Annotated in this window: 53 protein-coding genes (2 of these 53 only partly in view); 21 read left to right on the plus strand and 32 right to left on the minus strand. The window is 71.5% G+C overall.

All coding sequences use genetic code 11. The features are described from left to right. Nucleotides 1–1,511 carry the 3' portion of an ATP-dependent DNA helicase gene (locus ABEA10_RS29090; protein WP_345469512.1) on the plus strand. 490 nt of this gene lie to the left of the window's left edge, so the window shows 1,511 of its 2,001 coding nt (coding positions 491–2,001); its start codon lies beyond the left edge, outside the window; the stop codon is at nt 1,509–1,511. A 35-nt stretch (nt 1,512–1,546) separates the two neighbouring features. Here ABEA10_RS29090 and ABEA10_RS29095 read toward each other — a convergent pair whose 3' ends face one another. Together ABEA10_RS29095 and ABEA10_RS29100 are read right to left on the minus strand one after the other, a co-directional pair. Beyond that, nucleotides 1,547–2,629: a pentapeptide repeat-containing protein gene (locus tag ABEA10_RS29095; protein WP_345469283.1), complete on the minus strand. Its 1,083-nt coding sequence runs from the start codon at nt 2,627–2,629 to the stop codon at nt 1,547–1,549. Between the two features lie 85 nt (nt 2,630–2,714). Continuing rightward, complete coding sequence (locus ABEA10_RS29100) at nt 2,715–4,412, minus strand: AMP-binding protein (RefSeq protein ID WP_345469285.1); 1,698 nt, start codon at nt 4,410–4,412, stop codon at nt 2,715–2,717. Nucleotides 4,413–4,634: 222 nt separating this feature from the next. On the opposite strand from ABEA10_RS29100, the gene ABEA10_RS29105 reads away from it, so the two are divergent. Further along, on the plus strand, nt 4,635–5,627 hold the full coding sequence (locus ABEA10_RS29105; protein ID WP_345469286.1) for a DUF4192 domain-containing protein: 993 nt from the start codon (nt 4,635–4,637) through the stop codon (nt 5,625–5,627). 180 nt (nt 5,628–5,807) lie between these two features. Here ABEA10_RS29105 and ABEA10_RS29110 read toward each other — a convergent pair whose 3' ends face one another. Then, the gene (locus ABEA10_RS29110; RefSeq protein ID WP_345469288.1) at nt 5,808–6,311 is read right to left on the minus strand and encodes a hypothetical protein; all 504 of its coding nucleotides are present in this window, start codon (nt 6,309–6,311) and stop codon (nt 5,808–5,810) included. Further along, nucleotides 6,250–6,780: a helix-turn-helix domain-containing protein gene (locus tag ABEA10_RS51300; protein ID WP_425550973.1), complete on the minus strand. Its 531-nt coding sequence runs from the start codon at nt 6,778–6,780 to the stop codon at nt 6,250–6,252. Before ABEA10_RS51300 ends, ABEA10_RS29110 begins: the two co-directional genes overlap by 62 nt. On the opposite strand from ABEA10_RS51300, the gene ABEA10_RS29115 reads away from it, so the two are divergent. The 3 genes from ABEA10_RS29115 to ABEA10_RS29125 all read left to right on the plus strand — a co-directional run bounded on the left by ABEA10_RS29115 (nt 6,742) and on the right by ABEA10_RS29125 (nt 12,342). Beyond that, nucleotides 6,742–6,900: a hypothetical protein gene (locus tag ABEA10_RS29115; RefSeq protein ID WP_345469290.1), complete on the plus strand. Its 159-nt coding sequence runs from the start codon at nt 6,742–6,744 to the stop codon at nt 6,898–6,900. The two genes, ABEA10_RS51300 and ABEA10_RS29115, sit on opposite strands and share 39 nt — an antisense overlap. A 158-nt stretch (nt 6,901–7,058) precedes the next feature. Further along, nucleotides 7,059–8,102, plus strand: coding sequence for a S66 family peptidase (locus ABEA10_RS29120; protein ID WP_345469292.1), 1,044 nt, complete (start codon nt 7,059–7,061; stop codon nt 8,100–8,102). Nucleotides 8,103–8,883: 781 nt separating this feature from the next. Continuing rightward, complete coding sequence (locus ABEA10_RS29125) at nt 8,884–12,342, plus strand: RHS repeat-associated core domain-containing protein (protein ID WP_345469294.1); 3,459 nt, start codon at nt 8,884–8,886, stop codon at nt 12,340–12,342. A gap of 171 nt (nt 12,343–12,513) precedes the next feature. Here ABEA10_RS29125 and ABEA10_RS29130 read toward each other — a convergent pair whose 3' ends face one another. The 5 genes from ABEA10_RS29130 to ABEA10_RS29150 form a co-directional block, all read right to left on the minus strand. Then, the gene (locus ABEA10_RS29130) at nt 12,514–13,725 is read right to left on the minus strand and encodes a pyridoxal phosphate-dependent aminotransferase (RefSeq protein WP_329240961.1); all 1,212 of its coding nucleotides are present in this window, start codon (nt 13,723–13,725) and stop codon (nt 12,514–12,516) included. Nucleotides 13,726–14,025: 300 nt separating this feature from the next. Next, nucleotides 14,026–15,243, minus strand: a complete 1,218-nt coding sequence (locus ABEA10_RS29135) for an ABC transporter permease (protein WP_345469296.1) — start codon at nt 15,241–15,243, stop codon at nt 14,026–14,028. Then, a complete protein-coding gene (locus ABEA10_RS29140) occupies nt 15,240–15,905 on the minus strand; it encodes an ABC transporter ATP-binding protein (protein WP_345469298.1) in 666 nt (221 codons plus the stop codon). Before ABEA10_RS29140 ends, ABEA10_RS29135 begins: the two co-directional genes overlap by 4 nt. Beyond that, nucleotides 15,892–17,022, minus strand: a complete 1,131-nt coding sequence (locus tag ABEA10_RS29145; protein ID WP_345469300.1) for a peptidoglycan-binding protein — start codon at nt 17,020–17,022, stop codon at nt 15,892–15,894. The genes ABEA10_RS29140 and ABEA10_RS29145 overlap by 14 nt, the downstream gene beginning before the upstream one ends. 1 nt (nt 17,023) lies before the next feature. Further along, a complete protein-coding gene (locus ABEA10_RS29150) occupies nt 17,024–17,542 on the minus strand; it encodes a hypothetical protein (RefSeq protein WP_345469302.1) in 519 nt (172 codons plus the stop codon). Nucleotides 17,543–17,718: 176 nt separating this feature from the next. On the opposite strand from ABEA10_RS29150, the gene ABEA10_RS29155 reads away from it, so the two are divergent. Next, nucleotides 17,719–19,188, plus strand: a complete 1,470-nt coding sequence (locus ABEA10_RS29155) for a HAMP domain-containing sensor histidine kinase (protein ID WP_345469304.1) — start codon at nt 17,719–17,721, stop codon at nt 19,186–19,188. Next, the gene (locus ABEA10_RS29160) at nt 19,185–19,847 is read left to right on the plus strand and encodes a response regulator (protein ID WP_345469307.1); all 663 of its coding nucleotides are present in this window, start codon (nt 19,185–19,187) and stop codon (nt 19,845–19,847) included. The genes ABEA10_RS29155 and ABEA10_RS29160 overlap by 4 nt, the downstream gene beginning before the upstream one ends. A gap of 28 nt (nt 19,848–19,875) precedes the next feature. Here ABEA10_RS29160 and ABEA10_RS29165 read toward each other — a convergent pair whose 3' ends face one another. From ABEA10_RS29165 to ABEA10_RS29170, 3 genes are read right to left on the minus strand one after another with little or no spacing between them, the layout of a single operon-like run. After that, on the minus strand, nt 19,876–20,529 hold the full coding sequence (locus ABEA10_RS29165) for a 4a-hydroxytetrahydrobiopterin dehydratase (protein WP_345469309.1): 654 nt from the start codon (nt 20,527–20,529) through the stop codon (nt 19,876–19,878). Next, nucleotides 20,526–20,696: a DUF397 domain-containing protein gene (locus tag ABEA10_RS51305; RefSeq protein WP_425550974.1), complete on the minus strand. Its 171-nt coding sequence runs from the start codon at nt 20,694–20,696 to the stop codon at nt 20,526–20,528. The genes ABEA10_RS29165 and ABEA10_RS51305 overlap by 4 nt, the downstream gene beginning before the upstream one ends. After that, nucleotides 20,693–21,508 (minus strand): helix-turn-helix domain-containing protein, encoded by an 816-nt coding sequence (locus ABEA10_RS29170; RefSeq protein WP_345469311.1) that lies wholly within the window; start codon nt 21,506–21,508, stop codon nt 20,693–20,695. The genes ABEA10_RS51305 and ABEA10_RS29170 overlap by 4 nt, the downstream gene beginning before the upstream one ends. A 435-nt stretch (nt 21,509–21,943) precedes the next feature. Here ABEA10_RS29170 and ABEA10_RS29175 point away from each other — a divergent pair, with 435 nt between their 5' ends. The 4 genes from ABEA10_RS29175 (at nt 21,944) to ABEA10_RS29190 (ending at nt 26,762) form a co-directional block, all read left to right on the plus strand. Next, complete coding sequence (locus ABEA10_RS29175; protein WP_345469313.1) at nt 21,944–22,594, plus strand: TetR/AcrR family transcriptional regulator; 651 nt, start codon at nt 21,944–21,946, stop codon at nt 22,592–22,594. A gap of 2 nt (nt 22,595–22,596) precedes the next feature. Beyond that, the gene (locus ABEA10_RS29180; protein WP_345469315.1) at nt 22,597–23,604 is read left to right on the plus strand and encodes an AurF N-oxygenase family protein; all 1,008 of its coding nucleotides are present in this window, start codon (nt 22,597–22,599) and stop codon (nt 23,602–23,604) included. Next, a complete protein-coding gene (locus tag ABEA10_RS29185) occupies nt 23,601–24,434 on the plus strand; it encodes an SDR family NAD(P)-dependent oxidoreductase (RefSeq protein WP_345469317.1) in 834 nt (277 codons plus the stop codon). The genes ABEA10_RS29180 and ABEA10_RS29185 overlap by 4 nt, the downstream gene beginning before the upstream one ends. 372 nt (nt 24,435–24,806) lie before the next feature. After that, a complete protein-coding gene (locus ABEA10_RS29190; protein WP_345469319.1) occupies nt 24,807–26,762 on the plus strand; it encodes a S53 family peptidase in 1,956 nt (651 codons plus the stop codon). A 94-nt stretch (nt 26,763–26,856) separates the two neighbouring features. Here the strand turns inward: ABEA10_RS29190 and ABEA10_RS29195 are convergent, their stop codons facing one another. After that, nucleotides 26,857–27,558, minus strand: coding sequence for a TetR/AcrR family transcriptional regulator (locus tag ABEA10_RS29195; RefSeq protein ID WP_345469321.1), 702 nt, complete (start codon nt 27,556–27,558; stop codon nt 26,857–26,859). 166 nt (nt 27,559–27,724) lie between these two features. Between ABEA10_RS29195 and ABEA10_RS29200 the strand changes: the two genes are divergently transcribed. Beyond that, nucleotides 27,725–27,901, plus strand: coding sequence for a hypothetical protein (locus ABEA10_RS29200; protein ID WP_345469323.1), 177 nt, complete (start codon nt 27,725–27,727; stop codon nt 27,899–27,901). 229 nt (nt 27,902–28,130) lie between these two features. Further along, nucleotides 28,131–28,670: a hypothetical protein gene (locus tag ABEA10_RS29205; RefSeq protein ID WP_345469324.1), complete on the plus strand. Its 540-nt coding sequence runs from the start codon at nt 28,131–28,133 to the stop codon at nt 28,668–28,670. Between the two features lie 13 nt (nt 28,671–28,683). On the opposite strand, the gene ABEA10_RS29210 is transcribed toward ABEA10_RS29205, so the two are convergent. From ABEA10_RS29210 to ABEA10_RS29220, 3 genes are all read right to left on the minus strand, one after another. Beyond that, nucleotides 28,684–30,150, minus strand: a complete 1,467-nt coding sequence (locus tag ABEA10_RS29210) for an FAD-dependent monooxygenase (RefSeq protein ID WP_345469325.1) — start codon at nt 30,148–30,150, stop codon at nt 28,684–28,686. Between the two features lie 133 nt (nt 30,151–30,283). Continuing rightward, entirely contained in the window at nt 30,284–30,448 is a 165-nt protein-coding gene (locus ABEA10_RS29215; protein WP_345469326.1) for a hypothetical protein, read from the minus strand. Nucleotides 30,449–30,507: 59 nt separating this feature from the next. After that, nucleotides 30,508–31,302, minus strand: a complete 795-nt coding sequence (locus ABEA10_RS29220) for a GAF domain-containing protein (protein WP_345469327.1) — start codon at nt 31,300–31,302, stop codon at nt 30,508–30,510. A 329-nt stretch (nt 31,303–31,631) separates the two neighbouring features. Here ABEA10_RS29220 and ABEA10_RS29225 point away from each other — a divergent pair, with 329 nt between their 5' ends. Continuing rightward, nucleotides 31,632–31,847 (plus strand): V-type ATP synthase subunit F, encoded by a 216-nt coding sequence (locus ABEA10_RS29225; protein ID WP_329241012.1) that lies wholly within the window; start codon nt 31,632–31,634, stop codon nt 31,845–31,847. 93 nt (nt 31,848–31,940) lie between these two features. Beyond that, the gene (locus ABEA10_RS29230; RefSeq protein WP_345469329.1) at nt 31,941–32,693 is read left to right on the plus strand and encodes an HAD family hydrolase; all 753 of its coding nucleotides are present in this window, start codon (nt 31,941–31,943) and stop codon (nt 32,691–32,693) included. A gap of 238 nt (nt 32,694–32,931) precedes the next feature. On the opposite strand, the gene ABEA10_RS29235 is transcribed toward ABEA10_RS29230, so the two are convergent. Together ABEA10_RS29235 and ABEA10_RS29240 are read right to left on the minus strand one after the other, a co-directional pair. Next, complete coding sequence (locus ABEA10_RS29235) at nt 32,932–33,648, minus strand: PIG-L family deacetylase (RefSeq protein ID WP_345469331.1); 717 nt, start codon at nt 33,646–33,648, stop codon at nt 32,932–32,934. Between the two features lie 117 nt (nt 33,649–33,765). After that, nucleotides 33,766–34,632: a universal stress protein gene (locus ABEA10_RS29240; protein ID WP_345469332.1), complete on the minus strand. Its 867-nt coding sequence runs from the start codon at nt 34,630–34,632 to the stop codon at nt 33,766–33,768. Nucleotides 34,633–34,884: 252 nt separating this feature from the next. Between ABEA10_RS29240 and ABEA10_RS29245 the strand changes: the two genes are divergently transcribed. Continuing rightward, nucleotides 34,885–35,472, plus strand: a complete 588-nt coding sequence (locus tag ABEA10_RS29245; protein WP_345469334.1) for an Rv1733c family protein — start codon at nt 34,885–34,887, stop codon at nt 35,470–35,472. Nucleotides 35,473–35,629: 157 nt separating this feature from the next. Beyond that, the gene (locus tag ABEA10_RS29250) at nt 35,630–36,286 is read left to right on the plus strand and encodes a response regulator (RefSeq protein ID WP_285580394.1); all 657 of its coding nucleotides are present in this window, start codon (nt 35,630–35,632) and stop codon (nt 36,284–36,286) included. 18 nt (nt 36,287–36,304) lie between these two features. Here the strand turns inward: ABEA10_RS29250 and ABEA10_RS29255 are convergent, their stop codons facing one another. Both ABEA10_RS29255 and ABEA10_RS29260 read right to left on the minus strand, forming a co-directional pair. Continuing rightward, nucleotides 36,305–37,276, minus strand: coding sequence for an Acg family FMN-binding oxidoreductase (locus ABEA10_RS29255; RefSeq protein WP_345469338.1), 972 nt, complete (start codon nt 37,274–37,276; stop codon nt 36,305–36,307). Between the two features lie 115 nt (nt 37,277–37,391). Next, nucleotides 37,392–38,270 (minus strand): universal stress protein, encoded by an 879-nt coding sequence (locus ABEA10_RS29260; RefSeq protein WP_345469340.1) that lies wholly within the window; start codon nt 38,268–38,270, stop codon nt 37,392–37,394. A 456-nt stretch (nt 38,271–38,726) separates the two neighbouring features. On the opposite strand from ABEA10_RS29260, the gene ABEA10_RS29265 reads away from it, so the two are divergent. Further along, on the plus strand, nt 38,727–38,939 hold the full coding sequence (locus ABEA10_RS29265; RefSeq protein WP_329241034.1) for a hypothetical protein: 213 nt from the start codon (nt 38,727–38,729) through the stop codon (nt 38,937–38,939). A gap of 266 nt (nt 38,940–39,205) precedes the next feature. Here the strand turns inward: ABEA10_RS29265 and ABEA10_RS29270 are convergent, their stop codons facing one another. From ABEA10_RS29270 to ABEA10_RS29280, 3 genes are all read right to left on the minus strand, one after another. After that, on the minus strand, nt 39,206–40,912 hold the full coding sequence (locus ABEA10_RS29270) for a glycerol-3-phosphate dehydrogenase/oxidase (RefSeq protein WP_345469343.1): 1,707 nt from the start codon (nt 40,910–40,912) through the stop codon (nt 39,206–39,208). Between the two features lie 63 nt (nt 40,913–40,975). Further along, entirely contained in the window at nt 40,976–42,493 is a 1,518-nt protein-coding gene (gene glpK, locus ABEA10_RS29275; RefSeq protein ID WP_345469345.1) for a glycerol kinase GlpK, read from the minus strand. Between the two features lie 30 nt (nt 42,494–42,523). Beyond that, entirely contained in the window at nt 42,524–43,354 is an 831-nt protein-coding gene (locus ABEA10_RS29280; RefSeq protein ID WP_345469347.1) for an MIP/aquaporin family protein, read from the minus strand. Nucleotides 43,355–43,651: 297 nt separating this feature from the next. Between ABEA10_RS29280 and ABEA10_RS29285 the strand changes: the two genes are divergently transcribed. After that, nucleotides 43,652–44,410: an IclR family transcriptional regulator gene (locus tag ABEA10_RS29285; RefSeq protein WP_345469349.1), complete on the plus strand. Its 759-nt coding sequence runs from the start codon at nt 43,652–43,654 to the stop codon at nt 44,408–44,410. Nucleotides 44,411–44,432: 22 nt separating this feature from the next. Next, nucleotides 44,433–45,941 (plus strand): glycerol kinase GlpK, encoded by a 1,509-nt coding sequence (gene glpK / locus ABEA10_RS29290; protein WP_345469351.1) that lies wholly within the window; start codon nt 44,433–44,435, stop codon nt 45,939–45,941. A 27-nt stretch (nt 45,942–45,968) separates the two neighbouring features. Here glpK (ABEA10_RS29290) and ABEA10_RS29295 read toward each other — a convergent pair whose 3' ends face one another. After that, nucleotides 45,969–47,138: a PP2C family protein-serine/threonine phosphatase gene (locus ABEA10_RS29295; RefSeq protein WP_345469352.1), complete on the minus strand. Its 1,170-nt coding sequence runs from the start codon at nt 47,136–47,138 to the stop codon at nt 45,969–45,971. Between the two features lie 111 nt (nt 47,139–47,249). On the opposite strand from ABEA10_RS29295, the gene ABEA10_RS29300 reads away from it, so the two are divergent. Further along, a complete protein-coding gene (locus ABEA10_RS29300) occupies nt 47,250–47,738 on the plus strand; it encodes a MarR family winged helix-turn-helix transcriptional regulator (RefSeq protein ID WP_345469354.1) in 489 nt (162 codons plus the stop codon). A gap of 51 nt (nt 47,739–47,789) precedes the next feature. On the opposite strand, the gene ABEA10_RS29305 is transcribed toward ABEA10_RS29300, so the two are convergent. From ABEA10_RS29305 to ABEA10_RS29340, 8 genes are all read right to left on the minus strand, one after another. Then, nucleotides 47,790–49,520: a PP2C family protein-serine/threonine phosphatase gene (locus ABEA10_RS29305; protein ID WP_345469356.1), complete on the minus strand. Its 1,731-nt coding sequence runs from the start codon at nt 49,518–49,520 to the stop codon at nt 47,790–47,792. Continuing rightward, nucleotides 49,517–50,563: a SpoIIE family protein phosphatase gene (locus ABEA10_RS29310; protein ID WP_345469358.1), complete on the minus strand. Its 1,047-nt coding sequence runs from the start codon at nt 50,561–50,563 to the stop codon at nt 49,517–49,519. Before ABEA10_RS29310 ends, ABEA10_RS29305 begins: the two co-directional genes overlap by 4 nt. A gap of 67 nt (nt 50,564–50,630) precedes the next feature. Further along, on the minus strand, nt 50,631–51,059 hold the full coding sequence (locus tag ABEA10_RS29315) for an anti-sigma regulatory factor (RefSeq protein WP_345469360.1): 429 nt from the start codon (nt 51,057–51,059) through the stop codon (nt 50,631–50,633). Next, nucleotides 51,056–51,430, minus strand: a complete 375-nt coding sequence (locus ABEA10_RS29320; protein ID WP_345469362.1) for an STAS domain-containing protein — start codon at nt 51,428–51,430, stop codon at nt 51,056–51,058. The genes ABEA10_RS29315 and ABEA10_RS29320 overlap by 4 nt, the downstream gene beginning before the upstream one ends. Continuing rightward, nucleotides 51,427–52,287, minus strand: coding sequence for an STAS domain-containing protein (locus tag ABEA10_RS29325; protein ID WP_329241067.1), 861 nt, complete (start codon nt 52,285–52,287; stop codon nt 51,427–51,429). The genes ABEA10_RS29320 and ABEA10_RS29325 overlap by 4 nt, the downstream gene beginning before the upstream one ends. Before the next feature lie 182 nt (nt 52,288–52,469). Beyond that, complete coding sequence (locus ABEA10_RS29330) at nt 52,470–53,015, minus strand: VanZ family protein (protein ID WP_345469364.1); 546 nt, start codon at nt 53,013–53,015, stop codon at nt 52,470–52,472. 192 nt (nt 53,016–53,207) lie between these two features. Then, the gene (locus ABEA10_RS29335) at nt 53,208–53,471 is read right to left on the minus strand and encodes a UBP-type zinc finger domain-containing protein (protein ID WP_345469366.1); all 264 of its coding nucleotides are present in this window, start codon (nt 53,469–53,471) and stop codon (nt 53,208–53,210) included. A gap of 100 nt (nt 53,472–53,571) precedes the next feature. Continuing rightward, nucleotides 53,572–55,885, minus strand: partial view of an ABC transporter permease gene (locus tag ABEA10_RS29340; protein WP_345469368.1) — the 3' portion only. It continues 122 nt past the right edge of the window; 2,314 of the gene's 2,436 nt are visible here — the last part of the coding sequence; the start codon falls outside the window, past its right edge — the gene reads right to left on this strand; it ends in the stop codon at nt 53,572–53,574.

The raw sequence follows: 55,885 nt of genomic DNA on the forward strand, positions 1-55,885 counted from the left end.
AGCTGGTGCCGGGCGTGAACGAGCACGCGTGGCGGCAGGTCTCGGTGAGCGCCCGCGAGTGCCTCGGCGCGCAGCGGTGCCCGTTCGGCACCGAGTGCTACGCCGAGCAGGCCCGCGACCGGGCCGGCGACGCCGACATCGTGGTCACCAACCACGCGCTGCTCGCCATCGACGCCCTGGAGGACTTCCAGGTGCTGCCCGAGCACGACGTCGTCATCGTCGACGAGGCGCACGAGCTGGTCGACCGGGTCACGTCGGTGGCCACCGCGGAGCTGTCCGCGCAGGCCGTGGAGATCACCGCGCGCCGCTGCGGGCGGCTCATCGAGGAGGATCTCGCCGACCGGCTCAAGGAGACCGGCGAGGCGCTGGCGCCGGTGCTGGCCGACCTGCACCCCGGCCGCATGGACGTGCTGCCGCAGGCGGCCGGCCTGTCGCTCGCGGCGGTCCGCGACGCGGCCCACGCCTGCGCCACGGCGCTCCGTACGACGCTGCAGGGCGCCGGCGACGACGCCGAGCGGATCGGTGCGGGCCGCGCCGCGCTGAGCTCGCTGGAGGAGATCCACGACACGGCCGTGCGCCTCCTGGAGTCGTTCGCGGGCGACATCGCCTCGCGGCACGACGTTGTCTGGCTCGACAAGCCGTTCACCGACGACTCCCGGCGGCCGGTCGCCCTGCGCGTCGCGCCGCTCGGCGTCGGCGCGCTGCTGCGCGAGCGGCTCTTCCGCCGGCGTACGACGGTGCTGACCTCGGCGACGCTGTCGCTCGGCGGGTCGTTCGAGCCGCTCGCCCGCCAGTGGGGGCTGCCGGCCACGCCGGAGGAGACCACCGGTGAGGAGAAGCCGATCGTCTGGTCCGGCCTCGACGTCGGCTCGCCGTTCGACCACGCCCGCAGCGGCATCCTCTACATCGCCCGCGGGCTGCCCTCGCCGGGCCGCGACGGCCTGCCGGAGGCGTACCTCACGGAGCTGAGCGAGCTGATCGAGGCGGCCGGCGGCCGCACGCTCGGCCTGTTCTCCTCGATGCGCGCGGCCAAGCAGGCCGCCGAGGAGTTGAAGGGCCGCATCGCGCAGCCGCTGCTGTGCCAGGGCGAGGACGCGACGTCGCAGCTGGTCAAGCGCTTCGCGGACGACGACGCCACGTGCCTGTTCGGCACGCTGTCGCTGTGGCAGGGCGTGGACGTTCCGGGCCCGTCGCTGCGTCTCGTGGTGATCGACCGGATCCCGTTCCCACGCCCGGACGACCCGCTGTCCTCGGCGCGGCAGCGGGCCATCGCGGCGCGCGGCGGAAACGGCTTCATGGCGGTCGCCGCGACGAACGCCGCGCTGCTGCTCGCCCAGGGCGCCGGGCGCCTGCTGCGCAGCATGGACGACCGCGGCGTGGTCGCGATCCTCGACCCACGCCTGGCGACCGCGCGGTACGGCGGCTTTCTGCGCGCGTCCCTCCCGCCGTTCTGGACGACGTACGACTCGGCGACGGTGAAGGCCGCCCTGCGGCGCCTCGACGCCTCGTAGGGCGGGCTCCCCCGGCGCCGGCGCGAGGCTTTCGGTCAGAACCGTGTGTGCTTGTCGGTCTTGGCCGTTCGCCTGATCAGCTCGGGGGTGTTCGTTCCCAGGTCCGCGCCGGTCAGATCGGCGCCGCGCAGGTCCGCACCGGTCAGGTCGGCACCGCGCAGGTCGGCGCCGTTCAGGTGCGCTCCTTTGAGGTTCGCGCCCGACGGCTGGAGGGCGCCCGACGTGAACTTGGCGCCCGTCAGATCCGCGTCGTTCAGGAGAGCGTCCGTGAGATCGGCGTCCGTCAGGCTCGCGCCCGTCAGGTCCGCGCCGATCAGGTGGGCACGGGTCAGGTTCGCGTCATGCAGGTTCACCCGGGGCAGGCTCATCCGGTCGAGGTTCTTGGCGTGCAGGTCGACGGAGGTCAGGTCCACCGTCTCGGTCAGCCCGGGGAAGCGGTTACGGCCGATCACGGTGAGGGCGGCCTGGACGTCGACGGCCAGGCGCAGCGAGGGCGACCCCGCGGGCGGGTGGTCCTGGGCGTGGGTGCGCACGTACGCGGCCAGCACGTCGATGATGGTGCGACGGTCGCGCGACGAGTCGGTCATCAGCCGCTCCAGCGCATAGATGCCACCCAGCCTGACCTCGGGCTTGTCGGATCCCAGCTGCTCGATGGTCTTGGTGTAGCGGTCGGTGATCTGGCCTTGCTCGGTGACCCGGAGAGTGCGCGACGTGTACACCAGGCCGGCCGCGGTGAAGACCACGCCGGCGATCACGACGACGCCGGCCGCGGACCGCATCAGCGTCTCACGCGCCGAGCTCACCGCTCTCACACGGTCCCTGGCGGACAGCACCTCTTCTTCCCCGTCGGGCAGGAGGAAGCGCTCGTTCGCGAGCCAGCGCGACACGGGTCCGAGCAGCAGCACCGCGGACACCAGCACGACGGTCATACCGACACCGACGATGAGTTCCGAACGCGCCACCCAGTGGTCCGTGACGTCCAGCCGCAGCGCCACCCACCGGGTCGCCACGACCGCCACGACCACCACCGCCGCGATGACCAGCCCTGGCCGTACGACGCGCCACAGGCGGGACCGCCGGGGTACAAGACGGGCTATAACCTCCCAGACCTTCCGCATGCCACCATTGCACCGGTCCGCTACGTATCGCATGCACCTTTACACGGAGCATGACCGGTTGTGGTCGTTCGGCACCGGCCGCCCGTCAGGGCACCGCGTGCTCCTCGCGGAGGACGCGGCGCAGGACCTTGCCGAGCATGTTGCGCGGCAGGGTGGGGCGCAGCTCGATGAACGCGGGCACCTTGTAGCCGGCGAGGTGCCGGGCGGCGTACGCCCGGATCTCCTCCGGGCTCGGCGCGGGCTCGCGCGGGATGATGTACGCCGTGACCACCTCGCCGTGCGCGGAGTCGGGCACGCCGACGACGGCGGCCTCGGCGACGCCCGGGTGGGCGGTCAGGACCTTCTCGATCTCGGACGGGTAGACGTTGAAGCCGTCGACGATGACGACGTCGCGCTTGCGGTCGATGAGGGTGAAGTAGCCGTCCGGGCTCATCACGGCGATGTCGCCCGTACGGAACCAGCCGTCGCGGGAGAGGGTCTCGGCGGTCTCGGCGGGCTGGTTCCAGTAACCGGCGAAGATCTGCGGGCCACGTACGATCAGCTCGCCCGGGTAGCCGACGGGCAGCACGCGCTGCGGGTCGCGCTCGTCCACGATGCGCGCCTCGGTGCCGGGGAGCGGCGCCCCGACGGATATGTGGCGGGCGTTCCCGTCGAGCGGGTTGGCCATGACGACCGGGGACGTCTCGGTCATTCCGTAGCCCTGGACGACCTGGCCGCCCGTCCCGGTGCGGAACGCGTCGACGGTCGTACGGGCGAGCGCCATGGCGCCGGACACACACGTGCGGATGTTGCCGACGCCCGCCTTCTTCGACTCGGGCGCGGCGGCGAGCTGCTGGTAGATCGGCGGAACGCCCGGGAAGAGCGTGGGCTTGTGCTTGCGTACGGCGTCCAGCACCAGGTCCAGGTCGAACCTGGGGATCAGCACGACCATGCCGCCGATGAGCATCGTGCAGGTCAGGCAGAACGTCAGGCCGAAGACGTGGAACAGCGGAATGACCGCGAGGTTCACGTCGTGGCCGGGACGGATCGCCGGATCCCACGAGACGGTCTGGTGGGCGTTGGCGACGAGGTTGCGGTGGGTGAGCATCGCGCCCTTGGGGCGGCCGGTGGTGCCGCCGGTGTACTGCAGGACCGCCAGGTCGCGGATCGGGTCGACCGGTGTCTGCTGGGGGTTGTCCGGCCCCTCGCTCAGCAGGTCGTCGAACCTGAGGACCTCGGCGTTCTCCGGCACCTCGGTGCTCAGCTCGGCGAGGAGCCTGCGCGCCTTGGCGATGGGCAGCTTCAGCAGCTCACGCTTGACGAACGGCAGGTAGTCGGTGAGCGAGGTGACGACGACCTGCTGGACGCTGGTGCCGGGCATGGCCTCGACCAGCGTCTCGTACGCCTTGTCGAAGACGATCACGACGCGTGCCCCGGAGTCGGCGAGCTGGTGGCGCAGCTCGGACGCCGTGTAGAGGGGGTTGGTGGGGACGACGATGGCACCGATTCTCAGGATCGCGTAGAACGCGATGACCTCCTGAGGGCAGTTCGGGAGGATCACCGCGACGCGCTCACCCTTGCGGAGCCCGATCCGCCGCAGCGCTCCGGCGAGCCGGTTGACCGCGTCCAGCAGCTTGGCGTACGTCATGCCGCGCCCGAAGAACATGAGTGCCTTGCGGTTCGGGAACCGCTCGGCCGACGCGTCGAGCAGGTACGTCAGCGGGACGTCCGGCACCTGGACGTTCGCCGGCACGCCCTCGGCGTAGAACCGAAGCCACGGCCGTTCATCGTAGGGAGTGCTCATTCGTCGACCATTACTCCCGGGGACAGGCGAAACATTCCCGTTACCTTGGCACTAAGCACACTCTCATGCACAGTCATTGCCCGACCACGCATACGGGTCATTTCGCACGCCGGGTCCGTCGCCGAGGCGCGGCCCATGGCTCTGACCTGGGCTTTCTCGAAGTTATCCACAGGGGTACCTCGGGGCTGTCCGTTCGCTTCCCGCCACGGCACGCTCGTTCCCATGAACCCGAACACCCTCCGTCTCCGCTCCCCCGCCGACGTCGTCTGCGCGATCCCCTATCTCGTGGGCTTCCACCCGTCCGACAGCGTGGTGGTGCTGGCGTGCGACGGCACCGCCGGCGCGTGCGCCGTGCGGCTCGACCTGACCGCGGCCGATGAGTTACTCGAGCACGTCGCCGGCCTCATCGCCCGCCGGGGGCCCGACGGCGCGATCCTGGCCGGCTACGGCCCGCCCGGCCGGGTGACGCCGATGGTCGAGCGCGTCCGCGACCGCCTGCACGACCAGGGCGTCCGGGTGCGCGACGCGCTGCGCGTGGAGGACGGCAGGTTCTGGTCCTACCTGTGCACCGACACCCGGTGCTGCCCGCCGGAGGGCACGTTCGTGGACGTGACGGCGAGCCCGGTCGCCGCGGCCGCCATCGCGGGCGGCCTGGTCGCCCTGCCCGACCGGGGCGAGCTGGAGCGCATGCTGGCCCCGGTGGGCCGTCCCGCCACGCGCGCGGCCACGGTGCGCGCCGAGCAGCGGCTGAAGGGCTGGGCCGAGTTCGAGCGCGACGCCGAGCGGGTCGCGGCCCGCATGGCCCGCGAGGGCGTGCCCCTGGTCCGCGACGTCATCGACCGAGCCTGCGCGGACGGGAGGATGCCGGGCGACGAAGAGACGGCCTGGCTGGGTCTGCTCCTGGCCGGCACGCGCGTCCGCGACGAGGCGTGGGTCCGGATGACCGAGCCGCACCTGCAGACCCACATGATGCTCTGGCGGCATGTCCTGACGAGGGTCGCCGAGCCCTACGCCGCCGCCCCGGCGAGCCTGCTGTCCTTCGCCGCCTGGCGCGCCGGCGAGGGAGCCCTGGCCAACATCGCCCTCGACCGCGCCCTGTCGGCCGACCCGGCGTACTCCATGGCCCTGCTCCTGCGGGAGCTGTTCCTCAGCGGCCTGCCCCCGTCGTCCGTCCCCCTGAACCTCACCCCGGACGACCTCGACGACCCCACCTGACGATGCCCCGGGTCGGCGTGTCTCCGGCACGCCGACCCGGAAGCGGGCTCCACCGCCGAGCCGTACCCGCCGAAACCGGCCCGGCCGTGCCCGCTGACGGGCTCCGAGCCGGCCGACACGGAATCATGAAAGGAGTCTTGCTATGCCGGCCTCTGGTGATCGCACCTCACCGGGCGGCGGTCAGTGGGTCTCGTCTTGCACGAGACCTGTGGCCACCAAGCCGGCCATGCCCAGCAGGCCGAGTTCGGTTGCAAGCCAGCCCGGAGTGATGTATCCGCGGTTGAACGGAAACTTCATTCCCTGCCACAAGCTGCGGGCACCATAGGCCTGTGCGCTCGCTTCACGCACATAGATGTACAGACCAGACCTACTGAGAACGTTGGAGTGCACGTAATTCAGCGCTCTGGAACGAGGAGTCATCACCGAATGGAAGACCTCATGTCGCACAACCTCATGGAGCAACTTCGGATCTCCGTTGATTTCCCCGGAAATGAAAACGTTTCCAGAGGACATGGAGGTAGAACCAGCCGAATCTCGGCGGTACTCAGGTTTCAAGAAGACGATCTTTCGTCCGCGAGGACCGGTGAACACATGCGCCGCATTACGCATCAATTCTTCTTCGTCAAGCTTGGGGGCACGCAAGAGTTGCTTGACAACATCGAAGATTCCCGCCTCCCCGGCCATGGCGGGTGATCTTACACTCGCTAACGTCGGGCCTTGGGCCGGCGCGGCGCTCACCGACGTCGCGCGCCACCTCGACCCGGAAGAACGCGACTCCCCAAGGGCGGGAGTTGGTCCACCAGCGTCCACGCCGCAGGGTTCGCCAGGTCCTCGCGCAGGTCACCGGCGGGTTCAGGGACGGCGCCGTCCGCTGTGCGGCCATGTCGGCCGGCAGCGCGGGGAGTGTGCCCCAGCACCGGTAGATCGTGCTCGGATTGACGCCGGCGCGCTCGGCCACCGCGGGGATGGCCACCTGGTCGGCACCGCGCTGAGCGACCAGCTCGGCCGCGGGTCGGTGCACGGCCGTGCGCACGTCCTGGTCAGCCGCGAGAACGTGGCGCTGTCTCTGCACAACACCGCCCGGCGGCGGCCGATGCTCGCCTGATGCCCGACGGTGCGCTCGACCGCATCTCAGGCCGGCGAAGCGGCTCATCAGCTTCAGATGGTCGGCCGCGACGACGCGGTGCTGGATGAGTACCTGTCCACAGTCTGCCGCCTGCGCGACGGCAAGATCGTCGACATAGGGACCTATTGTCAGACATTCCCGGCATGAACGCCTTCTTCGTCTGGACCGCACACGCCCACAGCCGCCCGGTCGGCGGAGCGGCGTTTCATCGGCCGCGTCCGGTATGTCCCGGACGTGATTGAAGACTCGGGCTGGAGCCGGAAAAGCCTTTGATTCGAGACTCGGTCGGCGCCGACACTGGCCCCATGACCGTACCGATCTACCCGCCCAAGCCGCGGCCCGGCGACAGGGTGGCGATCGTGTCGCCGTCGGCGGGTCTGCCGGAGATCCTTCCGATGCCGTACGAGCTGGGGCTTCGGCGGCTGCGGGAGGACTTCCGGCTCGAGCCGGTCGAGTACCCGACCACCCGGCGGATGGGCGCCTCGCCGGTGGAGCGGGCCGCCGACCTGCACGCGGCCTTCGTCGATCCGGACATCAAGGCCGTCATCGCCAGCATCGGCGGCGACGACCAGATCACCGTCCTGCCGCACCTCGACGCCGACCTGATCAGGGCGAACCCGAAGCCGTTCTTCGGCTACAGCGACAACACGAACCTCCTCACCTACATCGCCGATCTCGGCATCGTCGCCTACCACGGCGGTTCCGTCATGTGCGAGTTCGGGCGGCCCGGAGCGATGCACTCGCTGACGACGGTCTCGCTGCAGGCGGCGCTGTTCACCTCCGGCGAGTACGAACTGCGCGAGAGTACGGTGTACGGCGACGTCCAGCGCGACTGGGCGGACCCGGCGACGTTCGAGTCGCCCCCGGTGATGCAGGCCTGCGACGGCTGGCGGTGGCACAACGCCGACCAGGTCGTCGAGGGGCTGACCTGGGGCGGCAACCTGGAGATCCTGTCCTGGCTGATGATGGCCGACCGCGGGATCAGACCGCCCGAGGCGTACGACGGCATGATCCTGCTGATCGAGACGAGCGAGGAGCTCCCGTCCGCCGCCGAGGTGTACCGGATTTTGCGCAACATGGGTGAGCGCGGCATCCTCGGCCGGTTCGCCGGTGTCCTCGTCGGACGCGCGAAGGCATGGTCCTTCGAACGCCCGAACACGCCCGACGAGAAGGCCGTGTACGCCAAGGAGCAGCGCGAGGCGATCCTGCGCGCGGCGGCCGAGTACAACCCCGAGGCGCTGATCGTCTTCGACGTCGACTTCGGCCACACCGACCCACAGGTCATCATCCCGGTCGGCGGCTGGGCCCGCGTCGATGGCCACGCCCACCGGATCACCGTGCGCTACTGAACGGGCTGTAGGTGGCCTTTGCTCAGGTACTCGCCGAGCGCCCGTCCGCGTCGTTCAAGTCTCGCGTTCGTCCGGGCGACCGGCTGCTCCGGCGCTTCGGACGGGCTCGCGTGCCTGCGCGGTAAGCCGGCGGCGGTCCCGGCCCCGGCGAGCGCCGGCCGGCGGCAGCGCCGCGCCATCGGCGCACCGATGCGGCGCGGGCGCGGCGACGCGCCGCATCGGAGGCGCCCCGGCTCCGCAAACCCAGCGCCGTGCGGCAGCCACCGACATGCGCCGGACACACCCGGTCCCGCGCACCCGCGCTTTGTGCGGCGGCCCCCGGCGGCGTCGCGACCGACGGGTCAGCCCCCACGGCACGAGACGCCCGCAGCGACGACGCGTAAGCCATTCCGTCGCGGGAACGCCGCGTTGTCCGCCGAGTGATGCTCTTGGTAATATGACGTGATTCTCCCACCTCGGCCCGGCATTCAACACGGCACGGATGGGCGGGCCAAAGGAGGCGTTTCATCCGCGATCGTTTCCGGCGATGAAGCCTGCCAGCCATCATTTTCCAGTCGAGGTCGGTGATCGAAGGTTGAGTGCCGGATCCGGAGTCGTCGGGGCCGGTGAGCGGATGGGGCTGTTCGCGGGCCTGGCGCGTCTCTTCAAAAGTCCGGTCTCGCGGCTGATAACCCACGCGGCACAAGGCGGGCCGGCATGGCGGTCGCTTCGTGCCGGCCTCGGCAGGGTGGGAAAGGCACGGACCTACGCCTCTCGCGTTCTGACGAAGGAACCCATCGACGTGGCCGGCGGAGAGGTCGTGCTGCGCCAGGTCGATGTCGAACTGGCGGGCGCGCTGCCGCTCGTACTCGAACGGACATATCTGTCCTCATCGCTCGTTAACGGCTTTTTCGGAATGTCGTGGGCATCGACGCTCGACCAGCGGCTGGAGATCGATGCCGAGGGCGTGTGTTTCGCATCGGCCGACGGGATGGTGCTGGCCTACGCCACGCCGGTGACGGGGGCGCGGGTCCTGCCGGAGTCGGGACCCCGCTGGCCACTGCGGAAGACCATTGACGGCACGTACACGATCACCGATCCGCGGGCCGGCCGGGAGTGGCGCTTCGAAGGACGATCGGGCACGGCCCTTCCCCTCGAAGGCCCATCTAGCGCGGTTCTTCCCCTCACCTCGATCGTGGATCGGAACGGGCATCGCATCGACCTCGTCTACGACGACGATGCGCTGTCGGAGATACGGCATTCGGGCGGGTATCGGATCGCGGTCGCCATGGACGGTGACCGGGTCGCCGCGTTGCGGCTGGTCACGGGTGAGGCGGGCGGGCAGGTGCTCGTCCGGTATCGCTATGACGACACCGGCCGGCTCAGCGAGGTGATCAATTCCTCCGGCGTGCCCCTGCGTTTCACCTATGACGGCGTGGGCCGTCTCACCGGCTGGGTGGACCGCAACGGCTTCTGGTACCGCTACGTCTACGACGACAAGGGACGAGCCGTCCGGGCCGAGGGCTCGGACGGCATGCTGAACGTCAGTCTCAGCTACGCCGAGGACGGCTCGGCCACGACCGTGACCGACTCGCTCGGGCACCGGACGACGTTCCATTTCAACGCGTCGCGTCAGGTCGTCGCCCAGGTCGATCCGCTCGGCCGCCGGACGGTGTCCAAATGGGACGCCCAGGACCGGCTGCTGGCCCGTACGGACCCGCTGGGCCGCACCACCAGGTACGCCTACGACGGCCGGGGCAACCTGACCTCGATCACCGGACCGGGCGAGCGGCGGCTCTCCGCGCGGTACAACGAGCTTGGTCTGCCCGTGGAGTTCGTCGAGGCGGACGGGGCGGTCTGGCGGCAGGAGTTCGACTCCCGGGGCAACGTGATCGCCATCACCGATCCCCGCGATGCCGTCACCCGCTGTTCCTACGACGAGCGTGGTCACCTGACGGCGATCAGGGACGCTCTCGGCCTCACCACGCGAGTGGCTCTCGATGACGCCGGCCTCCCGGTAGCGACCACCAAGCCCGGCGGCGCGACGACACGGATGGACCGGGACGCCTTCGGGCGCGTGACGGCGATCAGAGACGCGGCCGGTGGAGTGACGCGGTTCGGCTGGACTATCGAGGGCAGACCCGCATGGCGCACGCTGCCCGGCGGTGCGACGGAACGCTGGCGCTACGACGCCGAAGGCAACTGCGTCGAGTACCAGGACCCCGCAGGCCACATCACCCGCACCGTCTACGGCCCGTTCGACAAGCCGGTGGCCCGCATCGGCCCCGACGGCGCCCGCACAGAGTTCTCCTACGACACCGAACTCCGGCTGATCGCGGTCACGAACCCCGTCGGCCTGGTCTGGCGCTATCAGTACAACGCCTCCGGTGACCTGGTACGCGAGACCGACTTCGACGGACGCACCGTCTCCTACGCCCATGACGCCGGCGGCCGGCACACCACACGCGTCAACGGTGCCGGGCAGGTCACCCACTACACATACGACCTGTTCGACAACGTCGTCGAGCAGCGCAGCGGGGACACCGTCGCCACCTTCACCTACGACCCCGCCGGACGGCTCATCCGGGCCGTCAACCCCGACGCGGACGTACGGTTCGACCGGGACCCCCTGGGCCGGATCATTCGGGAGACCTGCAACGGCCGTACGCTGACCAGCGTCTATGACCCCATGGGACGCCGGATCCGGCGCCGCACCCCGTCCGGCACCGAGACGACCTGGCGATACGACGGCGACGGCCCGCCCGCCGCCCTGGAGACCGCGGGCCAGACGATCCGTTTCATCTACGACCCGGCGGGCCGCGAGGTCGAACGCCGGATCGGCGGCGGTGCCGTACTCACCCGGAAATGGAACGCCGACCGCCGGCTGAGTTCCCAGACGCTCTGGAACGCCGGCGCGGACCGGCCGTCGCAGCACCGCGCCTACCGCTACCGTACGGACGGGGCACTCGTCGGCATGACCGACCAGTTCGGTGGACCCACGAGCTTCGATCTCGACCTCGCCGGCCGGGTGACGGACGTTCACGCCGGCGACCGACGCGAGCGCTACGCGTACGATCCGGCCGGGAACATCACCGAGGCCGGCACCGGCGCCGACCATGGCACGGCGGGTCCACGAGAGCACGCCGGCGTCCGCGTCCGACGCGCCGGACGGACTCATTACTCCCACGACGAGCAGGGGCGTGTCGTCGCACGACGGCAGGTGACACCTTCGGGCAAGTCACTCACCTGGGAGTACACCTGGGACGCCGACGACCGCCTGCGCGCCCTCACCACCCCGGACGGGCGGCGATGGCGGTACCGCTACGACGCCCTCGGCCGGCGAGTCGCCAAACAACTCCTCACCCGCGACGGACAGGCCGTCGAAGATCAGGCCGACTTCGTCTGGGACGGCCCTGTCCTCACCGAACAGGTCCAGAGCGGGCGCGTCACCACCTGGGACTATGAGCCTGATACATTCCGCCCCCTGACCCAGACCGAGGGCGTCGCGGCCGACGACGGGCGACGGCGGATCGACCAGCGGTTCTATGCGATCGTCACCGACTTGATCGGCACCCCCACCGAGTTCATCACCGCCGACGGAACCGTCTCCGGGTGGCTCCGGACCACGCTGTGGGGTGCTCCCCTCGCCGGCCCGGGCACCGTCGACTGCCCGCTCCGCTTTCCCGGGCAGTACCACGATCGGGAGACCGGGCTTCACTACAACTTCCAGCGCTATTACGACCCGGCGGCAGGCCGCTACCAGAGCCCCGACCCGCTGGGCCTCGCTCCAGCACCCGATCCGTACGGCTACACCGTCAACCCCACGGTCCAGATCGACCCCCTCGGCCTCGCGCCCTGCGCCCCCGGCCCTCACCTGGCCCTGGGGCTCAAGTACTCGCTTGGCGGCGGTAGGCCGCTGTTGGAGCCGTTCGCCCAGCAGATCGGTGCGCACACGTTCTTCGATATGCCGCGCGACTGGCTGCACGGCAGCAATCAGGAGACCATTCTTCACCTATTGAAACACCCCGACACGAAGCTGTCGTTCAACATGACCGGGGTGGACAACCCCTATGAGGCGTTCTTGCGGGTGGCGAAGAACCGGGGGAACATCGGCAGCGGCGCCGGGTTCACGGACTGGGAGCTTTATCAGATCAGCATGCATCCCGAGACCTGGTCCAAAATCACCTTCTACAAAGACGGCAAGGTGATCGGGAATCCGTTCGAGATGAACGTTGGGCAGCTCGCGCACCCGATCGTTTGAAGGCACTTCACGCGCGGCGGGTGGCCAGGAACGCTCCCAGCCTGGCGGATCGTCTCCTCCAGACCGTCGGCGTGTCGCAGCGTGACGATGCGCAGGTGGTCGGTGGTCGCTCCCCCCGACGCACCCACCACGCGGACTTCGGCGGCCCTACCACGGCACCCGCGTACGCCGTCAGGCACGCCGGGTCTGCAGGAACTCCCCCAGGCGGCCGATGGCCTCCTCCAGGTCGTCGGCGTGTTGCAGCGTGACGACGCGGAGGTGGTCGGGGGTGGGCCAGTTGAAGCCGGTTCCCTGGACGACGAGGATCTGCTGGCTCTCCAGCAGGTCGAGGACGAAGCGCTCGTCGTCCTCGATCGGGTAGACGTCCGGGTCGAGGCGGGGGAAGACGTACAGGGCGCCGGCCGGCTTCACGCAGCTCACGCCCGGGATCTCGTTGAGCAGGCGGCAGGCGCGGTCGCGCTGTTCGCGGAGGCGTCCGCCGGGCAGGACCAGATCGTTGATGCTCTGGTAGCCGCCGAGGGCCGCCTGGATCGCGTGCTGGCCCGGGACGTTCGGGCACAGGCGCATGTTGGCCAGCATGTTGAGGCCCTCGATGTAGGACTCGGCATGCTCCTTGGGGCCCGAGACCACCATCCAGCCGGAGCGGAAGCCGCAGACCCGGTACGCCTTGGACAGACCGGAGAAGGTCAGCGACGGCAGGTCGGGTGCGAGGGGCGCGATCGAGACGTGCTCGGCGTCGTCGAACAGGATGCGGTCGTAGATCTCGTCGGCGAGGATCAGCAGCCCTTCGCGGCGCGCGAGTTCGGCGACTCCTTCGAGCAGCTCACGCGAGTAGACGGCGCCGGTCGGGTTGTTCGGGTTGATGATGACGATGGCCTTGGTGGCCGGGGTGATCTTGGCTTCGATGTCGGCGAGGTCGGGCATCCAGCCGTTGCCCTCGTCGCAGAGGTAGTGGACGGGCGTACCGCCGCTGAGCGACACGGCCGCCGTCCACAGTGGGTAGTCCGGCGCCGGGATGAGCACCTGGTCGCCGTTGTTGAGCAGGGCCTGCATCGCCATCACGATCAGCTCGGACACGCCGTTGCCGAGGTAGACGTCCTCGACGTCGAGGCCGGCGAACCCCTGCTGCTCGTAGTGCTGTACGACGGCTCGCCGGGCGGGCAGGATCCCCTTCGAGTCGCTGTACCCGTGGGCCACCGGCAGGTTGCGGATGACATCCTGAAGGATCTCGTCCGGAGCCTCGAACCCGAACGGAGCCGGGTTCCCGATGTGCAGCTTGAGAATCTGGTGCCCCTCGGCCTCCATCTGCATGGCACGCTTGAGCACCGGTCCACGGATGTCGTAAAGGACGTTGGCGAGCTTGTCCGACTGGCTGACCTGCATGGCGACCACCCTAACGGGCTCCCGCCGGCAGGCGGCAGCGAATTACCGCCGGCCCTCCACAGAGGGATCCGCCGGTCGGCGCGCCGCCACAGTCGAGGCGGTGGCCGGTACGGATGAGCCGTACGAAACGGCGGACCCGCCCGCATCCTGCCGTCACCCACTACGCGTTCCGCACGGGTGGGCCGTACGGGACGGCGGACCCGCCCGCATCCTGCCGTCACCGCCCGGCCACCACGCGATCCGTACGGGTGGGCGGACCGTCCCTACCCCGCCCTCACCATCGGGCCGCTGTGCGGCGGTTCAGGCGGTGCGCAAGGCGTCCGTGGGTGACAGGCGGGCCGCGCGCCGGGCGGGGTAGAGTCCGGCGATCGCGCCGACCACCAGTGCGATCCCCGCGCCGCCCCACAGCGCCTGTGCCGGGACGGCCATGTCCCAGCCGTGCGCGTACGCCATCCCGGCGGTCACGCCGACGCCGATGGCCAGGCCGGCGAGGCCGCCCAGTGTGGACAGCACCAGCGACTCGGCGAGGAACTGCGCGGCGATGTGCGCCCGCGTCGCCCCGAGCGCCCGGCGCAGGCCGATCTCCGAACGCCGCTCCAGCACCGCGATCACCATCACGTTCGCGATGCCGATCGCACCGACGAGCAGGGCGATCCCGCCGAGGCCGAGGAACAGGGAGTTGTCGGCCTGCTTGACGGCGAGCCGGGCGGTGAGCGCGTCGGACGGCCGGGAGACGTTCACCTGGTACGGCTGCGCCGGGTCGGCGGTGGCGGCGAGCAGGCCCGCCACCTCGGGCACGTGCTCCGGGTCCGTCCGCACGTAGATCCGGCTCGGGTGGCCGTCGTAGCCGAGCAGCCGGGCGGCCGCCGCGAACGACACCAGCGCCGACCGGTCGATCTCCGGGGCGAGCGGGAGGGGCCGCAGGATTCCGGCGACGGTGAACCAGTGGCCGCCCAGCCAGACCCGGCTGCCGGGGCCGACGTCCGTGACGCCCAGAGTGGCGGCGGCGTCGTGGCCCAGGACGGTGACCGGATAGGGGCCGCCGTCCAGGAACCGCCCGGCCGGCACGGTGCCGCCGAGCGTGACCGGCAGGGTCCGGTCGCAGGCGCGTACCGCGAGGCCGCCGGTCTGCCCGGCCGGCACGTGGTCGTTACGGAACACGTCGGCGCCGGTGAGCTGGGCGGTGGGCGCGACGCTCTCCACATACCGGATCTGCCGGATCATGGGGGACGCGGTGGCCGGCAGCGCCGCCTCACCGCCGCTCAGGCCCTGCCCGTTCGCCACGGTGAGCAGGTTGGTGCCGAGCCGGTCGATCTGGGCCAGCAGGGCGGACTGGCTGGAGCGGGTGACGCCGAGCACGGCGACCAGGGAGGCGATGCCGATCGCGATGCCGAGCGCGGACAGGACCGCCCGCATCCGCCGGGATCGCAGCCCCAGCGTGCTGGTCGGCAGCAGGTCCCGTGGGCGCAGGACGCTCCGGTCGGCCGTCGCGGCGCCGCCTGTGCGTGCGCGGTTCACCGCACCACCCGGCCGTCGCGGATCTCGATCGAGCGGCGGCACGCCGCGGCGACCTCCTCGTCGTGCGTGACCACGACGAGGGTGGTGCCGTCGTCGTTCAGCTCGCGCAACAACTCCATGATCTCCTTCTCGGTGCCCGAATCGAGGTTGCCGGTCGGCTCGTCGGCGAACACGATCGCGGGACGCCCGACGACGGCGCGGGCGATGGCGACGCGCTGGCGTTCCCCGCCGGACATCCTGGTGACGCGGTGCCGCATCCGGTGCGCCAGGCCGACCCGGGCGAGCGCCTCGGCCGCGGCCCGCCTCCTGCGGGCGACCGGGACGCCCCGGTACAGCAGTCCGGCGGCGACGTTGTCCAGCGCGGTCAGCGCTTCCAGCAGGAAGAACTGCTGGAACACCACGCCGACCCGGTGCGCCCGCAGCCCGGCGAGCCGCCGGTCGCCCAGGCCCTCGACCGGGCGTCCGTCGATGCGCACCGAGCCGCTGGTCGGCCGGTCCAGCCCGGCCATCAGGTGCAGGAGCGTCGACTTTCCCGAGCCGGACGCGCCCCGTACCGCGAGCATCTCCCCCGGCTCGACGGTCAGGTCGATGCCCTTCACGGATTCGACGGGCGGCTCGCCCGGGTAGGTCTTGCGCACCTCGCGCAGCTCAAGAACCGGCACCGGGCACCTCCACGTGCGCGCCCTCGGTCAGCCCCGCGCCGGAGACCTCGGCCACTCCGTTCGTCTCGTCGAACAGCCCGGTCTCGACCGGCACGTGGCGACGCGTCGCGCCGTCCACCACGACGACCTCGTACCGGCCGCCGGGCAGCGCGCGCAGCGCGACGATCGGCACCGCCAGGACGTTCTTGTGCTCGTCCGAGGTGATCTGCACCTGCACCTGCGCCTGGTCGAGGTACCCGTGCAACGCGCCGTCGACGGTGACCGTCGCCGGCACCACCGACGGTGAGCCACCGCCGGACGAACCGCCGGACGAACCGCCGCCCGGCGAACCGCCGGACGCCCCGGAGTCGCCGTTAGACGAGGACGCGACCGCGCTGACGGCGGTGACCGTGCCCCGGCGTGAGGTGCCGTCCGGAAGCGTGACGATGGCGTCGTCGCCGACGTGGACCTTGGGGGTGTCGGCGGGTGACAGCTGGACGGTCACCACCCGGCGGTCGCTGCTGCCGTGGACGACGAGCAGCCCGGGATGCACCGGAGTCCCGGCCTTGACGTCCCGCCCGGTGATCCGCACGGCGCCGGGCGCGAACACGATCCGGCCGAGCGGCACGGTCCCGGTCACCGGCAGGTGCGCGTCGTCCTGCCAACGGCGTACGGCCCAGTACGTCGCGTACGAGAAGTGTCCGTCCACGGTCAGCGCGTCTCCGTAACCGAGGGCCGTCAGGTTGGTCTCCAGCTGCCGGACGTCCGAACCGTCGCTCATCCCCAGCCGGAAGGTCCGCCACACGGCCCGCGTTCCGTACAGCAGCGGTACCCGTCGCCCGTCGACCTCGTACGCGGCGTCGCCCCGCTTGACCACCTGGCCGACCGCCGGTAGCCGGGTGATCGTGCCCTGCCCGGCCGCGACCAGGTCGTAGCCGCCCGCGTGGCCCAGCGTGCCGTTGGCCGGACTGCGCTGGGCAACATCGGTACGGGTGACCGGGGCGGTGGCCGTGGCCGGGGCGGTCGCCGCCGGCTCCGGGCCCGCGGCGGACCCGTCGAACAGCGCCCAGCCCGACACGGCCGCCACGCCGATCAGCACGAGCCCCCCGGCGACCGCCGCCTGGCGTCTCCGCTTCACCTCAGCCGCCCGAGACGAGGATCTGCCCGCCGGTCATGTACTGCCGGCAGGCCGCCAGCTGTGTCTTGAAGACCTGCTTGCCCGCCCGCAGCCGCTGCGGCAGGTCGAAGCTGCCGTCCGCCTTCGGGTCGGGCCAGTCGGACACGCCGTGCGCGCGCATGCACTGGGCGAACCGCCGCAACTTCGCCATGTCCCCCGCGGAGGCCGCGGGGCGGCGGCCCGGCAACTGGTTCGCGATCGACTTGCAGGCGGTCATCGCCGACTGGGGCGGTTTGCTGGTGTTCGCCGGCGGGCCCCAGCTGCCGCTGGGATCCTGGACCGGGTCGGGAAAGTTGGGTACACCGTGCCGGCGCAGGCAGGCGGCGAGCTGCCGCCAGAGCGCCGCGTCGTTCCCGCGTGCGGCCCCCTGCCGGGCACCGGACGTGGCCGGGGTGGATGAGGCGGAGTGACCGTGGCCGCCGCCGCATCCGGTGAGCAACGACGCCAGCGCCAGACCGGCGAGAGCCATCCTAAGTGTCATGCCGTTGATGGTCGGGCGGACGGCCTGCTCCGGGCTCCCCCCGAATGTGGCGACTCGCACCACCACTTTCGAGGGCACCGTGACCCCGTCCCGGCCTGAGAGCATTCCGACCGGTCGAGTGGTTTCATGGTTCGGTCCGGCCCCGGTCGTCCGTGGCGGACGTTCAGGCGGTGGAGATGTTCTCTCGGTCAGGTCTGCGCTTCCGGATGGCCGTCTCGTACGTGGCCCTGTCCACAGTGGTCGTGGTCGCGGTCGAGGCGGTTCTCCTCGCGATCTTCGTGCCCCGGCTGCGGTCGGCGGACCAGAAGGTGAAGTTCGTCGTCGGCCAGTCGGCGACCGACGCGGTCATGCAGCGGGCCGAGACCGAGGGAGCGAAGCTGAGCGCGGCGGCGGAGCGGCTCGCCGGCCGGTCCCGGCTCGGCGATCAGAAACTGCTCGTCATGGTGGCGCGGCAGCGGTTCGCCTCCTCCCGCGCCGACGTAGCGGGCGAGACGGAACTCGTGGCCACGCCGCGGGGCGAGGTCGTGGGCGGCTCGACGTCGCCTCGCCCCGGCTCCACGTTGCCGGTGAGCATCGCCGGAGCGACGTCCCGCTCGGGCACCACCAAGGACCCGCACCGGCCCGTCGACTGGGCCATCGCACCGATCACGGCATACCGTGCCGGCGGGTCGCAGCACGTCGGCGCCCAGGTCATCGGCGTCGTCTACCTCCAGCGGCCGCTCTCCGGCACCGTCGTCAAGAGCGGGCGTGATCCGGTGGCCGCGATCGACACCACGTTCGGCGGCGCGGGCGGCGTGCTGTTGCCGGGTTTGATCATTCTGGGGTTGCTCGTGCCGATGGGTGCGCTGTTCGGGCTGCTGAGCACCGGGCGGCTGATCCAGCGGGTCCGGCGGCTCGTGGCCGGGATCACGTCGATGGCCGACGGCGACCTGTCGGCCCGGATCCCGGTGTCCGGTGGCGACGAGGTCGGCCGGCTGGAGGACGGGTTCAACCGGATGGCCGAGCGGCTGACCGCGGCCGTACGCGCGGAGCGGGCCGCGGCCCGGCAGGCCGAACGCACCCGGATCGCGCGTGAGCTGCACGACTCGGTGTCACAGGACCTGTTCTCGGTCAACCTGCTGGCGGGCGGACTGCGCGAGGCGATCACCGACGGCGAGCTGCGCTCCCAGGCGGAGTCACTGGAGCGCACCGTCGGGCGCACCATGCGGGAGATGCGGGCCATGCTCCTCGAACTGCGGCCGATCGACCTGGAGGACGCCGGGCTCGCACTCGCGCTCGACCAGCTCTGCCGGGCGTACGAGGCGCGGCTCGGCGTCCGCATCACCACCGACGTCGGGCTGGTCCAGCTGCGGCCGGAGGCCGAGCACGCGGTCCTGCGGCTGGTGCAGGAGGCCCTCGGCAACGCCACCCGGCACGGCGACGCCGAGACGATCGAGCTGAGCCTGACCGGCGACGGCGGACGGGTGGAGGTCGTGGTTCGCGATGACGGCCGCGGCTTCGACCCGGCGCGGGCCGGCGAGCGGCACGGCATGGGACTCGGGCTGATGCGCGACCGGGTGACCGAGCTCGGCGGCACGTTCCAGGTGGTGAGCGCACCGGGGCAGGGCACGGTGGTACGGGCGCGGATACCGGAGGTGGCGGCGTGATCCGGGTGCTCATCGTGGACGACCACGAGGTTGTCCGGCAGGGACTGCGCTTCGTGCTCGACCAGAAACCGGACATCGAAGTCGTCGGGGAGTGCGCCGACGGTCGTTCCGCGGTCACCGCGGTCCGGCGCCTCGACCCGGACGTGGTGCTGCTCGACCTGGTCATGCCGGGCCTGGACGGCCTGGGCGTGCTGCGCGCACTGCGAGAGCCGCCGGTGCGCGCCGCGGTGATCGTACTCACCTCGTTCCTGGCGGAGGACAGGGCGCTGGAGGCGGTACGGGCCGGGGCGCTGTCCTATCTGTCCAAGACCGCGGCGACCGGCCAGGTGGTGGAGGCGGTACGGGCCGCCGCGACGGGCGGGAGCGTGCTGGACCCGGGAGTCGCGGCCTCGCTGGTGCAGCGCGTCCGCGAAGTCCCGGACGACGGGCCGCTGGGCGTGTTGTCCCGCCGGGAGCGCGAGGTGCTCGCGAAGCTGGCGCGCGGGCGGTCCAACCGGGAGATCGCCCGCAGCATGTCGATCAGCGAGGAGACGGTGAAGTCCTACGTCTCGGCCGTGCTGACCAAGCTCCGCCTCCAGGACCGCACCCAGGCGGCGATCTTCGGTCTCCAGCAGGGCGTCGTGTCGCTGGACGACGCCCTGCTGGACGACGGCGCTTGAACCGGGCGGTCGCCGCGGACGTTCTGTCTCAGTCGCGCTCCTGCCAGGTGCACAGGCAGACCCGGTTGCCTTCGGGGTCGGCGAGTACCCAGTAGCTCGGCGCCTCCGCGTCGCTGACGAGCGTGCCGCCGGCGGCGAGCGCCGCGTCGATGCGCGGCCGGGCCTGCGCGGGATCCACCCACACGTCCGGATGCCAGCGCTGGCGGGGCTCCTCGCTGCCGGACCCCTGGAACCAGACGGTCGGCAGGCCATCGGACGGATCGCGAAGCTCGTCGCCGAAGCCGGGCCCGGACAGGTGCTCCATCGCCAGCACCGCCGCCCAGAACGGGAGGACCTTCTCGCGGGCCGGGGTGTCGAGGGCGAGTTCGAGCCGCGAGACGTCCGCGGACTCCACTCGCGCGCCCGCGCCGGCCGCGATCGAGGAGATCGTACGGGCCAGCCGAACGTCGCGGTCGGTGACCCCACGCTCGTCGTGGCTCGTCAGGCGGACGTCGACGTGGCTGTAGCGCAGGTCGAGGTCGGGGTGATGGTTCATCTCCTCGGCCGCCGCACCGATGGCGTCGACCACCGCCAGCCCGGTCGCGAAGTCACCGGTGTGAATGCGTGCCTGCAGGCCACCGAGCAGGTAGGCCCACCCGGCAAGCTCCTCGTCGGCGATCTGCCGCCCGGTCAGCCTGGTCATCCGCGCGCCGTAGCGGGCGAGTCAGAAGGGGAGGGACCCGACCGACGCCCCGAGGGAGCGCAGTCGTCGCGACCGGGCCGCATCGTGTCGGACACCCGCGCCACCTCGACGCATGCCTGGTCACTGATGCCGCCGCTACGGGAACTCTTACGCCATTGGGGGATCATGTGTATCTCTCCAGATACTGCTCGATGATGGCGCGCGAACCATCCTCAGATGCGGCTTTCGCGCCGATACAGTCGAACTTTACTGCGAACTCCTTGACCTCGCCGGTCCCCTCGATCAGGCGTCCACCGTTCTGAGCTCCGGAATAGGCCACGTCCCGTGCTTCCAAGCTGATGACCTGGAACGGGCCGTCGATGCCGAGGTGCGGCCCGGATGACGTGGGGATGACCCGCACGCTCACGCAAGGCAAGCGGGAAAGCTGGAGGAGGTGCTCCAGTTGCGCCTTCATTACCTTCGCTCCGCCTACGGGAAGGGCCAAGACGCTCTCGTCCATCAGCGCCCAGACATACGGTGGATCCTCACGACCGAAGATGCCCTCCTTACGAGCGATCCGCTCGGCCACCGCCGTGTCGAAGTTCTTCGGGTCAATCATCGCCAGCAGCGCGCGGATGTACTCGTCTGTCTGTAGCGGCCCGGGGATCGCCTGGCCGTGGTAGATCTTGATCGCGAGAGCCTCGGCTTCGTAGTTGCTGTATTGACGGAACCAGTCGGGGTTGTGGGCCGTGCGGGCGTACCAGAGCAGGAGCTGGAAGAGATAGCCGGATTCCCACGTACGGTCGAGGGTGTAGGCCTGCCTGTCGTCGATCTTCCGGCGACCGGCCTCGATGTTGGAGACGGTCGACGGGGCGGCGCTGATGATTTTCCCCATCTGGTTGAGCGAGAGACCGCGTCGCTGACGCTCGTACCGTAGCTGCCAGGCCAAGAAGTGCCAGAGTGAGAGTTTTGGATTCACAAGGTCTTTGCCGATCTGCATGGCAGCCCCCATCGTCATCAATCGCTTTTGCCGCGACCGAATCTAGCCCGAAAAATTCGTTCTTGAGGGAGAAATCGGCAGCTCTAATCGCCTTTCTCACCACAGATGATTCACCGAATGCGAATACTGACGATTTATCCACCGAGGAGCTGCACACGCATCCGATCAGCGACCAACCCGCCCCGCCCGGAAAAGGCGTCCCCCGAAACGACCGGTAAGACGGCCTCGGCTCGACGGCGGCCGTCACGGGCCGCTCGGAGAGCCGATCGCCTCGCGCTCTCTCCGCGTAACGGAGAGTCACCGCGACACCCACGATGATCGCCACGCCGCCGCAGCGGCTGACGGGCACGGCTCCTGGACTCCGTGTCCAATTGTGATCCGGGCAACATACAAGCAGGCTTGATTGCATGTTTTGTCGCGCCTACCGTCGGAGGCGTGTCAGTAAGCAGTCGCCGACGTCACGGCCAGCACCGGCACGCGGCTTCCCGTACGCAGGAGGAGCGGCGCGCCGAGACCCAGGGGCGGTTGCTCGACGCCACCATGGAGTGTCTCGCCGAGCTGGGCTGGTCGGGCACGTCGACCACCGAGGTCGCCCGGCGCGCGGGTGTGTCGCGCGGGGCGCAGCAGCACCACTACCCCACCAAGATGCTGCTGGTCGCCGCCTCCCTCGAGCATCTCCTCGAACGTCAGCGCCTCGCGTACGAGCGCGCGTTCGCCGAGTTGCCCGACGGCCGGCGCAACGTCGAAGGGGCGCTCGACCTGCTCTGGGACACCTTCCGGCAGGCGCCCTCGCTCGCGCTCATGGAACTCGCCATGGCCGCGCGGACCGACGAGACCCTGCGGGAGCTCAGCCTCGACATCAACGAGCGCGTGGTGCAGGTGATCCTCGAGACGTTCAACCGGCTGTTCCCCACGTCGCTGGACGCACAGGCCGCGAACACGGTGATCCGCACGCTGTTCGCCACGATGATCGGCCTGACGCTGCAGAACTCCCTGGACGACGACGCCCACGGACACCAGGCGGCGGTACTGACACAGCTCAAGAGCTTCGCCCGTCTGCTCATCCCGGCCGACTCAGGGGAGTGACAATGCCCAATCCGACGAGCACGACGCTGGACGAGGAAGTCCGCGAGAAGGTCCAGGACCGCAAGGCCTATGTCGGCGTCATCCAGCGCCTGTCGAAGGCCTCCGTGGACAAGCACTGGGAGGCGTACGCCGACATCCCGTGGGAGGACCCCGACTTCAAGGTCGACCCGAACGACCCCCGCTGGATCCTGCCGCCGATCGACCGGCTCGGCGCCACCGAGTGGTACCGCGGCCAGCCGGAGCACGTCCAGGCCCAGATCGGGCTGTGGCGCGTCGCGACGATGATGAAGATCGGCCTGCAGTTCGAGAACCTGCTCAAGCGCGGCCTGCTCGCCTACGCGTACAAGCTGCCGAACGGCTCCCCCGAGTTCCGGTACGTCCTGCACGAGACGACCGAGGAATGCCATCACGCGATGATGTTCCAGGAGTTCGTCAACCGTACGGGAATGCCCATCAAGGGCATGCCGCGCAGCCTCGACATCCTCGCGCAGGTCGCGCCGCACATCCCGCGGATCTCCACCGAGCTGTTCTTCGTGTTCGTGCTCGGCGGTGAGGATCCGATCGACTACTTCCAGCGGCAGAGCATCAAGGGCGGTCACATCAGGCACCCGCTGCAGGACAAGATCCTGCGCATCCACATCGCGGAGGAGGCGCGGCACATCTCCTTCGCCCGGCACTACCTCAAGCACCGGGTGCCGCGCATCAACCCGGTACGCCGCAAGGCGCTCGGCGTGATGTCCCCGCTGATCCTCGGCCTCATGGCGCGCATCATGCTCGCGCCGCCCGGCACGATGGTGCGCCACTTCGGCATTCCCAAGGACGTCATCCGCGAGGCGTACGGCAAGAACGACGCCTGGAAGGGCGAGATGAAGAACTGCGTCGCCAAGGTCCGCGAGCTCGCCGCCGAGATCGGCATGGTCGACGGCGTCAGCCGCCGGCTCTGGCAGGCCGTCGGCCTCTGGGACGAGCCCCAGCAGAAGACCCGTAAGACCGGAAAGGCGGCGAAGTGACCCGCATCGCCGTCATCACGGGTGGCGCCTCCGGCATCGGCCGCGCCATCGCGACCGCTCTCGTCCTACGGGGTGACAGCGTCGTCGTCGCCGACCTCGACAAGGAACGCGCGGAGAAGGTCGCCGCGCGCCTGTCCGAACGGGGCGAGGCCGAGGCCGCCGCGCTCGACGTGACCGACGCCGAGCAGGTCGCCGCGCTGTACGGCGACGTCGCCGAGCGGCACGGACGGCTCGACCTGGTCTTCAACAACGCCGGCATCGCGGTCGGCGGCCGTACCGACGAGCTCACCCTCGACCACTGGAACAAGACCCTGGACGTGAACCTGCGCGGCGTCATCCACGGGGTGCACGCGGCGTACCCGATCCTGCTGAAGCAGGGGCACGGGCACATCGTCAACACCGCCTCGCTCGCGGGCCTCGTACCGGCGCCGCTGATGCTGCCGTACACCACGACCAAGCACGCGGTGGTCGGCCTGAGCCTCGCCCTGCGCGCCGAGGCGGCGGCCGCGGGCGTACGGGTGAGCGTGATCTGCCCCGGCTTCGTGGACACCCCCCTGCTCGACAACGCCAACCCGGACCTGCCGGCCACCGAGGCGGGAACCCACGCACGCGAGGCGGCGCTGAAGGTGCAGCGGCGCCTGTACACCCCCGAGGCGCTGGCCCGCGACGTGCTGCGCGGCGTGGAGAAGAACCAGGCGCTGATCGTCGCCCCGGCCTCGGCCCGCGCCGCCTGGCGCGGTGTCCGCATGTCACCCGAAGGCGCCGTGCGGATCGCGGGCCGCAGCATCGGCCGCCTCGGCCCGGCGGGCAACGGCACGCAGAGTCACTGACCGACGACCCGCGTCCTTCTGCCACCTGGTTCACGCCGTCGCGTCGCCGGGGCCGCGGCGGCGTAGCCGCATCCGGCAGATCGGCGCGGCCGGGCGAGAAGTCACGGACGAGGAACCATCGGTTCCGTTCCGTCAATCGATATGGCGAAAAAATGACCCGCTCTCTCCGTGCTCAAGCTCACACCGAGATGTCCACTTCTGGCCCCCAGTTCCCGATTTTTGCATCTTTTTCATAACGACTATTGCTTCACGTTAAGAGCACCGAAATCCTCTCGTCGCGGCCTTATGCGCCGCTGACGAAAGGACTGGTGGATGTCACGAGACGGACGACGCCGTCGCGCTCTGACAGCCGCAGCCGTGGCACTGCCGCTCGTGGCAGCGACCCTCTCGGCTACCGGCACAGCGCAGGCGAGCGACCGGCATACGGTGGCGGGGACCAAGCCCACGTGGGCTGCCTCTTCCGTTGACCGCGGCAAGACCGACAGCAAGCAGCGGGTCGACGTGAAGGTCTGGCTGACCGGCCGCGACCCCAAGGGACTCGACGCCTACGCTCAGGCCGTCTCCACGCCGGGTAACGCGCTGTACGGCAAATACCTCACCCCGCAGCAGTTCAACCAGCGCTTCGGGGCGAGCCGGCAACAGATCAACGCTGTCACCTCGTGGATCCGCAGCTCGGGCCTGTACGTCGACCTCGCCGGCTCCAACAGCCACTACCTCCACGTGACCGGTCACGTGGACAAGGCGACGAAGGCGTTCGGCACCGAGTTCCGCAACTACGCGGCCCAGGGCACGGTCGCCCGCGCGCCGGAGAGCAACGCCACCGTCCCCGACTCGGTGGCGTCCTCGGTTCTCACGGTGACCGGTCTGGACACCGGCAAGCACCTGCGCACGCACAGCGACACGCTGCCCCCGCCGGAGCCGAACTACAACGTCGCCGAGCCCTGCGCTCAGTACTGGAACCAGAAGGTCGCGACGGACAAGCCGACCGCGTACGGCAAGCACCAGTCGCGGGCGATGTGCGGCCTCCTCCCCCAGCAGCTGCGCGGCGCGTACGGCTCGACCGCGAGCGGGCTGACCGGCAAGGGCGTGACGGTCGCGATCGTCGACGCCTACGCCGCGCCGAAGATGGAGGAGGTCTCCAACCAGTTCTCCAAGAAGTACGGCAGCCCGGCGTTCGCCAAGGGCCAGTACCGTGAGGTGCTGCCGTCGACCTTCGACCTCGTCGACGAGTGCGGCGCGGCCGGCTGGTACGGCGAGGAGGCGCTGGACGTCACCGCCGTGCACGCCATGGCGCCCAAGGCCAACGTCGTCTACGTCGGCGGCCAGAACTGCGCCGACGGCCTGGACGACGCGCTCACGAACATCGTCGACAACCACCTGGCCGACATCGTCAGCAACTCGTGGGGCGACCTGGCCGAGCACTACACCCAGGCGATGATCGACGCGGAAGAGTCGATCTTCAAGCAGGGCGCGATCGAGGGCATCGGCTTCTACTTCTCCACCGGTGACTGCGGCTACGAGGTGCCCGGCACCCCGTGCCAGGCCCGGTACGGCGACGCGGCCTCGACGAGGCGTCAGGCCGACCTGCCCGTCTCCGACCCGTGGGTGACCGCGGTCGGCGGCACGACCCTCGCGGTCGGCAAGCACAACAACTACGAGTTCGAGACGCACTGGAACGTCCAGTACGACAGCCTCGCGGCGAACGGCAAGAGCTGGAGCTACCCGCCGCCCGGCAGCTACCCGACGACCTACTCGGCCGGCGGCGGTGGCGGTACGAGCGACCTGTTCGCCCAGCCGGGCTACCAGCGCGGCGTCGTGCCCCGGTCGCAGAGCACCAACCTGCCGGACGGTACGACGGCCAAGCAGCCGATGCGCACCATCCCGGACATCTCCGCGGTGGGCGACTCCGGCACCGGCATCCGGTACCCGGAGTGGAACCAGCGTCCGGACGGTTCGTTCGGCTACACCGAGAGCCGCGTCGGCGGCACGAGCCTGTCCTGCCCGATCATCGCCGGTCTGCAGGCGCTGGCCCAGCAGGCCCAGGGCCGTCAGCCGATCGGGTTCGCCAACCCGGCGATCTACCTCCGGGCGGGCACGAAGGCGTACCACGACGTGACCGACACGCCGCTCGGCAAGAACAGCCCGGTCGCGTACGTCCGTACGAACTACACCGACCCGTACGCGGCGACCGGTCCGCTGCAGTACATCCTCGTCACCTCCGGGAACAAGGGCATTCCGGCGCAGGACGCCCTGAACGCCGTCCGGGGCTATGACCGAGGCACCGGTGTGGGCAGCCCGACCGCCGCGTACATGCGGTCCTTCCGGTAGGGAACGGCCCGTTCCATCGAACGGCGCGGGGCCGGGTGCGACGACCTGTCGCATCCGGCCCCGCGCCTTTTCGTTCGCGCCTTTTCTCGCGGTGTCACTCCGGCAGGCCGATGAAGCGGCCGAGGCCCCGCATCGCGTAGTCGAAGGTCGCGGTCAGGTCGGAGAGGACGTTGTTGTACTGCCCGAACAGCTCGAAGCTCACCGCGCCGAACAGCCCCGGCCAGGCGGTGGCCGCGCGGGCGACGACGTCGTCGGGCACGCCGGGCATGATCGCGTCTCTGATCCTGGCGGCGTCGGCGGCGAACGAGGCCGGCGCCGGCGGGTAGCCGCCCGGCGGGTCCAGCACGCCCGCGCGGAAGGCGTCGCCGACCAGCCGCCCGAAGACCTCCGCGGACGTCGACGCCGGGGCGATGGTGTCCTCCGGCGCGCGGTAGCCGGGTACGGGCGAGCCGTAGAGCAGCGCGTACTCGTGGGGATGCGCGAGGGCCCAGTCGCGCAGGCCGTGGCAGAGCGCGAGCCAGCGCCCCAGGAAGTCCGTGCGGTCGCGGGCGGCCTCGGCCTCCTTCACCGCCCTGCCCGCGGCGTTGTAACCGTCGATGATCAGTGCGGTCAGCAGATCGTCTCGGCTCGGGTAGTAGCGGTAGATCGCCGAGGAGACCATCCCCATCTCCCGGGCGACGGCCCGCAGTGACAGCCCGGCCGCGCCGTCCTTGGCCAGGTGCCTGCGGGCGATGTCGGTGATCTCCGCCATGAGCTCGGCGCGCACCCGTTCCCGTGCCGTACGGCTCGCGTTCATGCCTCGACCATAACAGAGCATCGCAACGAAACGAGAGCGCCGCTCTTGGCAACGGTGGCCGGTGGCGTCCCGGGCGGTCCACGACCGCTCAGCCGGTGATCGAACGCGCTGATTCCGGGTAGGGCCGGGCGCAAGGAACGACGACGACCCACAAGGAGGCAGTCCGATGGAGGCCGAGGGCCGACGCGACGACCAGGCGTCCGAGGAGCGGAAAGACCGGGACGACCGTGGCACGGCGTCGGAGCTGTCCGACCGCGCCGCCGAGTCGGTCGGCCGGCGCTACGACGCCACCAAGGAGACTCACCACGAGACGCAGGGCGACGACGAGGACCCCGCCGACTGACGCACTCAGAATGTGATTCCGCTACAAAAACCGCGTTCTTCATGGTGGGCGCATGACAATAATTTAATTGATCAAGGAGAGACGGCTTCTTCTCGCGCATTCAGCCATTGAAGGCCGCACTCCCTGCGGGTAATGTGCGAAATCAAGCTCGGCCCATTATCCGAAGGGCGAAAGCGTCATGCGCAAGATTTTCGCCGGAACCTTATTCGCGGGCATCGCCGCGACCGCGGTGGCGCTCGGCTCCTCCCCGGCCGCCGCCACCACCTTCACCGTGACGAACGGCGGAGACAGCACCGGCACGACCTCGAATCTCACCTTGACCGACGTCGACACGGGCGCTCGGATCATGTGCCATGGGACCTGGTCCGTCGACGCCCCCGACGGGACCGGGCCGGGCACGGACCTCTTCGCCACCACGGGCTTGGCCCTCAGTTGCACCACCGCGCTCAACCTCACGGCGAGCGTGAGCGGCACCCTCGGGTTCTTCAACGCCTCGTGGCCCGGCAACGGTTTCACCACGGGCACGCTGACCGGCACCGATCTCGTCGTCAACATAGCCGGCGCATGCACGACAAGAATGCGCGGCGAGCTCGACAATGTGACCTATGACAACAGCGGCGCACTCACCATCGACACCGACGCCACCCCGAAGTTGACCATTCCCACCGGTACGGGCTCCGGCTGCCTCGGCCTTTTCCTGGCCGGCGACTGGATCACGGCCCAGGCCACATTCACGTTCAGTCCCGCTTTCCAGATCTCCAGCCCGTAGGAGGCCCGGGCCGTCAGTGCGCGACGCGGCCCGTGGCGGGGCCGCACCACTGGCGTAGCGCCGTGCGTACGCCGGTCCGTGCGCCGGGCCCGTCCGCGGCCCAGGCGATGTAGCCGTCGGGGCGTACGAGGACGGTCGTGCGGGTCGGGCCGCCCGCGGTGGCCAGGTCGACCCGATCGCGCCAGGCGGCGATCGCCGAGCCGTCGGTGCCGGGAGGGACGACCAGCAGGAAGCGGCCGGGACGCAGCGCGCGGTACAGCCTGCGGGGGGCGTCGCCCGCCAGCGGGATGTCCGGCGCGCGGTGGCCGGCGAGGGGATGCGAGCCGCGCGGCGCCGGATAGGCGAGGTCGATCATCGAGATCGCGCCCGCCATGCGCCGCGCGATCGGGGGCAGGCTCGACGCGACCCGCAGGGCGGTGTCGCGGAGCCGGAGCAGCACGCGCGGGCGCAGGAGGGCCGCGCGCAGGATCGTGCCGCTCGTGCGCAGGACACGCCGGCCGACCGGGTACCGCTCGTCGTGATACGTGTCGAGCAACCCCTCCGGCGCCCAGCCCTGGATCACGGCGGCGAGCTTCCAGGCGAGGTTGACGGCGTCCTGCAGACCGGTGTTCATGCCCATGCCCCCGGCAGGTGAGTGCACGTGGGCGGCGTCTCCGGCGAGGAAGATCCGGCGGTCGCGGTAGTGCGGCACCTGGCGTTCGTCGCTGTGGAACCGCGAGATCCAGCGCGGGTCGTGCATGCCGAGGTCGCTGCCGAGGACCGCGCGGGTGACCCGGCGGACCTCCTCGAAGTCGACCGGTGCGGTGTCGGGGAGCTGGTTGCGGCGGTTCCAGGCGATGACGCGGTGCCAGCCGTCGCTGAACGGCGCGATGAAGACGAACCCCGCGCCGGTGGCCCGCGCCGTCACCGTCTCCGGCGGGGGCTCGAGGAGCCGGACGTCGCAGATCATCACCGAGCGCACCGCCGACCGGCCGGGGAACGGCAGGCCGAGCTCGCGGCGTACGGTGCTGCGCACGCCGTCGGTGCCCACGGCGTAGCGGGCCCGCAGCGTGCGCGTCGCGCCGCCGGCCTCGCGCACGGTCACGTCGACGCCCTCGGCGTCCTGGCGCAGCGCCACCACCTCGGCGCCCGGCACGATCATCGCCCCGGCCGCGAGCGCGCGGTCGGCGAGCACGCGCTCGGTCTCGTACTGCGGCGTCATCAGCACGTACGGGAAGCGGGTCGGCAGGGAGAGGAACCGCAGGCCGAACGGGCCGAGGCTGGACACCGGCACGCCCGTCGCGACGAGGTCGTCGGCCAGCCCGCGGGCGTCGAGCAGTTCGAGGGTGCGCGCGTGCACGCCGAAGGCACGCGTGAGGTTGGACTCCTGGTCGCGGCGTTCGAGGATGACGCACGAGACACCGGCGGCGGCAAGGTCGCCGGCCAGCATCAGGCCGGTGGGCCCGCCGCCCACGATGAGCACGTCTGTGTCGGGCCGCATGCGTTCCCCCTGGGTCGTCGCCACCAGCGGTCAACCGTGTGTGACTGACAACGACCTTCCCCCGAAACGGGCCCTTCGCACCTCGGCGGTGTCTTCCGGCCTCGCCGCCCGGCCGCGGACGGCCCCCGAGCGGTTACTCGCCCGGCTCGTCGTGGCCGGAAGCGTCTTTGCGCACCTCGGCCTCGCGCCGGATCTCGCGTTCGGCACGCTCGCGCGCCTCGGCGAAGTAGCGGCCCGGATCCTTGATCATCCGCTCCGACCGATCGTCGGAGTCCTGCACCACGATGTCGCCCGGCATAGCCCCCACTCCCCTTTCTTCCGTCAGTGTCCGGAACGCCGGACGAAAGGTCAACCGATTCAGCGTACGAGCCGCAGGAGCCCCTCGTCGTTCGTCCCGTACGCGAGGGCGTCGGCGAGCAGGCCCGCCAGCAGGCGGACGAACGGGACGTCGGACCGGCTCACTCCCCCGACGTTCATGGCGTCCACGGTGAGCATGCCGTACGGCGTCTGCCCGGCCACGACCGGTACGGCGAGGAAGGACCGGTAGCCGTGTTCGGCCGACCCGTGCCAGCCCTCCGGCGGATCGCGGTCGACGTCGTCGGAGTGCGCGTGCTCGTTGCGCTGGATCATCGCGAAGACGGAGTCGCCCTCGGCCGTGCCCTCGGTGAAGACCGTCACGGGCGCGTCCGCGCGCCCGGCGTACTGGGCGGGCACGAGCTTCTTCGGGCTGCCGTCCTCCAGGCGGAACAGGCAGGCCCGTACGCGGCGGCCCTTGATCAGCTGCGCCGCCGAGCCGAGGACCATGGGGACGGTCGCCTCCCGCAGGTTCCCCCGCTCCTGGCGGTTGGTGGTGGTCGCGATGCGTCCCAGCTGGCGCACGATCGGGTCGAGCGCGTCGTTGATCGTGACACGCATCTCGACGGCGGCGTCGATGGACGCCTGCTCGGCGGTCTTGCGCTGGCGTTCCTTGCGGATCTGCTCGTAGCCGGGCACCGCCGCGCCGACGACGCTCATCACCACGCCGAGCGCGATCCACCAGGGCTTCCACGGGCCGGCGTCGCCCGCCTCGGCCCCGGAGATCGCCACCAGGGCCACGGACGCGACGCCGACGGTCGTGGTGATGTAAAGCCGTCGTCTGGGGGGAATGCGCACGCACGCACACTAAAGGATCATCGATGAACTCCGCGCGCCGACGGGATATATGCGGGACGTCACCACCATTCCGGTCGCCCCTTACCGGTATGCCGGAGTCGGGGCGAAGGTCCCGCGGCCACGGCGGCTCACCGGCCGCAGGATGAGGCGGGCCGCGCGGGGCCGCCGGGGCGAACCGGGGCGAAGGTCCTCTAGCCGACTTCCGTGCGGCCCTGCCCCGAACCGGCCCTCACCACCGACCATGGTTCACATGCGCTGGGCCCGTCGCGATCGGCGTGTCGCCGCCGGCGCTCTCCTCCTCCGGCAGTTCTCGTTCGGAAAGGCGGGAAATGGCGAAGATCGCGATTATCGGGGAACGCGGAAAAGTCCTTGAGTTCGGTCTCGCGGGGGCGATCGTCATTCCCGCCGAGGAGCCCGAGGCCGTACTCGCCGCCTGGCGGTCGCTGGGCGATGACGTCGCCGTCGTAGTGCTGACCTCGCGCGCGGCACGGACCCTGGCCGGCCGGACGGCGTCGTGGCCGCTCACGGCGGTGATGCCGCCGTGAGCAGGCCAGATTCCGGGCCCCCGCGCGGTCGCCGCCCCGGCGCGGCGGGAAGACTAGGAGACAGGCCCAGCGGGGGAATGAGGTGAGCGGGCCATGCACATGAGATCCGGGGAGTGTGAACTCAGCGGCGACATAACAGCGGTGATCTTCGGAGTGGACGGCGTGGTGATCGACAGCGCGCGTACATCGGCCGGAGCGTGGAAGACGGTGTTCGACCCCTTCCTGCGCACGTACGCGGCGAGCCACGAGACCGACTTCGTACCGTTCGACGTCCGGACCGACTTTCTGCGTTACACGCACGGCAAGCCACGGCTGGCGGGGGCACGGGACTTCCTGGCCTCCCGTGGCATCTACCTGCCCTACGACGACCTGCGGGGGCTGATGATCCGGCACGAGGAGTTCTTCCTCGGCGAGGTCCACCGGCACGGGGTGAGTCCGTTCGCCTCCACGGTCACGCTGATCCGGGAGTCCCACCGGCGCGGCATCCGCACGGCGGCGGTGTGCACGCAGCGGCACGGCACCGAGATCCTGAGAAACGCCGGCGTGGTGGACATGTTCGACATCGTCCTGGACGGCCTGCGCGCGCCGGGCACGCGGCTTCCGTTCTGCCCGGACACCGCCCTGTTCGTACGGGCCGCGCTGCGGCTGGGCGCCGAGCCGCGTCACACGGCGGTCGTCGAGGAGTCGCCGGCGGCCCTGGCGGCGGCCAAGCGCGGCGGGTTCGGCCTGGTCGTCGGCGTCGACCGCCTGGGCGGCGGAAGGCTGAGGGAACACGGCGCGGACGTCGTCGTGACGGACCTGTCCGAGCTGAGCGTCGGCCCCCGCCGCCACGCCGCCTACGCCTGAGCGGAGGAGGAACGCGGCCCGGCCGGGCCGGTGATCCGGCGTGCCCGCGTTGAACGCCGGATCACGCTGCTGACGGCCGGGGCATGCGGCTGACGGCCGCGACATACCGGTGGTACCGGTGCTGGTGACGGCTGACGGCTGACGGCCGGATGCGGGCTGACGGCCGGGGCATGCCTGTGCTGACGGTCGAAGCGTGGCGTGTGGCGGCCGGGCCGGTGCCGGGGCATCCGGCGGTCGATCAGGCTCGCCCTTTCTCCTTCTCCGCCACGTCCCCGCAGGGCACCAGCCAGCGCAGCCATTCGCGGTCGCCCTGGACGGCCAGCCGGGCGAGATGCGTGCCGTCGCCGCGCGCCTGGCTGCCGTGCGCGCGCATCGCGTACTGCTGGGCGTTGCGGGGGACCCGCAGCTCGAAGTCGATCCGCAAATCCGCGTCGCCGGTCACCGACAGCCCCGTCGTCTCCCGTACGACCTTGGCCACGTCGTGCGGCAGCGTCCAGCCGAGCACGGGAACGTTGAGCTCACGGCCCGCGTGGCAGGCCACGCACGCGGCGATGCGGTCGCCGAGGCGTCCGTCGACCGTGAGAAGCAGGTCGACGCGCCACTCACGCACCATGCGGATCACGCGTTCGGCGAGGCGGGCGACCGGCAGCCGGCGCAGCTCGGCCTCCGGATAGTCGGCCAGCATGCAGTGCGACGCCCGCAGCGCGCTCGCGGCGGCGTCGAACTCGTACGGCCGGACGGCGGTGAGCCGCTCCATGGAGTCGTTGTACGGTGACGCGTCCCCGCGGCTGATCGCGAGCACGCTCACCTGGCTGCCGTTGCGGCGGAAGGCGTCGAGCACCGCGCCGAGGTAACAGGCCTCGTCGCCCGGCCGTGCCACGACGGCCAGGACGCACTTGGCGCCCGGCAGCCGCCCGAGTGTTCCCGACGGCCACATTCCGGCATCCGCGGTCATTGGTGATGCGCCCCCTGTCTTACTCCCTTTTTCGAGCATCGCCGTACGGCGACGGCGATGTGACCGGCGAAGGTCCCCGCCCGGCGGGACCCCGGGCCCGTCCGGGACCGCCGAAGGTCAGCTCCGCGGCCGCACGACCGCCACCGAGCACGGGGCGTGCTGCAGCACGGCCGCCGCGACCGCGCCGAGGCGCAGGCCGGCGACCCCGCCGAGCCCCCGTCCGCCCACCACGATCAGCGCCGCGCAGTCCGCCGCCTCCAGGAGTGCGTGCCGCGGGGTCCGCAGCGACAGCACCGTGTCCGCGTCGACGTACGGGTACTTCTCCCGCCAGGGCGACACGGTCCGTTCGAGGCGGCCCGCGGCCATCATCCGCAGCTCGTCCGGGTCGGTGATCATCGACATCTCGGCCGAGGCGATCGCCTCGGGCTCCCAGCAGCCGAACACCGCGCGCAGCGCCAGACCCCGCAGCGCCGCCTCCTCGAAGCCGAACGCGAGCGCCGCGTCCGAGGCGGCCGAGCCGTCCACGCCCACGACGACCGGGCGGCTGCGGTCGAGCGTGCCCCGCACGACCACGACAGGGCAGTGCGCGTACGAGGGCAGCTGGACCGCGGACGAACCCGCCTCCAGCCCGGCGAAGGCGCCCGCGCCGTGAGTGCCGATCACCGCGAGTGAGGCGTTCTTGGACTGGTTGACCAGCATCGCCGGCGCCGGCCCGTCGGCGAGCCGGCCGCGTACCGGCGTACGCGGGGACGCCTCCTGGGCGATGAAGACCCCCCGGTCCAGGGTGTGCTGCGCCATCCTGCGCACCGTCTCCACCGCCTGGGGACCGGAGGGCGGGACGGGGTACGGCCAGTGCCACGCGTGGCACACGATCAGCGGCATGCGACGCAGGCGCGCCTCGTCGACGGCCCAGCGCAGGGCCCGCTCGCTCACCGCGGACCCGTCGAAGCCGACCAGCACGTACGATCCGTCGAACCGGTCCATGTCCCCTCCCCTCTTCAGCGTGGCGATGGCCGCGACACGCCAGAAGAGGCCGAAAGTCCCCCGCGACCGGCCCGCCCGGCCCTGTCCCGCCCTCACGCGCCGCACCGATACCATCGCACCCGGTAGAAGCAGGTCAGAGGCCAAAGCCCGCGACCTGCGGGACCCTCGGCCGAGTCCACGGGGACCAGCGCCCCTCCCGAGAAGGGGTCGAACCGCCTAGTCTGCGGAATAAAGGCCGTAACGGAGGTGTCTATGCGAACCTTCACGATCAAGCTGCTGGGCGTGATCCGTTACGTGCGCCCCGACGGCAACCCGTTGCGCCGTCCGGTCGACCGCACGCACGTCCGGGCAATGATCATTCTCGGCCTTCTCTTCGTCATTCTCGCGCCGCTCTCGGTGATCGTGACCGCCCGGCTGGCCGGCGGCGCGGGCCTGCGCGCCGAGCGGGTGCAGGCGCAGACCCGGCACCGGGTGGAGGCCGTGGTCGTCGACACGTCCCCGACCGGCTCCCGCGGAGTGCTGGACGAGACCGTCCGCATCGGCTGGCACGACCCGGCGGGCACCTACCACACCGCCGTCGTCCCGGCGACGGGCGGCGAGGCGATCGGCATCCATCGCACGATCTGGATCGATCACACCGGACGGCTGACCACTCATCCGCGCAAGCACTCCCAGACGGTCGCCGACAGCATCATGGCGGCGACGACCGCCCTCACGCTGCTCGCGCTGCTGTTCTCCGCCGCCCGCATGCTCATCGAGCACCGCCTGGACCGCCGCCGGCTCGAGCTGTGGGAGCGCGAGTGGGCCGCCGTGGCACCGCGCTGGACGGGCCTGCCCTGACCCGCCGCCCCGCACGGGGAGCACGGCGCGGCGTGTTCGCAAGGGACCTTGGTCCGCAGGATCTCCGACGTTCGTATCACGGTGATCCGAGGAACGCCTCCTAACGTGAGGACACAGGCCGGCGTCCGCCGGCCCGCACGGATGGCGAGGCCAGGCCATGACGATCCGGGTTTTCCTGCTCGACGACCACGAAGTGGTCCGGCGCGGTGTCGCCGCGCTGCTCGAGTCCGAATCCGACATCGAGATCGTCGGAGAGGCGGCCACCGCCGCGCACGCCATCGCCCGGATCCCCGCCGTACGGCCCGACGTCGCCGTCCTGGACGTACGGCTGCCCGACGGCGACGGGGTGAGTGTGTGCCGGGAGATCCGCTCCCGGCTGCCGGGCCTGGCGTGCCTGATGCTGACGTCGTTCTCCGACGAGGAGGCCCTGTTCGACGCGGTCATGGCCGGGGCCGCCGGGTACGTCCTGAAGCAGATCCACGGGTCGGACCTGGTCGCGGCGGTCCGTACGGTCGCCTCCGGGCAGTCGCTGCTCGACCCGCACAGCACCGCGCAGATGCTGCACCGCCTGCGCGAGCGCCAGACCCGCAAGGACCCGCTGTCCACCCTGTCCGACCAGGAGCGCCAGATCCTCGAGCTCATCGGCGAGGGGCTGACGAACCGCCAGATCGGCGAGCGGCTCTTCCTGGCCGAGAAGACCGTGAAGAACTACGTCTCGAACCTGTTCACCAAGCTCGACATGCGCCGCCGTACCCAGGCCGCGGCGTTCGTCGCCCAGCTCAAGGCCGCGGGCGACCGGTCGCGGGACGAATGATCGCCGGGGGACGCACGATCACAGCTCGCCCCGCGTCAGCTCGGTGACGGACCGGCGCACCACGTTCGCGTGGGCGATCCCCAGCCGCAGGATCATCTGCGGGTAGGCCTGGTCGCAGAACCGGGTGCGGATGAACTCCCGCAACTCCGGCAACTCCAGCGCCTGGCCGTGGAAGGCGGCCGACACCTCGTACTCGGCGGCGCAGAGCAGGATCCGCTGGAGCGCCTGCCCGGCGCGCAGCCGGTCGACGCGCGTGTCGCCGTCCGTCAGCAGGACCGCCACGACGCCCGTCGCGTCCCGGTTCTCGCTGGCGGCGCCGCCCCATCCCTGGCCGCGGGCGAAGTCACGGCCGGCGAAGTCCGCCTCCAGGTGGGCCGACTCACTCGGGCAGGTCTCCTCGGGCGCCCCGCCGGGCGGCGGGGCCAGGCGGGCCACCTCCGCGGCGTACGCCGGGTTCTGCCGCTGCACCTGCTCGGCGGCCTCGGTCAGCGCGGCGAGCGCGATCCGCGCGCGGGGATCGGCGACGATGCGCAGCGACACCTGCTCGCAGTAGGCGTGGGTGCGCAGGGCCTGGAGCAGGCCGATGGGCAGCCCGCCCGGCCGGAACCCGCCGGTGTGCGTGTGCCGGTGCCGGATCTGGGCGTACATCTGGCGCTCCTCGGCGGTGGCGGGCCGCTCGCCGCCGACGCCGACCTCGGCGATCAGGTCGGGCCGGTCCGGGTCGGGCAGTATGCGCACCTGGGGTATCCGGCCGAGATCCCGCATGGCCAGGCGCAGGGTGTAGAGCGCCGCGCCACAGCTGATCATCGTCTCGCGGCCGTCCGGATCGGCCACCTCCAGCCGGCGTTCGGGGTCGGTGTGCACGGTGACGGTCGAACCGCGGGTGCCGAACCGCCACGGCCGGGTGTCGTACACCGACGGTGCCCACACCGCAGCGTCGACGAGATGGTGCGCGATCTCGTCGGCGCGCGGCGTCTCGACGGTATCCATGTACGCTCCTGGTCCCTCCGTAGGTCTTCAGCGCACCATCCGGACACCCGGCCCGTGCAGAGACGAAGGTCCCGGTGAACGGGGACCTGCGGCACGCTCAGGCGTCACCCCGGGGTCACCGGGTGGTCCGGCCACCGCCGGACGGCACGACGGCCAGTGGGCAGTGGGCGTGGTGCAGCAGACCGTGGCTGACCGAGCCGAGGATGAGGCCGGCGAACCCGCCGCGCCCCCGCGTGCCCACCACGAGAAGGTCGCAGCGCGCGGACACTCCGGACAGGATCCGCACCGGGCGCCCGTGGACGACCTCGGTGACCACCTCCACGTCGGGGAACTTGTCCCGCCAGACCGCGAGCGCGTCGTTCAGCCGGCGCTTGTGCTCGGCGCCGATCATGTCGATGTCGTAGACCAGCGGAGTCATCCCGCCGAGGCCGACCGCGCCGGGGTCGGACCAGACGTGGACGGCTCGCAGGCGCGTCCCGCGGAGGCCGGCCTCCTCGAACGCGAAGGCCAGCGCCGGATCCCCCAGCGGCCCGTCGACGCCGACGGCGATCTCCCCGCGGTCGACGGGCTCGACGTGGCGTACGACGACGGTCGGTACGGGCGCGTGCGTGACCACCTGCAGCGCGGTCGATCCGAGCAGCAGGCCGGCGACCGAGCCCGCGCCGCGGCCGCCGATCACGACGAGCGAGGCGTCGCGCGCCCGTTCGATCAGGGCGCGGGACGCTCCCGCCGGGACCATCTCGCCGTCGACGTCGAGGTCCGGCGCACGTGCCCGCGCGGCCTCGACCGCCGCCCCGACGACCTCCTGACCCCCGGCGAGGAGCCACTCGCGCACGGACACCAGGCGCGAGTCCACGTTCCGGTCGTACAGCCAGGGCGCTACGGCGTGCACGATCCGCAGCGGTGCTCCGCGCAGGGCCGCCTCGCCGGCGGCCCAGCCGACCGCCCGCAGGCTGTCCCGCGAGCCGTCCGCGCCCACGATGATCGGATGCATGAGCGTCCCTCCCGGCCTCTGACGGCCCGGCCCCCTCACATCTCCATCTCAGGCGCGGCATCGCCGTCGTACTCAGGGCCGTAAGGTCCCACGCACGCGCCGATGGTCCCTTGGGGCGGCGTCCTCGACCGTCCATCGCGGCCACTTCTCCGGCCGGCCATGAAAGGACCATGCGAGGCCAACACCCGCGTCATCCCGGCGGTTCGGATCCGGTGACCGCCGATCACCGCCGCCGGCCCGGTGACCCGCCGCCACCAGGGCGTTTCCGCGCTTAAAGCGGCCCCGACATACCACTCCAATAGTGGTCAAGTTGTGGCATACAACCCCCAGTCAGTATTGCCCCTGACGAACCGGACATGTGATGTTGAATTAGGCGATGGAGCCACAAATGGCACAAATTGCCTGGTGTGACAATGACCCGTCATGCCGTCGGTACCAACCAGGGAGGTAGTTTCCATGGCGATTTCGAAGCGACTCGCGGTAGCCATCTCCGGTGCGGCCTTCGCGGGCGCGGCCGCACTGACGATGGGTGCGGCGACCCCCGCCGGCGCGGCCACGATGAGCGCCCCGGCGACCGCTCAGCATCTCGGCAGCCTCGCCGCGTGGGGATGGGGTTGCGGCTGGGACTGCTGCGACGACTGCGACTGGGACTGCTGGGACTGGTGCTGACGGTCTGACCGCACCCGCCCGGTGACCGACCGGAGGGGCCTCGCCCCGACCAGCGCGAGGCCCCCAACCCCCCACCGGTACCGATCCACGACCGCCGCCTCACCTCGGACCACGGCCCTCACGCTCCGGTCCGCCGTCCCGGGGCCGGATCACCGGCCCCGGGACGGCCATGTGCGGAGCGCCGTCCGATCGCCCCGGCGGTCCCGGGGCAGGCGCCCTTCGAGTCGGAAGGCGCCGACTTCATGCGGTACGGCTCTCCGTCTTGATCAGGAGGCGGCTCGCTCGGTGAACAGGCCGGGAACCTCGCGGCGGGCGGCCGCCGCGGCGGCGTCGTCCGCCTCCCGGCGGGCGCGTCGCTCCGCCTCGACCTGCCGCAAGTAGTGGTCCGTCTCGCGTTTCACCGTCTCGTCGTCCCAGCCGAGGACCGGCGCGATGAGCCCGGCGATCTCCGGCGCGGCGGCGGTGCCCTGGTCCCACTCCTCGATCGCGGCCCGGGTCCGCCGCCGGAGCACGTCCTCCAGGTGCAGGGCTCCCTCGTGCGACGCCGCGTACACGGCCTCGGCCTTCAGATAGTCCCGGGCGGCGGTGATCGGCTCGCCGAGCGACGGATCCCGCTCGATCAGCTCCAGAATCTCGTGAACGCATGAGCCATACCGGTTCAGCAGGTGCTCGATGCGGGCGACGTGCAGGCCGCTGCGCCGGGCGAGCCGGTGGCGTTCGTTCCACAGCACCTCGTACCCGACCGCGCCGGTGAGCGGCACGCGGCCCGTCACGGAGGAGGGCACGGTGGTGGGCAGATCCGCGGCCGCGGCGTCGACCGCGTCCTCGGCCATCACCCGGTAGGTGGTGAACTTGCCGCCGGCGATCACGGTGAGCCCGGGCACCGGCTGGGCGACGCTGTGCTCGCGGGACAGCTTGGCCGTGTCGTCCGCGCCGCCGGACAGCAGCGGGCGCAACCCGGCGTACACCGCCTCGATGTCGTCGGGGCTCAGCGGGGTCCGCAGCACGGCGTTGACGTGGTCGAGCAGGTAGTCGACGTCGGCCTGGCTCGCGGCCGGCTCGTCCTTGTCCAGGTCCCAGGCAGTGTCGGTGGTCCCGATGATCCAGTGGCGGCCCCACGGGATCACGAACAGCACGCTCTTCTCGGTGCGCAGGATCAGGCCGGTGTCCAGCCGGATCCGGTCGCGTGGCACCAGGAAGTGGACGCCCTTGGAGGCCTTCACCGCGGGGCCTCCGCGGGCGTTCGCCAGCCGGCCCGCCTCGTCGGTCCAGACGCCGGTCGCGTTGATGACGTGCCGGGCCCGGACCTGGATCTCCTGGTCGTTCTCCAGGTCGTGGACTCGCGCGCCGACGACGCGGTCCGCCTCCCGCAGGAAGCCGACGGCCTTGGCCCGGGTCACCACGGTGGCGCCGTAGCCGGCGGCCGTACGCGCCAGGGTCATGGTGAAGCGCGCGTCGTCGACCTGGGCGTCGAAGTACTGGATCGCGCCGACGAACGCGTCGCCGCGCAGCGCCGGCGCCACCCGCAGGGCGTGGCGGTGGCTCAGGTGGCGGTGGCGGGGCACCGCCCCGGCGCCGCCCATCGTGTCGTACAGGCCGATGCCCGCGCCGACGTAGAACCGCTCCCACATCCGGTGCTTGAGCGGGTACAGGAACGGCACGGGGTGGACGAGGTGGGGCGCGATCCTCGTCAGCAGCAGGGCGCGCTCCCGAAGCGCCTCGCGTACGAGATGGAAGTCGCGCTGCTCCAGGTAGCGCAGGCCACCGTGGATCAGTTTGCTGGAGCGGCTGGAGGTGCCGGCCGCCCAGTCCGCGGCCTCGACCAGCGCCACGGACAGGCCGCGCGACACGGCGTCGAGCGCTGCGCCCGCGCCCACCACGCCGCCGCCCACGACCAGCACGTCGAACTCTTGGTCCGCCAGCTCGCGCACGGCGCGTGCGCGATCCGCCGGTCCCAGGGATGCGGGTTTCATCGTCGGGCTCCTCGAAGTCGTTGTGAAAAGCGGGGCGCCACGCGACGCCCCGCCCCGAACGGTTCAGTCCACGTCGACCCAGTCGAGGGTGCGGTCGACCGCCTTCTTCCAGCCGGCGTAGCCGGTGGCGCGCTGGTCGTCGCTCCACCGCGGCTCCCAGCGCCTGTCCTCGTTCCAGTTCTGCTTGAGCTCTTCGGTGTCGCGCCAGAACCCGGTCGCCAGGCCCGCCGCGTACGCCGCGCCGAGCGCCGTGGTCTCGGCGACCACCGGCTTGGACACCGGCACGCCGAGGATGTCGGCCTGCAGCTCCATGCACAGCTCGTTCGCGGTCACGCCGCCGTCGACGCGCAGCACGTCGAGGGCGACGCCGGAGTCCTGCCGCATCGCCTCGACGACGTCGCGGGTCTGGTAGCAGATCGACTCGAGCGTGGCCCGCGCCAGGTGCGCGTTGGTGTTGTAGCGGGACAGGCCGACGATGGCGCCGCGGGCGTCGGACCGCCAGTACGGGGCGAACAGGCCGGAGAACGCGGGCACGAAGTAGACGCCGCCGTTGTCCTCGACCTGCCGGGCGAGCGTCTCGCTCTGCGACGCGCCGGAGATGATGCCGAGCTGGTCGCGCAGCCACTGCACCGCCGACCCGGTCACCGCGATCGAGCCCTCCAGGGCGTAGACCGGGGCGTCCGAGCCGAACTGGTAGCAGACCGTGGTCAGCAGCCCGCTCTTGGAGCGCACCAGCTCGTTGCCGGTGTTGAGCAGCAGGAAGTTGCCGGTGCCGTAGGTGTTCTTGGCCTCGCCGACGCCGAAGCAGACCTGCCCGACCGTCGCCGCCTGCTGGTCGCCCAGGTCGCCGGACAGCGGCACCTCGCCGCCGAACGGGCCGTTCGCCAGGGTCTTGCCGTAGAAATCCGGGTTGGACGACGGCTTGATCTCCGGCAGCATCGAGCGCGGGACGCCGAAGAACGACAGGAGTTCGTCGTCCCAGTCGAGCGTCTCCAGGTTCATCAGCATCGTGCGGCTGGCGTTGGTCGGGTCGGTGACGTGCACGCCGCCGTTCACCCCGCCGGTGAGGTTCCACAGCAGCCACGTGTCGGTGTTGCCGAAGATCGCGTCGCCGGCCTCGGCCGCCTCGCGTACGCCGTCGACGTTCTCCAGGATCCACTGGATCTTGCCGCCGGAGAAGTACGTGGCCGGCGGGAGCCCGGCCTTGTTGCGGATGACGTCGCCCCGGCCGTCGCGGTCGAGCGCGGAGGCGATGCGGTCCGTACGGGTGTCCTGCCAGACGATCGCGTTGTAGTAGGGACGCCCGGTGCGGCGGTTCCACACGACGGCGGTCTCGCGCTGGTTGGTGATGCCGACCGCGGCCAGGTCCGCGGCGGTGAGGTCGGTCTTGTGGAGCGCGGTCTCGATCACCGAGCGGGTGCGCTCCCAGATCTCGACGGGGTTGTGCTCCACCCAGCCCGGCTGGGGCAGGATCTGCTCGTGCTCGAGCTGGTGCTTGCCCACCTCGTTGCCCGAGTGATCGAAGATCATGAAACGCGTGCTCGTGGTGCCCTGGTCAACGGCTCCGACGAAGTCGGCCATGGAAGGTCGCCTTTCTTCTGCTGGGGGAACTCAGGCGTGCTCGAGTTCCGGGTCGTTCGGGGTACGCCCGGGCTCCTCCGGACCCTCGACGGGAAGGAACCGCCCGACCAGCACCTTGTACAGGCCCGCGCCGACCACGGCGCCGATGATCGGGCCGACGATGGGCACCCAGAAGTACAGGTCGCCGTACTGGTCGCGGAACGCGCCGCCGTACCCGGTGAAGAACGAGGCCAGCCGCGGTCCGAAGTCACGCGCCGGGTTGATCGCGTAGCCCGCGTCCGTGCCGAAGGCCATGCCGATCGCCACCACGATCAGGCCGATGATGAACGGTGCCAGGTTGGCGGCGGGCGCGGTGTTGCGCAGGTCGGTCACGGCGAGGATCAGGAACAGCAGGATCGCGGTGCCGATCACCTGGTCGCGGAAGGCGCCCCAGGTGTGCACGGGAAGCGCGCCGTTGCCCGGCAGGGTGGAGAAGACGAACTGGCTCTTGATCGTGTGCCCCGGGTCGAACTTGGCGAGCACCTCGGTGTAGTTCCACCGCACGATCAGCGCGGCCAGGAAGGCCCCCAGGAACTGGGCGATCGAGTAGGGCACCACCTTGCGCCAGGAGAAGCCCTGGAACACGGCCAGCGCGACGGTGACGGCGGGATTCAGGTGGGCGCCGCTGATCCGCGCCGCGACGTACACGCCGAACGTGACGCCGAGCCCCCACGCCCACGCGATGCTGTTGTGATCGCCCAGGCCGGTGGTGGCCACGACCTGCGCGACGACGCCGACCCCGAACAAGATGAGGATCAGCGTCCCCGCGAATTCCGCGGCCAGCTCACCGGCCAGCCCATGATTCTTCAGTCGCTCTGCCACGTCTCCTCCTTGAATACGACACCCGGTCCGGGCGTCACGAGGCACCGTGCGTGAAGGACGGGGCTCCCGGCCGGGACCACGCCTCTCACGGCTGACCGGACGGTAGGTCGGCGCGGGCGGAGGGTCAACAGACACGTGCCGACATTGTCGAACGGCACCCTGCGTTGCCAGCTCCGGTCGGTCTCCGAGGGTGTTTCGAGGTGACGTGGGTCACTACGAGGGGCGTTCGAGCGATTACAGAGCCTGGACAATGTCGACATTGTCGAATATGTGACGACATGGCGTATCATCCGCCTCGTGCCCGGTCCGGTTCAGTCGATAGAGCGCGCGGCGGCGATCCTGCGCCTGCTCGCGCGCGGCTCCGGCCGGCTCGGGGTGAGTGAGATCGCGGGCTCGCTCGGCCTGGCCCGCGGCACCGCTCACGGCATCCTGCGCACCCTCCAGGGCGTCGGCTTCGTCGAGCAGGACGAGGAGACCGGCAAGTACCGGCTCGGCGCCGCGCTGCTGCACCTGGGCACGAGCTACCTCGATGTGAACGAGCTGCGGTCCCGCGCGATCAACTGGGCGGACGCGCTCGCGGCGCGCAGCGGCGAGGCCGTGCGTATCGGCACGCCGCTCGACGGCAAGGTGCTCGTCGTCCACCACGTCTTCCGGCCCGACGACACCCTGCAGACCCTCGACGTCGGCGCGCTCCTGCCCGCCCACGCGACGGCGCTGGGCAAGGTGCTGCTGGCCTACGGGGCGGCTGCCACACTGCACGGCGAGCTCGAACCGTTCACCCGGCGTACCACGACCGTTCCCCGCGAGCTCGCCCGCATGCTGGCCGAGGTCCGTGACATGGGATGGGCCGCCGAAGTGGAGGAGATGACGGTCGGGGAGGCGGGCGTCGCCGCTCCCATCCGAGGTCAGGGAGGCCTGGTCGTCGGCGCCATGGGCATCACCGGCGCGGTCGAACGGATCTGTGGCCCCGGGGGACGGCCGAAACCGACGCTGGTGACCGGCGTACGCGACGCCGCGCGCGCGGTCTCCCGAGATCTCGGGGCCTCCCGCTGGTGAGGCCCGTGGAGGTGGGGACGCGATGGTAGAGCGCTACGTGATGGCGGTCGACCAGGGTACGACGTCCACGCGATGCATCCTCTTCGACCACGGCGGGCGCCTGGTGTCGGTGACGCAGCGCGAGCACAAGCAGCACTTTCCCCGGCCCGGCTGGGTCGAGCACGACGCGATGGAGATCTGGCGCAACCTCGAACGGATCGCCCCGGAGGCGGTCGCGCAGGCGGGGGCGACCCCCGACCAGGTCGCCGCCCTGGGCATCGCCAACCAGCGCGAGACCACGGTGATGTGGGACCGGCACACCGGCCGGCCGATCGGCCATGCGATCGTGTGGCAGGACACGCGCACCGACCGCCTCGTCGACGAGCTGGCCGCGCACCCGCGGGCCGACATCGTCCGCGAGCGCTGCGGGCTGCCCCTGGCGACCTACTTCTCCGCCCCGCGCATCCGCTGGATGCTCGACAACCGGCCCGGCCTGCGCGAACGCGCCGAACGCGGCGACGTGCTCTTCGGGACGATGGAGAGCTGGCTGATCTGGAACCTCACCGGCGGTCCCGACGGCGGCCTGCACGTCACCGACGTCACCAACGCGAGCCGCACGCTCCTGATGAACCTCACGACGCTCGACTGGGACGACGAGCTGCTGGACTTCTTCGGCGTGCCGCGGGCGATGCTGCCGCGGATCCGGCCCTCGACCGAGACGTACGGCCCGGCGCGGCGCGTGCTGCCCGGCGTGCGCATCGCCGCCGCGCTCGGCGACCAGCAGGCGGCGCTGTTCGGGCAGACCTGCTTCGCCCCCGGCGAGGCCAAGTGCACGTACGGCACGGGCGCGTTCCTGCTGCTCAACACCGGCAACGAGCCGGTCCGCTCGGCGCACGGCCTGCTCACGACGGTGGGGTACCAGATCGGCTCGGAGCCGGCCGTCTACGCGCTCGAGGGGTCCATCGCGATCACCGGCGCGCTCGTGCAGTGGTTCCGCGACGGGCTCGGCATCATCGGCAGCGCCCCGGAGATCGAGACGCTGGCGCGCACGGTGGACGACAACGGCGGCTGCTACATCGTGCCCGCCTTCTCCGGGCTGTTCACGCCGTACTGGCGCAGCGAGGCCCGCGGCATCATCGTCGGCCTGACCTCCTACATCACCAAGGGGCACCTGGCCCGGGCGGTGCTGGAGGCCACCGGCTGGCAGACCCGCGAGGTGGTCGACGCGATGAACGCCGACTCCGGCCTGGCGCTCAAGGCGCTCAAGGTGGACGGCGGCATGACCGCCGACAACCTGCTCATGCAGTTCATCTCCGACGTCCTCAACGTGCCGGTGATCCGGCCGATGGCCGCCGAGACCGTCTCGCTCGGCGCCGCGTACGCCGCCGGGCTCGCGGTCGGCTACTGGCCCGACCTGGAGGGGCTGCGACGCAACTGGCACCGTGCCGCCCAGTGGCTCCCGGCGATGGACCCCGCGCGGCGCGAGGTGGAGTACGACAACTGGCACCGGGCCGTGGAACGCACCTTCGACTGGATCAAGCCGGAGAGCTGACGGAATCGCGGACGCCGGCGAACGCGGTCACCGGCCGGCGGCCCGGCCCTTCCAGTCGAGGCAGAGCACGACCGCGTCGTCGGCGAGTTCGGCCCCGCGATGGTAGTCGAGCAGGCCGCGGGTGAGCGTGCGCACCGCCTCCGACGGGCTCTGCAGCTGTGTCTGGCGCAGCGCGGCGGCCAGCGCCGAGGCCCCGTACGCCTCACCGCGCGGCGAGCGGGCGGTGTGGAAGCCGTCGCTGAAGATGACGAGGCGGTCGCCGCTCTCGACGGCGAACTCCTGCTCGGTGTAGCGCGTGTCGTCGAACATGCCGAGGGGAAGCTGCGCCTCCAGCCCGACCGGCTCGACCGTGCCGTTCCGCATCCGGAAGATCTTCGGTGACCCGGCGTCGACGGCGCCGACCCGGCCCGTCGCCACGTCGAACCGCAGCAGGAGCGTGGAGACGTGCCACCGCCCGTGGTGCTGGTTGAAGATCGTCTCGTTGGCGAGCGTCGCCTGGTCGACGAGGTCGGCCCCGGACCGGCGGGCGTTGCGCAGGGCGCCGACGGCCAGCTGCGTCAGCAGCGCCGCCTCCGCGCCCCGTCCCATGCCGTTGGTCACGGACACGGTCAGGTGCTCGGCCGCGGTCGACCAGTCGAAGTTGTCGCCCCAGATCGCGTAGGCGGGCTCGAGCTGCCCGGCGAGGTGGTACTCGTCGGTGACGCACGAACGTCCGGGCAGCAGCTCCCACTGGATCTCCGCGGCGAGGGTGAGCCGGGTGCGCCGCCGGGCACGCCGGAAGACGTCGGTGCCCGCGTCGGCGATCTTCAGCGCGCGGGCCACCACGCCGGCGACCGCGCACAGCTCCTCGCGCGTCGCGGTGTCCGGTTCGCCCGGCAGGGCGACCGTGAGGACGCCGCTGCGGTCGCCCCACACCGCGAGCGGCAGGTGGAGGTCCCAGGCGCCGCCGTCCTCGGACTTGGCCGTCACCGGCTCCTGCGCGGCGAACGCGCGCCCGGCGGACGTGCCGTCCATGGGGAACGCCGGCCGCCCGGAGACCACGGGGACGAGGAAGTCGAGCCGGTAGTCCGCGAGGAGCAGGTCCACGGAGGCCGCTCCGTAGGCCTGTTCGATCACGGTCGCCACGGTCCCCGCCAAGGCGTGTGGCTGCGCCTCCCAGATGGCGCGTTCGACGGTGCTCAGCTGGTCTTTGGACATGATCTCGTCTCGGTCGGTCGGGCGCACGCGCGCGGGGGCAGGTGTCTCGTGCGGCGCATGAGGAGTGACTGCACACGCGCGATGGGTGACAGGCGGGGTATGGTGGCGGATGTGGGTGATTCATCGCAGCTGTCACAAAGCGCTGCTGCGATCGATCTTGCGGCCGAGGCGCTCGTCCGGATCTGGACCGGTCCGCAGAACGCGCCCGGGGTGCCGGTGCCAGCGACCCAGCTGCGTGTTCTCTTCGTCGTGGAGCAGAGCGGGGCCATCAATCTCAGTGGCCTGGCGAACGAGCTCGGCGCGCTCCTGTCGTCGGCCAGCAGGCTGTGTGACCGCCTGGAGGCCGCCGGGCTGATTGTACGTGAGTCCGGCCAGCAGTCCCGGCGGGAGATCGCGATCCGGCTGAGCCCCGACGGCGAGGCGCTCCTCGATCGCGTACGCCGCGAGCGGCAGGAGCAGATCACCAAGGTCCTCGCGCAGATGCCCGTGGGCGCCCGCCAGGCGCTGCTCACCGGCCTCACCGAGTTCCAGAACGCCGCCGGCGCGCAGTCGCGGCCCGGCACGCCCGGCTCGGAGCAGTCCTTCTCGATGCCCGCCTGACCGCGCCGGCCTGACCGCGCCGGCCCGACCGACCGCCTCGGGCACCGTCCCTCAAGGATCGTCGGTCACCGCGTCCTCGTTCTCCGTCTCGCGGCGGGGGTCCTCCGGCCGCGGTCCGATCCGGAACATCAGCAGGCAGGTGTCGTCCTCGCGCGCGCTGTCGTGCAGCATCTCGGACAGGACGCTGTCGGCGACCGCGTCCAGATCGCCCTTCGCCCGGCCGAGGGCGCGCGCAAGCCGGTCGATGCCGTCGCCGAGGGGCACGCCACGCCGCTCGATGAGGCCGTCGGTGTAGAACAGCACGATCGAGCCGGGCTCGGGCCGGATGCCGAACTCCCGCAGGTCGGCGCCCTCCAGCGGCATGCCGAGCAGGAAGTCGTGGCCCTCCAGCACGGTGACCGTGCCGTCGGGCGCGCGGACCAGGGGCGGCGGGTGCCCGGCGTTGGACCAGCGCAGCAGGCCGTCGGGCGACACCTGGACGAGCACCGCGGTGGCCAGGTCGTCCGGTTGCAGGTGCGACAGCATGCGGTGCATGCGGGTGAGCACCTCACCGGGCCCGCCGGCGTCGACGGCGTACGCGCGCAGCGTGGTGCGCAGCTGCCCCATGAGGGCGGCGGCCTGCAGGCCGTGGCCCGTGACGTCGCCGACCCCGGCGACGATGTCGCCGTCCGGGCGCTCGAAGGCGTCGTACCAGTCCCCGCCGACGTTCAGACCCGCCTCCGCGGGCAGGTAGCGGGCGGTGAACCGGAGCCGCCCGGCCGCCGGCAGGTCGGTGAGCATGGCGCGCTGGAGGATCTCGGCGACGTCACGCTCGCGTTCGTAGCGCAGGGCGTTGTCGGTGGCGGCGGCGGCGAGCCGGGCCAGCTCGCCGAAGACCACGACGTCTTCGGCGCCGAAGGAGTCCTCCGGGGGCTCGGCGGCCAGCACGCCGAGCGTCGTGCCGCGCGAGATCAGCGGGATGGCGAGGAGCTGCTGCCGGTCGAAGGTGGTGTCGACACCCGCGGCGGCCGGCTCGTCGCCCGGCGCGCGGGTGGCGTGCTGCGCCCGGCCGCTGGCGAAGGCCTTCTCCACCAGCGGTGGGGGGCGCTCGGCCCCGGCCGTGGGCGGGAGCGGCTCCAGCAGTCCGGGCTCGCGGGCCAGCCACGCGGTCATCGCGGACGCGTGGCGCGGGACGACGATGCCGCGCAGCCGGCCGAGGATCTGCTCGTGGTCGAGCGACTCGGACAGGACCGCGCCGGCGTGGGCGAGGAACGCCAGCCGGGCGCGCGAGGCCTCGGCCGCGGCGTGGGCCGCGCGCTCGGCGTCGAGCAGCCGGCGCTGCTGTTCGCCGGCGTGGCGGAGCCGTTCGGTGGTCTCGGCCAGCTCGGCGTGGAGCGCGAGCACGCCCTGGTTGGTCTGCTCCAGCTCCTGCCGGTGCCAGCCGAGGGCCTCGTGCTGTTCGATGATGAGGTCGAGCAGCGCGGTGCCGCCACCTTTGCCCGACCAACCGACCCCGACCGACCTCCCGGCGTCGTCGTCTCCGGCCCCGCCGTCGGCGTTGATCGGCGCCGTGGCCGTACGGTCGGCTCCCCCGCCGCCGCCCACCGTCGCCCGCAGGTACGACTCACCGACGGTCAGCGTCAGCCGGCCGCCGGGGTGATGGTCGCGCACCGCCCGCGCGACCGTCGCGAGGAACCCGGGCCTCTCGTCGGCGGCGACGCCGAACCGGCTCATCGCCTCCGCGACGGCCGTCAGGGCGGCCGCCGGGTCGGTGACCGGCCCATGGTGGATCCGCTGGCTCATCGAGACCCATTCTCCGGTGCCGTGCGGACGACGACAACGGCGGCGTCGTCGTTGCCGCGCAGGGCGTCACGCCAGATCAGGGCCGCGAGGATCGCCGGATGATGGTGGTCGGCACGCGGATAGTCGGCGAGGTTCCACCGGCTCGTGATGCCGTCGGTGTGCAGGATGAGAACGGCGGGCGCCCGCCAGTCCGCCGAGACGACGCTGTGCGACCGGGTGCGGGTGGCGACCTGGGGACCGTGGCCGGCGCCGAGGATGCCGGGCCGTGAGACGAGCGCCTGGTCGGTGCCGGGCCGGAACAGCCGGCCCGTGACGTTTCCCATGCCGGCGAAGCTCAGCCGGCGCGACCAGCCGTCGATCTGGGCGATCGCCGCGGCGGCGCCACGGGTGACCCGCAGGCCGAGGTCGATCTCGCTGAGCAGGCCGGCGGAGTCGAGGGCGGGTTGCCGTTCGAGCAGGTCCAGCGCCGCGCTCCGCGCCTCTGCCGCCTTGACGCCGTGGCCCAGGCCGTCGACGACGCCGACGGTCATGCGGTCGCCGTCCCAGGCCAGCCCGAAGCCGTCGCCGACCGCCGACTCGTCCGGATGCGGAGAGATGAGGCCGCCGACCTCGACCGATCCGGCGGGTTGCGCCGCGGCCGGGCCGACGCGCGCCAGCGCGACGGTGCCCTGCCCGACCCGGCTGTAGAGGTCGAACTGCGCCGCCCCGCGCCGGCACGCTCCGAGCCCGGCTCCCAGCGACGAGCTCGTGGTGAAGCCGTCGGTCAGCGAGGCGGCCACGTCGGGGATGCCGGGGCCGCGGTCGACGGAAACGAGCTGCACCGCGCCCCGGCCGAAGACGTTGACGAGCAGCCGTCCGTCCACGGCGTGGCGCACGAGGTTGGTGGCCAGCTCGGTGGCGAGCAGTTCGCAGGTGGCGAGGTCGTTCGGGTCCAGGCCGGCGGCCAGCGCGGCGGCCGAGGCCGCGGCGGCGGCGCCGTGCACCTGGCTGTCGTCGGTCACGGCGACGTTCCACGCCTCGGTGACCATCACCCGGCCGGTCATGAGTCCTCCTGCGTCGGAAGGTGTGACCACAGGGGCGCCGTGTTGCCGATTCGCTCACTGCGTTCGCTCATCGCGGCACCCTCTGGGCCGTACGCGACCAGGCGACCGCGGTCACGGTCGTCCCCCCGCCGGGCCTGCTGTCGATCGTGAACTCCTGTACCAGGCGGCGCGCGCCGCCGAGGCCCAGGCCCAGGCCGTTGCCGGTGCTGTAGCCGTCGGACAGCGCGGCGTCCACGTCGGGAATGCCCGGTCCGTCGTCGGTGAAGGTCAGCCGGATGGCACGGCCGCCGGAGTTCTCCACCACGGCGAGCTCCATGTGGCCGCCACCGCCGTGTACGAGCGTGTTGCGGGCGAGCTCGCTCGCGGCCGTGACGATCTTCGTCTGTTCGACCAGGCTGAAGCCCGCGGCGACCGCCGCCTCGCGTACGGCCTGACGTGCCCCGGCGATCTGCACGTCACTGCCGATCTCCAGCCGTGTCACCTCGTCCAGGCTCATCGACCGGCCTGTCCCTGGAACAGCGCCATCGCGTCTTCCAGCGAGCGCGCGGTCTCCAGCCCGCGCAGGCTGAGCCCCATCTCCACCAGCGTAATGGCCACGGAGGGACGCATCCCCGCCACCACCGTACGGCCCGCGAGCATGTTCGTCGCCGCCGCGATCTCCGACAGGACACGTGCGAGGAAGGAGTCGACGATCTCCACGCCGGAGATCTCGATGACCACACCGCGGGCGCCGGCGGCGGCCATCTCGGTGAGGTCGCTCTGGAGCGCGAGCGCGGACTCGTCGGTCAGCTCCTGCTGGATGGCGGCGATGAGGATCTCGCCCATGCGCAGGACCGAGACGCGCCCCGCGCCCGCATCCGCGGTCACCCCTGCCCCACGACGACGGAGACGCCCGCCTTCTCCAGCGCCCACCCCAGGGCGTCGGCCAGCGTCGCCCGCGTGGAGATGTCGCCCAGGTCGATGCCCAGCTGCACGATGGTCTGCGCGATCTGGGGCCGGATGCCGCTGATGACGCACTCGGCGCCCATGAGGCGCACCGCCATCGCGGTCTTGAGCAGGTACTGCGCGACGACGGTGTCGACCATCGGCACGCCCGTGATGTCGAGGATCGCCATGTCGGCGTTCTGGTCGACGATCGCCTGCAGCAGCGTCTCCATCACCACCTGCGTGCGGGCGCTGTCGAGGGTGCCGATCAGCGGCACGGCGACCACCCGGTCCCACAGCTTGATGACCGGGGTGGAGAGCTCGAGGAGCTGCTGGCGCTGCCGGTCGATGATCTCGGCGCCCTCGCTCAGCGCGATCTCCATGACCACGACCCGCAGGGTGCCCATGAGCTCCACCGTCGCCAGCGGCACCGCGCCGTCGGCACCGCCCGGCTCGCGGGCGACGATCTCGAGCACGGGACGCTTGAGGTCGGCGACCTCGGCGGTGATCTGCTGGAGTGTGGCGCCGGACCGGGTGCGCCCCGTGACCATCTGCGCCAGGTGCGGCCGGACGCGTTCGAAGCCGGGCGCGGAGGTGTCGTCGAGGCGCTCGTGGCGGGCGACCTCGGCCAGAACCTGCACGAGCCGGTGCGCCGCCGCCACGGCCGCGTCACGGCCGGTCGTGTAGACGTTGCGGAAGAGCGGGAGGTCCGCCCACTGCTGTGCCACCTGCTCGCCGCGCGTCTCCAGAACCTGCGCGACCGTCGCGGCCCCAGAGCCGTCTGAATCCACCGAAGTCACCCGTATTCTCCCTGGTTACCTGATCGAACCGACGGAGCCGGCGCCCCCGCGCCCGCCTGGCCCGGCCGCACCGGACCGGCGGCGTCACCCGCCGACCGCGCCCGGAACGGCCGCCCCGCATCCGGGGTCACGCAAAAGCTTGCCAAGCGACAATCGTATCGAATCGCCACCTACAACGCGCGTCAGGTCGCGCGGTGCGCCCAGCGCGCGACGCGGCGGCCGATCAGAAGGTAGGCCACGACCGCGCCCAACGTGTTGAGGATGACGTCGTCGGCGTCGAACGCGCGTCCGGCGATCACCGTGCCCTGCACGGTCTCGATGCAGAGTGAGACGAACGCGACCGTGAGGAGGATCCGCAGCGGGCCGCGGAAGCGGTTGGACAGGACCGGCAGCAGCACGCCGAGCGGCGCGAGCAGCACGATGTTGCCCCCGATCTCCAGCAGCGCGGCCTTGACGCTCGGCTGGTCGAGATAGAGCCGGAGCGTCTGCCCGGGATGGGTGTTGTCGTGCACGTACTTGCCGGCGCCCGGCTCCGGCCGGAGCGTGAGCCGGGTGATCACCCAGGCGAAGGCCACGACGCCGGCGAGGCCCATGAGGATCCACAGACCGCGCACCAGGTACGACGAGAAGGATCGGGCGTTCTTCTTCCCGGGCTTCTTTCCGGGCTTCTTCGCGGACGACCCCTTCTTCGCCGAGGAGTCGCCACGGCGCCTTCCTGTGGACGGCATGGCCGTCTTTTTCGCCGGGGGTCTGGCTCTCTGGGACGAGTCCGTCTTCGACGCGGGCTTCCGGGACGCGGATGATGGCTTCGTCGTGGACACGACCTAGCAATCCCCAATCCCGGACGCCCTATCCGTCCCAGGCGCCTCCGGTTTCGCGTGATCCGTGCGTGCCGGTGACGTTCTGACGGACCGCGCCGGTCAGACGAAGGTCTCGTCCACGAAACACCAGCGCCAGTCCTCGCCCGGCTCGAAGGAGCGGACGACCGGGTGACCGGCCGTACCGGCGTGCGCCCGCGCGTGCCGGTTGGGCGAGGAGTCGCAGCAGCCGATGTGCCCGCAACTCAGGCACTCGCGCAGGTGCACCCAGCGGGATCCGGTCCGCAGGCAGTCCTCGCAGCCGGCCGTGGTGGACGGGGTCACGCCGGAGGGCAGGGTGACCACGTGCGGGCAGGTCTCGGACATCGCGGACCGTCCTCATACTCGGGCCGCCCGGGCGGGCGGCGGCGTTCGGTTCCAGCCTCTCACCACGCCCCGCCGCCGCACCACCGGGCCGTCCCGCCGGTCAGGTCTCCCGCGCGCCCAGCGCCTCCGGTGGGTGGACGGTCAGGGCGAGCCGACCGGGTATCGCCGTGGCGAGCAGGGCCAGCACCGTCAGGGCCGCGACGACTCCCAGGTAGGCCGGCGGCGGGAACGCCGGCCGCGCCGATCCGGTCATCCCGGCGCCGTACGCCGACAGCGTGGCGAGCGCGATGGCGGTGCCCAGCACGACGCCGGTGAGGGTCACGCTCAGCGTCTCCAGACGGAGCATGCGGTGGATCTGCCGCTTGGTCGTGCCGACCATGCGGAGCAGCGCGAACTCCCGGGACCGTTCGGCGGTGGCCATCGCCAGCGTGTTGACGACCGCGATCGCGGTGAAGGCGATGATCAGACCCATGATCACCAGGTTGACCTCGGTATCGGGCCGCTGTCCGGCCGCCTGGGCCGCCGGCGCGGTCCGCACCCCGGGGTAGCGCGCGACCGCCCGCCGCAGCGCGTCCGCCGAGCCTCCCGCGACGAGCACCTGCCGTGGCAGCGGGTCGTCGACGTGCGCCGCGACGACGTCGTACGGGAGCAGCACGTCGCCGAAGCCCAGCCCGCGACCGTAGACCGCGGCCACCCGCGCGCGCAGCGGTGTGCCGTCGCCGAGCGTGACGTTCAGCTCGGTACCGAGCCGGGCGTGCATGTGCCCCGCCGCGTTCGCGCTGACCGCCACACCGCCGTGGGCCAGTCCGTCGAGCGAGCCGGCGCGCACTCCCGGATCGATCGTCTCGGTCAGTCCGGCCGGCGTGACGCCCTGCGCCGCGTACTTGCCCTGACCGACGCGGATCGAGGTGGGCACCATCGCGGTGACCGCGCGTACGCCGGGCAGTCTGCTCAGCTCCCCGGCGCCGGGGACCCGGCCCGTGAGGACGTGCCCGGCCCTGACCCCCGCGCTCGCCTGCCGGGTGGCCGCGTCGGCGACGGTGGCGGGGGCGAACAGGATCGTGCAGGTCATGCCGACCGCGAGGGTGAGCGGCGTGATGACCGAGGCGAGCCGGCGCGTGCCGGCCCGGCCGTTGGCGGCGGCCAGGTGACCGCTGACCCGCGACAGCCGGAGCGGTACGGCCAGCAGGGCCGTCGCGGCGCGGGCGAGCACCGGGCCGAGCAGCGCGACCGCGAACGCGCCGAGCACGACCGCGAGGAAGGTCACCGGGGTCGCGGCGGCCTCGACGTCGAGCGCGCGGAGCACGACCAGCAGCGTGACGTGCCCGGCGAGGACGGCCAGGCCGGCCAGGGTGCGCGCCACCGGAGGCCGGCGGCGTTCGACCGCCGCCTCGGCCAGTGCCTCGGCGGGCCGGAGCCGTACGGTGCCGCGGGCGGACAGCCGCGCGGCGGCCCAGGCCGCGAGCACGGTGGCGGCCAGGCCGGCGGCCATCGGGAACGGGCTGAGCACCAGCCCGAGGTTCGGCGGCATCACGCCGTGCCCCACGAACAACGACCGCAGCCACCGGGCCACGAACAGGCCGCCGGCCGCGCCGGCCAAACCCGCACCGGTCCCGACCAGCAGGGCCTCCCGGCCGATCATCTTGCGCACCTGCCGGGGCGTGGCGGCGATCGCCCGCAGCAGCGCCAGCTCACGCCGCCGCTGCTCGATCGTCAGCGTGAACGTGCCGACCACGACGAGGATCGCCACCAGCAGCGACGTGCCGCCGAGCGCACCGCCCATGCTGACCAGCGTCACGCGTGCCTTCGACGCGTCGGCGAACTCCAGCGCCCCGCGAGACTCCCCGGTGTGGACCTCGGCCGGGGTGCCGCGCAGGGCCGCGCGTACGGCGGAGACCGCGGAGGCGGGGAACACGCCGATCGCCGAGACCTGGCCCGGCCGCCCGGCCAGCCGCCGGGCCTCCTGCCCGGTGAAGAACAGGTTCTCCTGCCGGGGCGCCGCCTGGGCGGTGACCCCGACGACGCGGTAGGTCCTCGGGGCCTCGGTGGCCAGGACGCCGATCGTGTCCCCCGGCCGTACGCCGGCGCGCGCGTCGGCCACGACCTCCGCGGCGGTGCGCGGTGCCCGGCCGGCGGCGAGCGTGAACGGCGTGAGCGCCGCGGACTCCCAGGCGTGGCCCTGGGCCGTGCCGTGCGCGGTCCGGGCCGGGAAGGTCACCTCCGGGACCACCTTGGTCACGCCGGGCACCCGTGCGATCCGGTCCGCGACGTCCGCGGACAGCCACGCGCGTTCGGTGAGCGGCTTGGACTTGGTCTTGACCTTGTGCTTCTTGTGCTTGGTCCAGTGGACCTGCTGGTCGGCGCCGACCACGATCGGCGCGCCGGCGTAGCGTTCGGGGGCGATGTGGCCGCGC

This window comes from Actinoallomurus oryzae, from assembly GCF_039541955.1.
GTDB lineage: Bacteria > Actinomycetota > Actinomycetes > Streptosporangiales > Streptosporangiaceae > Actinoallomurus > Actinoallomurus oryzae.

Excerpts from the sequence above, each read along its gene's own strand:
- ABEA10_RS29230 (WP_345469329.1), top strand. The coding sequence starts at position 31,941 with ATGCACATGAGATCCGGGGAGTGTGAACTCAGCGGCGACATAACAGCG.
- ABEA10_RS29180 (WP_345469315.1), top strand. The coding sequence starts at position 22,597 with ATGCCCAATCCGACGAGCACGACGCTGGACGAGGAAGTCCGCGAGAAG.
- ABEA10_RS29260 (WP_345469340.1), bottom strand. The coding sequence starts at position 38,270 with ATGCATCCGATCATCGTGGGCGCGGACGGCTCGCGGGACAGCCTGCGG.
- ABEA10_RS29295 (WP_345469352.1), bottom strand. The coding sequence starts at position 47,138 with ATGTCCAAAGACCAGCTGAGCACCGTCGAACGCGCCATCTGGGAGGCG.
- ABEA10_RS29235 (WP_345469331.1), bottom strand. The coding sequence starts at position 33,648 with ATGACCGCGGATGCCGGAATGTGGCCGTCGGGAACACTCGGGCGGCTG.
- ABEA10_RS51305 (WP_425550974.1), bottom strand. The coding sequence starts at position 20,696 with ATGATCCCCCAATGGCGTAAGAGTTCCCGTAGCGGCGGCATCAGTGAC.
- ABEA10_RS29255 (WP_345469338.1), bottom strand. The coding sequence starts at position 37,276 with ATGGATACCGTCGAGACGCCGCGCGCCGACGAGATCGCGCACCATCTC.
- ABEA10_RS29310 (WP_345469358.1), bottom strand. The coding sequence starts at position 50,563 with ATGACCGGCCGGGTGATGGTCACCGAGGCGTGGAACGTCGCCGTGACC.
- ABEA10_RS29155 (WP_345469304.1), top strand. The coding sequence starts at position 17,719 with ATGTTCTCTCGGTCAGGTCTGCGCTTCCGGATGGCCGTCTCGTACGTG.
- ABEA10_RS29095 (WP_345469283.1), bottom strand. The coding sequence starts at position 2,629 with ATGCGGAAGGTCTGGGAGGTTATAGCCCGTCTTGTACCCCGGCGGTCC.
- ABEA10_RS29165 (WP_345469309.1), bottom strand. The coding sequence starts at position 20,529 with ATGACCAGGCTGACCGGGCGGCAGATCGCCGACGAGGAGCTTGCCGGG.
- ABEA10_RS29270 (WP_345469343.1), bottom strand. The coding sequence starts at position 40,912 with ATGAAACCCGCATCCCTGGGACCGGCGGATCGCGCACGCGCCGTGCGC.
- ABEA10_RS29245 (WP_345469334.1), top strand. The coding sequence starts at position 34,885 with ATGCGAACCTTCACGATCAAGCTGCTGGGCGTGATCCGTTACGTGCGC.
- ABEA10_RS29120 (WP_345469292.1), top strand. The coding sequence starts at position 7,059 with ATGACCGTACCGATCTACCCGCCCAAGCCGCGGCCCGGCGACAGGGTG.
- glpK (WP_345469345.1), bottom strand. The coding sequence starts at position 42,493 with ATGGCCGACTTCGTCGGAGCCGTTGACCAGGGCACCACGAGCACGCGT.
- ABEA10_RS29130 (WP_329240961.1), bottom strand. The coding sequence starts at position 13,725 with ATGCAGGTCAGCCAGTCGGACAAGCTCGCCAACGTCCTTTACGACATC.
- ABEA10_RS29110 (WP_345469288.1), bottom strand. The coding sequence starts at position 6,311 with ATGGCCGGGGAGGCGGGAATCTTCGATGTTGTCAAGCAACTCTTGCGT.
- ABEA10_RS29250 (WP_285580394.1), top strand. The coding sequence starts at position 35,630 with ATGACGATCCGGGTTTTCCTGCTCGACGACCACGAAGTGGTCCGGCGC.
- ABEA10_RS29100 (WP_345469285.1), bottom strand. The coding sequence starts at position 4,412 with ATGAGCACTCCCTACGATGAACGGCCGTGGCTTCGGTTCTACGCCGAG.
- ABEA10_RS29200 (WP_345469323.1), top strand. The coding sequence starts at position 27,725 with ATGGAGGCCGAGGGCCGACGCGACGACCAGGCGTCCGAGGAGCGGAAA.
- ABEA10_RS29265 (WP_329241034.1), top strand. The coding sequence starts at position 38,727 with ATGGCGATTTCGAAGCGACTCGCGGTAGCCATCTCCGGTGCGGCCTTC.
- ABEA10_RS29215 (WP_345469326.1), bottom strand. The coding sequence starts at position 30,448 with ATGCCGGGCGACATCGTGGTGCAGGACTCCGACGATCGGTCGGAGCGG.
- glpK (WP_345469351.1), top strand. The coding sequence starts at position 44,433 with ATGGTAGAGCGCTACGTGATGGCGGTCGACCAGGGTACGACGTCCACG.
- ABEA10_RS29315 (WP_345469360.1), bottom strand. The coding sequence starts at position 51,059 with ATGAGCCTGGACGAGGTGACACGGCTGGAGATCGGCAGTGACGTGCAG.
- ABEA10_RS29330 (WP_345469364.1), bottom strand. The coding sequence starts at position 53,015 with ATGCCGTCCACAGGAAGGCGCCGTGGCGACTCCTCGGCGAAGAAGGGG.
- ABEA10_RS29105 (WP_345469286.1), top strand. The coding sequence starts at position 4,635 with ATGAACCCGAACACCCTCCGTCTCCGCTCCCCCGCCGACGTCGTCTGC.
- ABEA10_RS29150 (WP_345469302.1), bottom strand. The coding sequence starts at position 17,542 with ATGACACTTAGGATGGCTCTCGCCGGTCTGGCGCTGGCGTCGTTGCTC.
- ABEA10_RS29195 (WP_345469321.1), bottom strand. The coding sequence starts at position 27,558 with ATGAACGCGAGCCGTACGGCACGGGAACGGGTGCGCGCCGAGCTCATG.
- ABEA10_RS29305 (WP_345469356.1), bottom strand. The coding sequence starts at position 49,520 with ATGAGCCAGCGGATCCACCATGGGCCGGTCACCGACCCGGCGGCCGCC.
- ABEA10_RS29335 (WP_345469366.1), bottom strand. The coding sequence starts at position 53,471 with ATGTCCGAGACCTGCCCGCACGTGGTCACCCTGCCCTCCGGCGTGACC.
- ABEA10_RS29210 (WP_345469325.1), bottom strand. The coding sequence starts at position 30,150 with ATGCGGCCCGACACAGACGTGCTCATCGTGGGCGGCGGGCCCACCGGC.
- ABEA10_RS29225 (WP_329241012.1), top strand. The coding sequence starts at position 31,632 with ATGGCGAAGATCGCGATTATCGGGGAACGCGGAAAAGTCCTTGAGTTC.
- ABEA10_RS51300 (WP_425550973.1), bottom strand. The coding sequence starts at position 6,780 with ATGAGCCGCTTCGCCGGCCTGAGATGCGGTCGAGCGCACCGTCGGGCA.
- ABEA10_RS29240 (WP_345469332.1), bottom strand. The coding sequence starts at position 34,632 with ATGGACCGGTTCGACGGATCGTACGTGCTGGTCGGCTTCGACGGGTCC.
- ABEA10_RS29170 (WP_345469311.1), bottom strand. The coding sequence starts at position 21,508 with ATGCAGATCGGCAAAGACCTTGTGAATCCAAAACTCTCACTCTGGCAC.